This window comes from Rhizobium sp. Leaf311 (assembly GCF_001423445.1).
In the GTDB taxonomy this organism is placed as follows: domain Bacteria; phylum Pseudomonadota; class Alphaproteobacteria; order Rhizobiales; family Rhizobiaceae; genus Agrobacterium.
The window spans coordinates 115,344-173,014 of record NZ_LMNZ01000018.1 but is presented as its reverse complement, the minus strand read 5'-3'; the positions used below and the strand labels follow the sequence as shown (position 1 = coordinate 173,014).

At 55.8% G+C, this 57,671-nt stretch carries 50 protein-coding genes (2 of these 50 cut by a window edge); 28 read left to right on the top strand and 22 right to left on the bottom strand.

Annotation, left to right across the window (positions count from 1 at the left end):
- A protein-coding gene (locus tag ASF69_RS16480) for a phosphoenolpyruvate carboxykinase (protein WP_062589286.1) crosses the window boundary here: on the bottom strand, positions 1–1,529 show its 5' portion. Its footprint begins 82 nt before the window's first position; only the first 1,529 of its 1,611 coding nucleotides appear in the window; it begins with the start codon at positions 1,527–1,529; its stop codon lies beyond the left edge, outside the window.
- Between the two features lie 336 nt (positions 1,530–1,865).
- Between ASF69_RS16480 and chvI the strand changes: the two genes are divergently transcribed.
- The 12 genes from chvI to trxA all read left to right on the top strand — a co-directional run bounded on the left by chvI (position 1,866) and on the right by trxA (position 19,428).
- The gene (gene chvI, locus ASF69_RS16475) at positions 1,866–2,591 is read left to right on the top strand and encodes a two-component system response regulator ChvI (RefSeq protein ID WP_103587306.1); all 726 of its coding nucleotides are present in this window, start codon (positions 1,866–1,868) and stop codon (positions 2,589–2,591) included.
- Between the two features lie 54 nt (positions 2,592–2,645).
- The gene (locus ASF69_RS16470) at positions 2,646–4,439 is read left to right on the top strand and encodes a sensor histidine kinase (protein WP_062589325.1); all 1,794 of its coding nucleotides are present in this window, start codon (positions 2,646–2,648) and stop codon (positions 4,437–4,439) included.
- Positions 4,429–4,893 carry a serine kinase gene (locus ASF69_RS16465; RefSeq protein WP_062589284.1) on the top strand — a complete coding sequence of 155 codons (465 nt, stop codon included), beginning with the start codon at positions 4,429–4,431 and terminating at the stop codon, positions 4,891–4,893. The genes ASF69_RS16470 and ASF69_RS16465 overlap by 11 nt, the downstream gene beginning before the upstream one ends.
- 125 nt (positions 4,894–5,018) lie before the next feature.
- Entirely contained in the window at positions 5,019–5,420 is a 402-nt protein-coding gene (locus ASF69_RS16460; RefSeq protein WP_062589283.1) for a PTS sugar transporter subunit IIA, read from the top strand.
- Between the two features lie 14 nt (positions 5,421–5,434).
- Positions 5,435–5,710, top strand: coding sequence for an HPr family phosphocarrier protein (locus ASF69_RS16455; protein ID WP_062589282.1), 276 nt, complete (start codon positions 5,435–5,437; stop codon positions 5,708–5,710).
- A 129-nt stretch (positions 5,711–5,839) separates the two neighbouring features.
- Positions 5,840–7,240: an adenosylhomocysteinase gene (ahcY, locus tag ASF69_RS16450; RefSeq protein ID WP_062589281.1), complete on the top strand. Its 1,401-nt coding sequence runs from the start codon at positions 5,840–5,842 to the stop codon at positions 7,238–7,240.
- 351 nt (positions 7,241–7,591) lie between these two features.
- Positions 7,592–10,030 carry a PAS domain-containing sensor histidine kinase gene (locus ASF69_RS16445; protein WP_244475503.1) on the top strand — a complete coding sequence of 813 codons (2,439 nt, stop codon included), beginning with the start codon at positions 7,592–7,594 and terminating at the stop codon, positions 10,028–10,030.
- Positions 10,027–11,535: a tRNA (adenosine(37)-N6)-threonylcarbamoyltransferase complex ATPase subunit type 1 TsaE gene (gene tsaE / locus ASF69_RS16440; protein ID WP_062589279.1), complete on the top strand. Its 1,509-nt coding sequence runs from the start codon at positions 10,027–10,029 to the stop codon at positions 11,533–11,535. The genes ASF69_RS16445 and tsaE overlap by 4 nt, the downstream gene beginning before the upstream one ends.
- A gap of 16 nt (positions 11,536–11,551) precedes the next feature.
- Entirely contained in the window at positions 11,552–12,283 is a 732-nt protein-coding gene (locus tag ASF69_RS16435; RefSeq protein ID WP_062589278.1) for a nucleotidyltransferase family protein, read from the top strand.
- Between the two features lie 9 nt (positions 12,284–12,292).
- The gene (gene addB, locus ASF69_RS16430; RefSeq protein WP_062589277.1) at positions 12,293–15,469 is read left to right on the top strand and encodes a double-strand break repair protein AddB; all 3,177 of its coding nucleotides are present in this window, start codon (positions 12,293–12,295) and stop codon (positions 15,467–15,469) included.
- Positions 15,459–19,016 carry a double-strand break repair helicase AddA gene (addA, locus tag ASF69_RS16425; RefSeq protein WP_062589276.1) on the top strand — a complete coding sequence of 1,186 codons (3,558 nt, stop codon included), beginning with the start codon at positions 15,459–15,461 and terminating at the stop codon, positions 19,014–19,016. Before addB ends, addA begins: the two co-directional genes overlap by 11 nt.
- Positions 19,017–19,107: 91 nt before the next feature.
- Entirely contained in the window at positions 19,108–19,428 is a 321-nt protein-coding gene (gene trxA, locus ASF69_RS16420) for a thioredoxin (RefSeq protein WP_062453095.1), read from the top strand.
- Between the two features lie 91 nt (positions 19,429–19,519).
- Here the strand turns inward: trxA and ASF69_RS16415 are convergent, their stop codons facing one another.
- The 8 genes from ASF69_RS16415 to ASF69_RS16380 all read right to left on the bottom strand — a co-directional run bounded on the left by ASF69_RS16415 (position 19,520) and on the right by ASF69_RS16380 (position 27,691).
- A complete protein-coding gene (locus tag ASF69_RS16415; RefSeq protein ID WP_062589324.1) occupies positions 19,520–20,863 on the bottom strand; it encodes a folylpolyglutamate synthase/dihydrofolate synthase family protein in 1,344 nt (447 codons plus the stop codon).
- 37 nt (positions 20,864–20,900) lie between these two features.
- Complete coding sequence (accD, locus tag ASF69_RS16410) at positions 20,901–21,794, bottom strand: acetyl-CoA carboxylase, carboxyltransferase subunit beta (protein WP_062589275.1); 894 nt, start codon at positions 21,792–21,794, stop codon at positions 20,901–20,903.
- A 37-nt stretch (positions 21,795–21,831) separates the two neighbouring features.
- Positions 21,832–22,671 carry a tryptophan synthase subunit alpha gene (gene trpA / locus ASF69_RS16405; RefSeq protein ID WP_062589274.1) on the bottom strand — a complete coding sequence of 280 codons (840 nt, stop codon included), beginning with the start codon at positions 22,669–22,671 and terminating at the stop codon, positions 21,832–21,834.
- A 2-nt stretch (positions 22,672–22,673) separates the two neighbouring features.
- Positions 22,674–23,894: a tryptophan synthase subunit beta gene (gene trpB / locus ASF69_RS16400; RefSeq protein ID WP_062589273.1), complete on the bottom strand. Its 1,221-nt coding sequence runs from the start codon at positions 23,892–23,894 to the stop codon at positions 22,674–22,676.
- Positions 23,895–23,896: 2 nt separating this feature from the next.
- Positions 23,897–24,553, bottom strand: coding sequence for a phosphoribosylanthranilate isomerase (locus ASF69_RS16395; protein WP_062589272.1), 657 nt, complete (start codon positions 24,551–24,553; stop codon positions 23,897–23,899).
- A 104-nt stretch (positions 24,554–24,657) separates the two neighbouring features.
- Entirely contained in the window at positions 24,658–25,428 is a 771-nt protein-coding gene (locus ASF69_RS16390) for a M48 family metallopeptidase (RefSeq protein WP_062589271.1), read from the bottom strand.
- Positions 25,429–25,473: 45 nt separating this feature from the next.
- Positions 25,474–26,709: a polyhydroxyalkanoate depolymerase gene (locus ASF69_RS16385; RefSeq protein WP_062589270.1), complete on the bottom strand. Its 1,236-nt coding sequence runs from the start codon at positions 26,707–26,709 to the stop codon at positions 25,474–25,476.
- Between the two features lie 139 nt (positions 26,710–26,848).
- The gene (locus tag ASF69_RS16380) at positions 26,849–27,691 is read right to left on the bottom strand and encodes a fumarylacetoacetate hydrolase family protein (protein WP_062589269.1); all 843 of its coding nucleotides are present in this window, start codon (positions 27,689–27,691) and stop codon (positions 26,849–26,851) included.
- Between the two features lie 198 nt (positions 27,692–27,889).
- Here ASF69_RS16380 and ASF69_RS16375 point away from each other — a divergent pair, with 198 nt between their 5' ends.
- Positions 27,890–28,492 (top strand): nitroreductase family protein, encoded by a 603-nt coding sequence (locus ASF69_RS16375; protein ID WP_062589268.1) that lies wholly within the window; start codon positions 27,890–27,892, stop codon positions 28,490–28,492.
- 131 nt (positions 28,493–28,623) lie between these two features.
- Here ASF69_RS16375 and ASF69_RS16370 read toward each other — a convergent pair whose 3' ends face one another.
- From ASF69_RS16370 to ASF69_RS16350, 5 genes are all read right to left on the bottom strand, one after another.
- A complete protein-coding gene (locus ASF69_RS16370) occupies positions 28,624–31,074 on the bottom strand; it encodes a DNA gyrase subunit B (RefSeq protein ID WP_348271381.1) in 2,451 nt (816 codons plus the stop codon).
- A 142-nt stretch (positions 31,075–31,216) separates the two neighbouring features.
- Positions 31,217–31,582 (bottom strand): helix-turn-helix domain-containing protein, encoded by a 366-nt coding sequence (locus tag ASF69_RS16365; RefSeq protein WP_062589266.1) that lies wholly within the window; start codon positions 31,580–31,582, stop codon positions 31,217–31,219.
- The gene (locus ASF69_RS16360; protein WP_062589265.1) at positions 31,579–32,154 is read right to left on the bottom strand and encodes a Smr/MutS family protein; all 576 of its coding nucleotides are present in this window, start codon (positions 32,152–32,154) and stop codon (positions 31,579–31,581) included. Before ASF69_RS16360 ends, ASF69_RS16365 begins: the two co-directional genes overlap by 4 nt.
- Positions 32,154–33,272 (bottom strand): murein transglycosylase A, encoded by a 1,119-nt coding sequence (locus ASF69_RS16355; RefSeq protein ID WP_062589264.1) that lies wholly within the window; start codon positions 33,270–33,272, stop codon positions 32,154–32,156. Before ASF69_RS16355 ends, ASF69_RS16360 begins: the two co-directional genes overlap by 1 nt.
- Complete coding sequence (locus ASF69_RS16350) at positions 33,269–33,964, bottom strand: Tim44/TimA family putative adaptor protein (protein ID WP_062589263.1); 696 nt, start codon at positions 33,962–33,964, stop codon at positions 33,269–33,271. The genes ASF69_RS16355 and ASF69_RS16350 overlap by 4 nt, the downstream gene beginning before the upstream one ends.
- A gap of 252 nt (positions 33,965–34,216) precedes the next feature.
- On the opposite strand from ASF69_RS16350, the gene ASF69_RS16345 reads away from it, so the two are divergent.
- Complete coding sequence (locus ASF69_RS16345) at positions 34,217–34,729, top strand: FxsA family protein (RefSeq protein WP_062589262.1); 513 nt, start codon at positions 34,217–34,219, stop codon at positions 34,727–34,729.
- A gap of 82 nt (positions 34,730–34,811) precedes the next feature.
- Positions 34,812–35,294: a protein-export chaperone SecB gene (gene secB / locus ASF69_RS16340; protein ID WP_062589261.1), complete on the top strand. Its 483-nt coding sequence runs from the start codon at positions 34,812–34,814 to the stop codon at positions 35,292–35,294.
- Positions 35,295–35,352: 58 nt separating this feature from the next.
- On the opposite strand, the gene dnaQ is transcribed toward secB, so the two are convergent.
- From dnaQ to ASF69_RS16315, 5 genes are read right to left on the bottom strand one after another with little or no spacing between them, the layout of a single operon-like run.
- Positions 35,353–36,051, bottom strand: coding sequence for a DNA polymerase III subunit epsilon (gene dnaQ, locus ASF69_RS16335; RefSeq protein ID WP_062589260.1), 699 nt, complete (start codon positions 36,049–36,051; stop codon positions 35,353–35,355).
- 1 nt (position 36,052) lies between these two features.
- On the bottom strand, positions 36,053–36,652 hold the full coding sequence (coaE, locus tag ASF69_RS16330; RefSeq protein ID WP_062589259.1) for a dephospho-CoA kinase: 600 nt from the start codon (positions 36,650–36,652) through the stop codon (positions 36,053–36,055).
- A complete protein-coding gene (locus ASF69_RS16325; protein WP_062589258.1) occupies positions 36,649–37,509 on the bottom strand; it encodes a shikimate dehydrogenase in 861 nt (286 codons plus the stop codon). The genes coaE and ASF69_RS16325 overlap by 4 nt, the downstream gene beginning before the upstream one ends.
- Positions 37,502–38,101 (bottom strand): Maf-like protein, encoded by a 600-nt coding sequence (locus ASF69_RS16320; protein ID WP_062589257.1) that lies wholly within the window; start codon positions 38,099–38,101, stop codon positions 37,502–37,504. The genes ASF69_RS16325 and ASF69_RS16320 overlap by 8 nt, the downstream gene beginning before the upstream one ends.
- A gap of 32 nt (positions 38,102–38,133) precedes the next feature.
- Positions 38,134–38,955, bottom strand: coding sequence for a pyruvate, water dikinase regulatory protein (locus ASF69_RS16315; protein ID WP_062589256.1), 822 nt, complete (start codon positions 38,953–38,955; stop codon positions 38,134–38,136).
- A 405-nt stretch (positions 38,956–39,360) separates the two neighbouring features.
- On the opposite strand from ASF69_RS16315, the gene hemE reads away from it, so the two are divergent.
- From hemE to ASF69_RS16275, 8 genes are all read left to right on the top strand, one after another.
- Positions 39,361–40,395, top strand: a complete 1,035-nt coding sequence (gene hemE / locus ASF69_RS16310; protein WP_062589255.1) for a uroporphyrinogen decarboxylase — start codon at positions 39,361–39,363, stop codon at positions 40,393–40,395.
- Entirely contained in the window at positions 40,392–40,937 is a 546-nt protein-coding gene (gene hemJ / locus ASF69_RS16305) for a protoporphyrinogen oxidase HemJ (RefSeq protein WP_062589254.1), read from the top strand. Before hemE ends, hemJ begins: the two co-directional genes overlap by 4 nt.
- Positions 40,938–41,122: 185 nt before the next feature.
- Entirely contained in the window at positions 41,123–42,388 is a 1,266-nt protein-coding gene (gene rho / locus ASF69_RS16300; RefSeq protein ID WP_112964404.1) for a transcription termination factor Rho, read from the top strand.
- A gap of 126 nt (positions 42,389–42,514) precedes the next feature.
- Positions 42,515–43,834 carry a tRNA uridine-5-carboxymethylaminomethyl(34) synthesis GTPase MnmE gene (gene mnmE, locus ASF69_RS16295; RefSeq protein ID WP_062589253.1) on the top strand — a complete coding sequence of 440 codons (1,320 nt, stop codon included), beginning with the start codon at positions 42,515–42,517 and terminating at the stop codon, positions 43,832–43,834.
- Between the two features lie 44 nt (positions 43,835–43,878).
- Positions 43,879–45,750: a tRNA uridine-5-carboxymethylaminomethyl(34) synthesis enzyme MnmG gene (gene mnmG / locus ASF69_RS16290; protein ID WP_062589251.1), complete on the top strand. Its 1,872-nt coding sequence runs from the start codon at positions 43,879–43,881 to the stop codon at positions 45,748–45,750.
- An 11-nt stretch (positions 45,751–45,761) separates the two neighbouring features.
- Entirely contained in the window at positions 45,762–46,382 is a 621-nt protein-coding gene (rsmG, locus tag ASF69_RS16285; protein WP_062589249.1) for a 16S rRNA (guanine(527)-N(7))-methyltransferase RsmG, read from the top strand.
- 19 nt (positions 46,383–46,401) lie between these two features.
- Positions 46,402–47,193 carry a ParA family protein gene (locus tag ASF69_RS16280; RefSeq protein ID WP_062589247.1) on the top strand — a complete coding sequence of 264 codons (792 nt, stop codon included), beginning with the start codon at positions 46,402–46,404 and terminating at the stop codon, positions 47,191–47,193.
- A 60-nt stretch (positions 47,194–47,253) separates the two neighbouring features.
- Positions 47,254–48,138, top strand: a complete 885-nt coding sequence (locus ASF69_RS16275; protein WP_062589246.1) for a ParB/RepB/Spo0J family partition protein — start codon at positions 47,254–47,256, stop codon at positions 48,136–48,138.
- Positions 48,139–48,199: 61 nt separating this feature from the next.
- Here ASF69_RS16275 and ASF69_RS16270 read toward each other — a convergent pair whose 3' ends face one another.
- Positions 48,200–48,400, bottom strand: a complete 201-nt coding sequence (locus ASF69_RS16270; protein ID WP_062589245.1) for a DUF1674 domain-containing protein — start codon at positions 48,398–48,400, stop codon at positions 48,200–48,202.
- A gap of 103 nt (positions 48,401–48,503) precedes the next feature.
- On the opposite strand from ASF69_RS16270, the gene htpX reads away from it, so the two are divergent.
- The 4 genes from htpX to purH all read left to right on the top strand — a co-directional run bounded on the left by htpX (position 48,504) and on the right by purH (position 54,495).
- Positions 48,504–49,463, top strand: a complete 960-nt coding sequence (htpX, locus tag ASF69_RS16265) for a zinc metalloprotease HtpX (RefSeq protein WP_062589244.1) — start codon at positions 48,504–48,506, stop codon at positions 49,461–49,463.
- The gene (locus ASF69_RS16260) at positions 49,454–50,842 is read left to right on the top strand and encodes an RsmB/NOP family class I SAM-dependent RNA methyltransferase (RefSeq protein WP_156462087.1); all 1,389 of its coding nucleotides are present in this window, start codon (positions 49,454–49,456) and stop codon (positions 50,840–50,842) included. Before htpX ends, ASF69_RS16260 begins: the two co-directional genes overlap by 10 nt.
- 267 nt (positions 50,843–51,109) lie before the next feature.
- Positions 51,110–52,732: a heparinase II/III family protein gene (locus ASF69_RS16255; RefSeq protein ID WP_062589243.1), complete on the top strand. Its 1,623-nt coding sequence runs from the start codon at positions 51,110–51,112 to the stop codon at positions 52,730–52,732.
- A gap of 146 nt (positions 52,733–52,878) precedes the next feature.
- Positions 52,879–54,495 carry a bifunctional phosphoribosylaminoimidazolecarboxamide formyltransferase/IMP cyclohydrolase gene (gene purH, locus ASF69_RS16250; protein WP_062589242.1) on the top strand — a complete coding sequence of 539 codons (1,617 nt, stop codon included), beginning with the start codon at positions 52,879–52,881 and terminating at the stop codon, positions 54,493–54,495.
- A gap of 83 nt (positions 54,496–54,578) precedes the next feature.
- Here the strand turns inward: purH and ASF69_RS16245 are convergent, their stop codons facing one another.
- Together ASF69_RS16245 and ASF69_RS16240 are read right to left on the bottom strand one after the other, a co-directional pair.
- Positions 54,579–56,135, bottom strand: a complete 1,557-nt coding sequence (locus ASF69_RS16245) for an altronate dehydratase family protein (RefSeq protein ID WP_062589241.1) — start codon at positions 56,133–56,135, stop codon at positions 54,579–54,581.
- Positions 56,136–56,138: 3 nt separating this feature from the next.
- A complete protein-coding gene (locus ASF69_RS16240) occupies positions 56,139–56,831 on the bottom strand; it encodes a FadR/GntR family transcriptional regulator (protein ID WP_062589240.1) in 693 nt (230 codons plus the stop codon).
- Positions 56,832–57,110: 279 nt separating this feature from the next.
- On the opposite strand from ASF69_RS16240, the gene ASF69_RS16235 reads away from it, so the two are divergent.
- Positions 57,111–57,671, top strand: partial view of a sugar ABC transporter ATP-binding protein gene (locus ASF69_RS16235; protein ID WP_156462091.1) — the start only. The gene runs 990 nt beyond the window's last position; 561 of the gene's 1,551 nt are visible here — the first part of the coding sequence; the start codon lies at positions 57,111–57,113; its stop codon lies beyond the right edge, outside the window.

Here is a 57,671-nt window from a genome sequence, read left to right as displayed (position 1 = left end):
ACGAACATGGAAACCAGCTTCTTTGCCTGCGCATCGTAAGCGGCACCATCTGCCCAGGTTGAACGCGGATCGAGAATGCCGTTGTCAATGCCTTCAAGCGCCGTTGGAACAGCAAAGCCGAAATTGGCGTCCGTCCGGAACTGCGCGTTCTTCAGTTCACCCTTCAGCGCTGCCGTGAGAAGCGCACGTGTTGCCTTGATGGGCATACGCTTGCCAACGCCATAGGCACCGCCGGTCCAGCCGGTGTTGACCAGCCAGCAGTCAACGCCATGCTTGCCGATGAGGTCACGCAGCAGATTGCCGTATTCTGCAGGATGACGTGGCATGAACGGCGCACCGAAGCAGGTCGAGAAGGTTGCTTCCGGCTCTGTTACGCCCTTTTCCGTGCCAGCCACCTTTGCCGTGTAACCGGACAGGAAGTGGTACATGGCCTGTTCTGGCGTCAGACGTGCGATTGGAGGCAGGACGCCGAAGGCATCTGCGGTGAGCATGATGATGGTCTTGGGATGACCGGCAATGCCCGTTTCCGATGCATTCGGAATGAAGTGCAGCGGATACGCACTACGGGTGTTTTCCGTCAGCGAGTTGTCGTCGAAATCAGGAACGCGGTTTTCGTCCAGAACGACGTTCTCGAGCACGGTGCCGAAACGACGGGTGGCGGCATAGATTTCAGGCTCTGCCTCCGCCGAAAGCTTGATGGCCTTGGCGTAGCAACCACCTTCGAAATTGAAGATGCCTTCCTCGCCCCAGCCATGCTCATCGTCACCGATCAGTGTACGCGCAGGGTCAGCCGAGAGTGTCGTCTTGCCGGTGCCGGAAAGACCGAAGAATACGGCTGCGTCACCCTCAGGGCCGACATTGGCCGAGCAGTGCATGGGCATGACACCCTTGGCAGGCAGCAGGTAATTCAGAACAGTGAAGACGGATTTCTTGTTTTCACCGGCGTAGGATGTGCCACCGATAAGAACCAGGCCCTTGGTCAGGTCGCAGGCAATGACGGTCTCCGTCCGCACACCATGACGAGCGGGATCCGCCTTGAAGCTCGGCAGATTGATGATTGTCAGCTTCTGCGTGAAGGAAGACAGCTTCTCGCGCGAAGGGCGGATAAGAAGGTTGCGGATGAAAAGGCCGTGCCATGCCAGTTCCGTAACAACGCGAGTCGGCAAGGCGTTGCCTTCGTCCGCGCCGCCGATCAGATCCTGAACATAGAGCGTCTTGCCAGCAGCGTGAGCGAGCATGTCCTTGTGAAGCAACTCGAAGTGCTCTGGCGAGAGCGGCTTGTTGTTATCCCACCAGATCTTGTCTTCGGTGGAAGCGTCGCGAACGACGAACTTGTCTTTTGGCGAACGGCCCGTGTGCTGACCCGTCACGGCACGCAAGGCACCATCTGCAGTCAGATCGGCTTCACCATTTCGGATGGCGTGCTCGTACAATTCACTCTCAATGAGATTGTAATGCACGGCGGCTACGGCCGACAAACCAAGCGTCGACACGCCATTTTCAGGATTGTGTACTCCAAGTTCCTTCACGGGCGCATTCCTTTTTCAGACAAAGCCGTTCAAAATTCTCCCGGAAATTAATCTGCGTTTTAAAAAAATACAAGACGGTTATTTTAAAATATCCAATAATTTCAATATATTAATCGATTTAAAAGATTTTATTTCATTTTAAATCGGTTTAGTTCGCAGCTCGTGCCGGAAATACCGTCGGCTCTGGAATTTGATCCCGGCGGAGCGACCGATAATGTGGTATTTTCCTTTGCCACAATTTGTTCCACCTTTATACTCAAGACAAAGGCTCACGGCGCGCAACCTTGGCTGGGATGATGTCGGGAGTATTGATGAATGACGATGGAGACCAATATTATGCAAACGATTGCGCTTGTGGACGACGACCGGAATATTCTGACTTCGGTCTCGATCGCCCTGGAAGCAGAAGGCTATAAGGTCGAAACGTATACGGACGGGGCTTCCGCCCTCGACGGGCTCGTCGCGCGCCCTCCACAACTGGCAATCTTCGATATCAAGATGCCGCGTATGGATGGGATGGAATTGCTGCGCCGCCTCCGGCAGAAGTCGGATTTGCCGGTGATCTTCCTGACGTCCAAAGACGAGGAGATCGACGAATTGTTCGGCCTGAAGATGGGCGCCGATGATTTCATCACCAAACCTTTCTCGCAAAGGCTTCTCGTTGAACGTGTGAAGGCGATTCTGCGTCGGGCAAGCAGCCGTGACGCAGCGGTGCCGGGCGCAAGCCCCCTCAAGCCTACCGCGGACCAGCAGGCGCGTACCCTTGAGCGCGGCCAGCTGGCCATGGATCAGGAACGCCACACCTGCACCTGGAAGGGTGAACCCGTGACCCTGACCGTCACAGAGTTCCTCATCCTGCATTCGCTGGCGCAGCGCCCCGGCGTCGTCAAAAGCCGCGATGCCCTCATGGATGCCGCATATGACGAACAGGTCTATGTCGATGATCGTACGATCGACAGCCATATCAAGCGGCTTCGCAAGAAGTTCAAATTAGTCGACAACGACTTCGATATGATTGAAACGCTTTACGGCGTAGGATATCGCTTCCGCGAAGCAGCCTGAGACACGGCTGAAGAGACAATGACGCCGCGATTGGAGCGGCGCTGAGGAATGACGTTGCTGAACAAGGCGCAGGACAGCGTATCGGATCAAACCGATGCCGACGACCGTGATGGCGGGCGGCGGTATCGCATTCATCCGTTGACGATTGTCCGGCGCATCTTCGGCAATGCTGTGTTCTCCAGCCTTACCCGTCGTATCCTGTTCTTCAACGTCGCCGCGACGGTCGTTCTGGTTGGCGGCATTCTCTACCTCAACCAGTTTCGTGAGGGGTTGATCGACGCCCGCGTCGAAAGCCTTCTGACACAGGGCGAAATCATCGCGGGCGCAGTTTCGGCTTCGGCGTCGGTCGATACCAATTCCATCACCATCAATCCCGAGAAGCTGCTGGAATTGCAGGCGGGGCAGAGCATCACGCCCGTTCCCAATGATGAGGATCTCAGCTTCCCGATCAATCCGGAGCGTGTGGCTCCCGTGCTGAGACGGCTGATTTCGCCGACGCGAACACGCGCAAGACTGTTCGATGCGGACGCCAATATTCTGCTGGATTCGCGCCACCTTTACTCGCGTGGTCAGGTTTTGCGATACGACCTGCCACCTGTGACGCCTGAAACCCAGACCTGGGGTGACTGGTTCGCCAGCGTCTTCAACCGTATGCTTCAACCCAGCAGTTTGCCGCTCTACAAGGAAACACCGGGCGGAGATGGCTCGATCTATCCCGAAGTGATGAATGCGTTGACGGGCGTGCGTGGCGCGGTCGTGCGCGTCACGGAAAAGGGAGAATTGATCGTTTCGGTCGCCGTTCCCGTGCAGCGCTTCCGCGCCGTCCTCGGCGTCCTGCTGCTGTCCACACAGGCAGGCGATATCGACAAGATCGTTCACGCCGAGCGTCTGGCAATCATGCGCGTGTTCGGCATTGCGACGCTGGTCAACATCGTGCTTTCCCTGCTTTTGTCGTCTACGATTGCCACGCCACTGAGACGACTTTCGGCAGCGGCCATCCGTGTGCGCCGTGGCGCAAAGGCGCGCGAGGAAATTCCCGATTTTTCGGCACGTCAGGACGAAATCGGCAATCTTTCCATCGCCCTGCGGGAAATGACCAATGCGCTCTACGACCGTATCGACGCCATCGAGAGCTTCGCTGCCGATGTGAGCCACGAGTTGAAGAACCCTCTGACCTCCTTGCGCAGTGCCGTGGAAACGCTTCCTCGCGCCAAGACCGAGGAGTCGAAACAGCGGTTGACCGAGATTATTTTCCACGACGTGCGTCGCCTCGACAGGCTCATCAGCGATATTTCAGATGCCTCGCGCCTGGATGCCGAGCTCGCGCGGGCGGACGCCTCGCCTGTGGATCTTGAAGTGCTGCTGAGCAGCCTCGTGGAAATTTCCAGGCAGATCAGCACCAAGAAGAAGAGCGTCACCATCGATTACGCCGTCGATCACAAGCCCGGGACCAAGGTCAGCTATATCGTCAATGGACACGACCTGCGCATCGGGCAGATCGTTACCAACCTGATCGAAAATGCCCGGTCCTTTGTGTCTCAGGACGGTGGACGGATTTTCGTGCACCTGCTGCGCCATAAGGATCGCTGCATCATTCGCGTCGAAGACAATGGCCCCGGCATTCAGGCCGAGGATATCGACCGCATTTTCGAACGTTTCTACACCGACCGCCCCGCAAGCGAGGGCTTTGGTCAGAATTCGGGCCTTGGTCTTTCGATCAGCCGCCAGATTGCCGAAGCCCATGGCGGCAGCCTGAAAGCAGAAAATATAATCGACAAGTATGGCGTGATTTCCGGCGCTCGCTTCAGCCTCTCGCTTCCCGCAGCGAAGAACGCGCATGAGCGTTGAGCCAACCAATTTTCACGGCACCGCCATCGTCATCGGCAAGACCGGCCTTCTTTTCGTCGGCCCATCCGGCAGCGGTAAAAGCGAGCTCGCCTTCAGTTTCCTGACCGAGGCGGAACGCTGTGGCCTTGATGCCGCCCTTGTCGCCGATGATCAGATCTTCATATCCGTAAGAGATGGTGCAGTTATCGCCAGACGACCTGCCACTATTGCGGGCCTTCTTGAGCTTCGCGGCAGCGGCATCGTGAAACTTCGAAGCGTTGAAACGGCGCAGATGCATTACGCCATCACCAGCGTTGCATCTCCTGACACACCCCGCCTGCCTCCTGACAACGAGATGCTGGAAATTGCCGCTGGCGCTCATCTGCCCCTGCTGCGAATTGCTCGTGACAGCATCATGCCCTATGGAAAATTTGCTGCACTTGCTCAGAATCTTTTCATGACAAAGGGAATGTGAACGGATATGCCACATTTTGGGGCTTGCGCTTCGGATTTTCCTCATCAAGATGTTGCCCCACCGATGGACATGATTGCGGCATTGCGATAGTCGGCAATCAAGGTGCGTGTGTAAGGGAGCATTTCATGATCGGACTAGTGCTTGTCACTCATGGCAAGCTGGCCGAGGAGTTTCGTCACGCTGTAGAGCATGTGGTCGGCCCTCAGAAATTGATCGAGACAGTCTGTATTGGTCCCGAAGACGACATGGATCAGCGGCGGCAGGATATCCTCGACGCCGTAACGCGCGCCAATGACGGAAATGGTGTCATTATTCTGACCGACATGTTCGGCGGAACGCCATCCAATCTCGCCATTTCAGTCATGAATAGCGGCAGCGTCGAGGTGATTGCAGGCGTCAATCTGCCCATGCTCATCAAGCTGGCCGGTATCCGTATGGAGGATAACATGGAGAAGGCCTTGCAGGAGGCCTCCGATGCTGGCAGAAAATATATCAACGTCGCCAGCCGCGTTCTTAGCGGCAAATAAAAGAAGCCCAATCGATGTCGCCTGTCTCCCGAGAATTGCTGATCGTCAACAAGCGTGGCCTTCATGCGCGCGCATCTGCGAAATTCGTGCAGATGGTTGATGGCTTCGATGCGGCGATCACGGTTTCCAAGGATGGCATGACCGTGGGTGGCACATCGATCATGGGGTTGATGATGCTGGCGGCAAGTCCCGGCTGCACGGTGCTCGTTGAAGCGTCCGGCAATCAGGCTGAGGAAGCGTTGGCTGCCCTTGAAGCTCTGGTTGCAGACCGTTTCGGCGAAGAGGTTTGATAACCAAACCATATAAAGACATAAAGACTTCTTTATATGCTTATTGCCAGAATGAGCTAGGCCTGCTAAACCGCAGCCTATCATTCCAGGCAGCGGCTGGCCCCTGCCATCTTTGAGCAGGAGACCTTCATGAGCGTTGAGAAAGACTACATCGTCGCCGACATCAACCTTGCAGATTATGGCCGCAAGGAACTCGATATAGCTGAAACGGAAATGCCGGGCCTGATGTCCTGCCGCGCCGAATTCGGCCAGAGCAAGCCTTTGAAGGGTGCCCGCATTTCCGGCTCGCTTCACATGACCATCCAGACTGCCGTTCTGATTGAAACGCTGAAGGAACTTGGTGCCGACATTCGCTGGGCATCCTGCAACATCTTCTCGACTCAGGACCACGCAGCAGCCGCCATCGCGGCATCGGGCATCCCGGTTTTCGCCGTCAAGGGTGAAAGCCTGACCGAATACTGGGAATACACCGACAAGATCTTCCAGTGGGCCGATGGCGGCGTTTCCAACATGATCCTTGATGATGGTGGCGATGCCACCATGTATATCCTCCTCGGCGCACGTGCCGAAGCCGGTGAAGACGTCCTGTCCAACCCAGGCTCGGAAGAGGAAGAAATCCTCGTCGCACAGATCAAGAAGCGCCTTGCCGCTTCGCCCGGCTGGTTCACCAAGCAGCGCGATGCGATCAAGGGCGTTACCGAAGAAACGACGACAGGCGTTCACCGCCTTTACGACCTGTCCAAGAAGGGTCTTCTCCCCTTCCCGGCCATCAACGTCAACGACAGCGTTACCAAGTCGAAGTTCGACAACAAGTATGGCTGCAAGGAATCGCTGGTGGATGGCATCCGTCGCGCAACAGACGTCATGATGGCCGGCAAGGTCGCCGTCGTCTGCGGCTATGGCGATGTTGGTAAGGGCTCTGCCGCTTCTCTGCAGGGCGCTGGCGCCCGCGTGAAGGTAACGGAAATCGATCCGATCTGCGCACTTCAGGCCGCCATGGACGGTTTTGAAGTCGTCCGTCTTGAAGACGTTGTTTCCTCCGCAGATATCTTCATCACCACGACAGGCAACAAGGACGTCATCCGCATCGAGCATATGCGCGAGATGAAGGACATGGCGATTGTCGGCAATATCGGCCACTTCGACAACGAAATTCAGGTCGCTGCGCTGAAGAACCTGAAATGGACCAACATCAAGCCACAGGTCGACATGATCGAGTTTGCCAAGGGCAACCGCATGATCCTTCTGTCGGAAGGTCGGCTGCTGAACCTCGGCAACGCAACCGGCCACCCATCCTTCGTCATGTCGGCTTCGTTCACCAACCAGGTTCTGGGTCAGATCGAGCTGTTCACGAAGCAGGGCGAGTACAAGAACGACGTTTACGTGCTGCCAAAGCACCTGGACGAGAAGGTTGCACGCCTCCACCTTGAGAAGCTTGGCGTGAAGCTCACCGAACTTTCTGACGTTCAGGCAGATTATATCGGCGTGTCCAAGCAGGGTCCGTTCAAGGCAGAACACTACAGATATTGATTTTATAGTTAATATCCACACCTAAAGCACTAGATATGGGAATCGCGGGCTTGACAAAGTTCGCGATTTCTTTTTGCGCCCTCCCTTCCCGGAGGTTTCCGAAGGCGGTATTGTCTCAAGACTTGATTCGAGTGCGACCCAGCGCTCGGAAATGGGATGTCTTGTCGAAGATGCGGCACATAGGACGGAGACAGACCGGGGATGACGGTAGAAAAATCAAACTCGCAACCGCGGGTTAACATCGACTGTGAGCAAGCTGGCGATTTCGCGCCTGCGCCTGGACGCGTGGTAAGCGCTGTCGGCGGGGCACTTGGCTTTGTGCGCAGGAAGGCTGCAGCCGTTTCGGCATTGATGGCAGGCACTGTTCTGAGTGGCTTCTTCTCATGCGTGGCACAGGCGCAGCAAAACGTGGTTCTCGAAACGGGTGAGCGCCTGTTTTCGTCGTCTGAGACCATCACCTATTCGCTGTTTATCGGCATTGTCTCGGCAACCCTTTTCTCGATTGTCTGGCTTGTGCGCCAACGCGGGAATATCGAAGCCGAAACGAATGAATATCGCGCGGCACTTGCTGAAGCCAACTCCAAGATTTCCAAATACGAAGCGCTGATTTCCGACAAGTCGCGCCGGATCGTTATCTGGGAAAGTGCTGGCGAAAAGCCTGAATTCATCGGGCAGCTGCCGCCGGAAACCGGCGTGCCGCATGCAGATCAGGATTTTCTGGCTTTTGGTCGCTGGCTGCGACCGGCTTCTGCAGCACCTCTCGAGAAAGCCATCGAGAAACTCCGCAGCCACGCCCAGAGTTTCGACCTGACCATTGAAACGCAGCGTGGAGAGGTCATCGAGGTCGAGGGACGTGTGTCCGGCGGAAAGGCCTTCACACGTTTCGTCGCTCTCAACAATGTTCGCGCAGAGCTTGCCGAGTTGAAGGTGGAGCGCGAGCGCCTTGTCTCATCCATTTCGACCTTTCAGGACCTGCTGGATTCGATCGAGCAGCCTGTCTGGCGGCGCAATTCAGACGGCGCGCTGACATGGGTCAATCATGCCTATGCGCAGGGTGTCGATGCCCGCGATCCGGAACAGGCGATCGGTGAACAGCGCGAGCTGCTCAACACGGTCACCCGCCAGAAAATCCGCGCAAGTGCCACGCCCGAATCGCCCTACCACGACCGTATCTCCACCGTCGTGTCCGGCAATAGAACCTTCTTCGATGTCGTCGATATCAAGACGCCGGGTGGTTCTGCAGGCATAGCCATTGATGCGACGGAAGCCGAGACGGTACGCGAAGAGTTGAAGCGCACGCTGAAAAGCCACGCCGAAACACTCGATCATCTGGCGACACCGGTCGCGATCTTCGATGGCCGGCAGCGGCTGCAATTCTATAATCAGGCTTTCGTCAGCCTCTGGGGTCTCGATCTCGTTCTTCTGGAATCCAAACCGGACAATTCCGAGCTTCTTGATCGCCTGCGTTCCGCCGGCAGGCTGCCTGAACAGTTGAACTGGAAAAGCTGGAAGGAAACCGCGCTGTCCGTCTATCGCTCGCTCGATACGAAGACGGACCTCTGGCACCTTCCTAACGGCCAGACGCTACGCGTCATCGCCACTGCACATCCGCAGGGCGGCGCCACCTGGGTGTTTGAAAACCTCACCGAGCAGGTCGACCTGCAGATGCGCTACAACACGCTGGTCAAGGTACAGGGCGAAACCATTGACCACCTTGCCGAAGGCGTGGCGGTGTTTGGCGCGGATGGTCGTATCCGCCTCTCCAACCCCGCCTTCCGTGCGCTCTGGGCGATTACTGCCGAGCAAGCGGAAGCTGGCAAGCATATCCGATCGATAGAGGAAGCCTGCGCGCAATCCTATGAGAAGCCCGACGGCTGGCGCGCTTTCAGCAAGTTCATTACCAGTTTCGACGATGAACGGCTTTCGAAGCAGGGCACATTGGAACTGCTGTCCGGCCTCGTCCTCGACTACGCGATCATTCCTTTGCCGGATTCGCAGACAATGCTGACCTTCGTCAACATGACGGATAGCGTCAGAGCCGAACGCGCCTTGAAAGAGAAGAATGAGGCGCTTCGCAAGGCGGATGAACTCAAGAATGATTTCGTCCAGCACGTGTCTTACGAACTGCGCTCGCCACTGACGAACATCATCGGTTTTACCGATCTATTGAAGACCCCCGGCATGGGCGACCTCAACGACCGTCAGGCGGAATATCTTGATCACATCTCCACCTCGTCTTCGGTGTTGCTGACAATCGTCAACGATATCCTGGACCTGGCCACGGTCGATGCGGGCATCATGCATCTCAACTACAGCGAAAACGACCTCAACGACCTGCTGGACGATGTCTCTGTCCAGATTACCGACAGGCTGCAGGAAAGCGGCGTTTCTCTGGAAATTGTGGCTCCTGCCCATCTGGGCATGATCGTTGCGGATCATCAGCGTCTCAAGCAGATTCTCATCAAGCTTCTGACGAACGCCGCCAATTTTGCGCCAGAAGGCACCGTCATTACTCTAACCTGCCAGCGCAGCGAGGGTGATTTCGTATTCTCAGTTGCCGACAGGGGCCCGGGAATTCCGGAAGACATGCTGAAAACGGTTTTCGACCGCTTTTCCACACATGGGAATGGTGGTCGCCGCACGGGTGCGGGTCTGGGTCTTTCCATCGTTGAAAGCTTTGTCAGCCTCCATCATGGCAAGGTCACAATCGACAGCCGTCCGGGAGAAGGCACCGTTGTCAGCTGCCGCATCCCATCCGGCAAGCGTCCGCACTCCATTGCCGCCGAATGAACGAGAAGACGTGGCCCTTTTCCATATTTCTTGCCAATGAAGCCGAAACGATCCGGCTTGGCGAGGAACTGGCGCTCACCGTCAAGCCGGGGGACTGCCTGGCACTCGTCGGCGATCTGGGTTCCGGCAAGTCGACACTGGCGCGAGCCCTGATCAGGGCGATTGCCGATGAGGATGAACTGGAGGTTCCGAGCCCCACCTTCACCATCGTCCAGTCCTATGCGCTTCGTTTCCCGGTTAGCCATCTCGATCTTTACCGCCTCTCGGATGTCTCCGAACTCGACGAGTTGGGCCTTGATGAAATGCTCTCTGATGGCGTCTGCCTTATCGAATGGCCTGAGATGGCAGCGGGCGAATTGCCGTCCGACAGCACAATCACCTTGCGGCTTTCACATGAGGGCGAAGGGCGGCTTGCGACCATAGATGCGCCACCGAGGCTAAGAGCGCGGTTCGAACGCGTGCTGGCCATCCGGGATTTTCTTCAAGAGGCTGGCAAGGCCAATGTGTCACGCCGATACTTCAGCGGCGATGCCGCCTACCGTACCTATGAGCGTGTGTGGGACGCTGCCGGTCAATGCCTCCTGATGGATTGGGAGCCGCCGCCAGCCGGTCCCGCGATCAAAGACGGCAAGACCTATGCTGAGATCGTCCATCTGGCCCGAAGCGTAACGCCTTTTGTCGCCATCGATCATTTCCTCTCGGGCAACGGCTTTTCCGTGCCTGCGATTATCCACCAGGATCTTGAGCGCGGAATTCTGCTGCTGGAAGATATGGGTCGCGGCGGCGTTCTGGATGACAATGGCGATCCCATCGAAGAGCGATATTTCTCAAGCGTGGCCTGTCTGGCGGCATTGCATGACACCCCTGCCCCATCCACAATCCGCGTGGACGAAGGCATTACGTATCAGGTCCCGCCCTTTGATGCTGATGCGATGAAAATCGAAACGTCGCTCTTGCTGGACTGGTACTTGCCGCATGTTCGCGGCCATGAAACGCGTAGCGATGAGAGGCAGAGCTTCTTCGTGGTCTGGGACGAGTTGATCGGAAAGCTTGCGGATACTGAGAAGAACCTGCTGCTTCGAGATTTTCATTCTCCAAACATCATCTGGCAGGAGCACGAAACCGGGATCCGCAAGGTCGGCATCATCGATTTTCAGGATGCGATGATCGGGCCAACGGCCTATGATCTGGCATCCATCATTCAGGATGCACGCGTTACGGTGTCCAGCGATCTTCAGGCGCGCCTGATGTCGTATTATCTCGATATTCGTCGCAAGAACCCGACCTTTGACGAAACCGCCTTTCTCAAAGCCTATGCCATCATGGCAGCGCAGCGGAATTGCAAGCTGGTTGGCATCTGGGTCAGGCTGATGAAGCGCGACGCCAAGCCTCACTACATGAAGCATATGCCGCGTACTCTCTCTTATCTTCGCTCGGCGCTCGCCCACTCGGATCTCGGCCCTCTGCGAGCATGGCTTGCGCAGGCTGGTGTCGACATCCAATAGCCGCGGAGTATCCTCAATGACGATCAAACAGGCGATGGTGCTGGCCGCAGGTCTTGGGACGAGAATGCGACCGATTACCGACACCATTCCCAAGCCCCTTGTTCCAATCGCCGGACGAGCGATGATCGACTACGTTCTCGATCTCCTGGTCGAGGCGGGCGTTGAGACGGTGGTTATTAACGTGCACCACCATGCAGACCAGATGGTGTCTCATCTGGAAGCGCGAAACGATGTCGAAATCCTGATTTCAGACGAGCGCGAGCAACTGATGAATTCCGGCGGTGGACTGGCGAAGGGGCTAAAACTTTTGCCACCCGGCCCCGTCCTCGTCATGAATGCCGACCTGTTCTGGATTGGTGAGCAGGCGACACAACCGAGCAACCTGAAACAGCTGTCAGCCTTCTTCGATCCTGCCAAAATGGACATGGCTTTGCTCTGCGTCGATATGGACAGGACGACCGGCCATAACGGGAAGAAGGATTTCAGCCTCCCCGACAGCGGCAGACTGACACGATACAATGAAGGCGAACCGCGGCCTGTGGTTTATGCGGGCGCTATTGCCATGGATTCCCGGCTTCTTGAGGATGCCCCGGCGGATGCTTTCAATCTGAACATTTATTTCGACCGAGCCATTTCCCAAAACCGACTTTTTGGGCTCCCACTCGACGGTCAATGGATTACCGTTGGCACACCGGATGCTATAGAGGATGCGGAAAGAACAATCGCAGCCGTAGCAACCGACAAGTGAGATACATCATTGGCGAATGCCAAGCGTATACTAACCATAGCCCCGGGAACGCCATTCCTCAAAACGCTTGCGGAAAGCCTATGTGACGGCAGACTGGCGCCCGATTTTCACTATGACGCCTCGGATCCGCTTTCTCTGGCGAAAGTCACCATCTACGTGCCGACCCGCCGTTCGGCCCGCGTGCTGCGCTCTGAATTCGTGGACCTCCTTGGAGGGCAGTCGGCCATTCTGCCGGTTATCAGGCCTCTGGGCGAAACGGATGACGACAGTGGCTTTTTCGATATAGAAACGCCCGCAACGATCGATCTCGCGCCGCCGATTTCCAGCACGGCAAGGCTGGTTGAGTTGGCACGTCTTATCCTCGCATGGCGCAACAGTCTGCCGGATGCGATCCGGGCGGTCCATTCTGATTCGCCCCTGGTGGCGCCGGCAAGCCCGGCCGATGCAATCTGGCTTGCCCGTTCGCTCGGTGAAGTCATCGATGCCATGGATACGGAAGACCGTGATTGGGACGCGCTCGCCAAACTCGATACGGCCGACCATGCGCAGTGGTGGCAGTTGACGGCTGACTTTTTAAAAATCGCCAGCGTTTTCTGGCCAGCGCGCCTGGAAGAGCTGAACAAGTCCTCAGCGGGGCGTCACCGCAATGCCATTTTGCGCGCAGAGGCCGAGCGCCTGACAAGAAGCGGTTGGGACGGACCCATCATCGTTGCAGGCTCAACCGGCTCGATTCCAGCGGCAGCGGATCTGATTGCAGCAGTAGCATCTCTAGCGCAGGGCACGATTGTTCTGCCGGGGCTGGATGTCGAGATGCCCGAGGATCAATGGCTGGCAATCAATGAACATCCGCATGATCCTTCCAACCGCACCCATTCGCAATATGGCCTTTTCGTCCTTTTGCACAAGCTCGGCGTGTTGAGAAGCGATGTCGAGCAGATCGGACGCGTGGATAGCGACCTGAAAAACCGGGCGGCGATTTTTTCCACCGCCATGGCACCTGCTAAAGCCACCAGCGAATGGAACGAGTGGCGTACCGACAAGGACGACACGTTCTTCGACACTGCATTCGCCGCTGCCGCCATCATTGAAGCCGCCAATGAGCGGGAAGAGGCAACAGCCATTGCGATTGCGCTCCGGCTCGCACTAGAAAAGCCTGCAAGCACTGGCCAGTCTCAGGCGGCGCTCATCACCCCGGACCGTGGGCTGGCGCGAAGGGTGGCGACCGAGCTTGCCCGCTTTGGCATCGAGGCAGATGATTCCGCCGGCACGCCGCTATCGGCCACGCCACAGGCAGGCCTGTTGCAGCTTGCCTTGGAAGCGATCCTGCGTCCCGGCGATCCCGTCGCGGCCATGTCTCTTCTCAAGCACCCGCTGTCACGTTTCGGTTTCGAAAATGCGAAGGTGAAGTCGGCAGTCGCAGCTCTGGAGTTGCTGGCTCTTCGCGGCGGGAAGACAGAAACGACACTCGATACGCTTGATGCATTGCTTGAGCAGCAGTTGAACCTCCACAAGCTCGATCGGCACCCGCCTCAATGGCGCCAATCTCTGCCGGAAGGCAGCGAAGACCTCGCCGCCACGCTTGCGGCTCGCCTCAAGACTGCAATCGAGCCATTGGACTCAGCCTTTATCCGAAAGACACCCTTTGGTGGCCGTCTGACGGCGCGCCTGACGCTGGCGGATTGGGCCGAGCGCACGGGCCGCGTCCTCGAAGCCATCGCAATCGATGAGGCAGGAGATCTGGTGGCGCTTTGGTCCGGTGAAGCGGGTGAAAAGCTCTCCAGCCTGCTTGCCGAGTTGATGGAATGCGGCAGCGTTCTGGAGGCCGACGGCCCTCAATGGATAGACATCATGACGGCATTGGTGGCGGGTGAATCCATCAAACCGCGGGCAATGCGTCACCCGAGAGTGTTTATCTTCGGTGCCCTCGAAGCTCGTCTCCAAAGCGTCGATACGCTGATCATCGGCGGGTTGAACGAAGGCATCTGGCCCGCACAGACGGCCAACAACCCATTTCTTTCCCGCAACATGAAGACGGCAATCGGGCTTGAACCGCCCGAACGACGGATCGGTCAGCTCGCCCACGACTTTGAGATGGCAAATGGGACGCGCGAAATCTTCTATAGCCGAGCGTTGCGACAGGGCTCCACCCCGGCCGTCGCATCTCGCTGGCTTCAGAGGCTGCTTGCGCTTGGCGGCGATGCATTTACGCAAAAGCTGAAAGAGCGCGGCAACGCTTACCGTCACTGGGCCAACATGCTGGACGAAGGTGAAAGTCAACAGCCTGCGAAGCGTCCTGCACCTACCCCGCCGGCAGAGCTGCAACCGAAATCATATTCCTTCAGCGAGGTCGGCAGGCTGCGACGGGATCCCTATTCGATCTATGCGCGTCGCATTCTCAAGCTCGATCCGCTGGACGAATTCAACCGGGATCCCGGCGCTTCTGACCGTGGCACGCTCTATCACCGCATCATGGAAACCTATTCCCGAGAGGGGCACTTACCCGGTACACCCGCCGCTGAAGAAGCGATGTTGCGCGTGCTGCACAGCTGTTTTGACCACGAGAATTTGCCGCCGCACATCGATGTCATCTGGAGGCCACGCTTTCTCGCGGTCGCCAGAGAATTTCTGAAATGGGAAAAAGACCGCCGCGCGATCGTGAAACGAAGCCTTATCGAGGCACGGGCCGGTCAGGAAATACCGGAAGCGGGTATTCGTCTGACGGGCGTTGCGGACCGTATCGACATCAAGACCTCAGGGAAAGCCGACATCATCGACTACAAGACGGGGCTGTCGCCATCGGTCAAACAGGCACGTTCACTGCTTGACCCACAATTGGCTCTGGAGGCCGCGGCCCTCATGCGTGGTGCCTTCCGCGATACCGGTTCGGCAATACCGGAAGACCTGATCTATGTCCGTCTGCGTCCGGGGGAACGTTTTGGAACGGATACGGTCAACAACGAACATGCGAAGGCGACGGCGAAAACGACACCGAAATCCGCTGTTGAACTCGGCACCGATTCAATCGAGCAGCTGGCAAATTTCGTCAAATCCTTGCGGGAAGGCAGAAACGGCTTCGTCTCCCGGCTGATCCCGGAGGAACAGCAGGCTTATGGCGGTGAATACGACCATCTTGCCCGGGTTTCCGAGTGGTCGACGGCTGAACCGGGAGATGGCGATGCGGAATGAGATTCTAGATCACGGCCCGGAACGTGATGATCCGGCCAGCTGGATCGACTGGACAAGTGCACAACAGACCCGAGCTTCAGACCCCGCAAGCTCGGCGTGGGTGTCTGCGAACGCAGGTTCCGGAAAGACGCATGTCCTGACACAGAGAGTGATCCGCCTTCTTCTGGCCGGGTGCAGGCCCTCTGCTATCCTGTGTCTGACCTATACGAAGGCGGCAGCTTCGGAAATGTCGAGCCGTGTCTTTGACCGTCTGGCGGACTGGGCGACATTATCGAACGCCGAGCTGAGTAAAAGGATCGCCGCGATCGAAGGACGTGCTCCCGATCAGATCAAGCTGAAAGAAGCCAGACGACTGTTTGCCAAGGCGCTGGAAACGCCGGGTGGGCTGAAAATTCAGACCATTCACGCTTTTTGCGAAGCACTTCTTCACCAGTTCCCGCTGGAAGCAAATGTTGCGGGCCATTTCTCCGTTCTGGACGACCGCGCGGCCAGTACGCTGCTGGCGGAAGCACGTCGGGCGCTTCTAACCGCAGTATCGACAGAAAACGACAAACCGATCGCGCAGGCTCTGGCCTATGTTCTCGACATCGCCGACGAGAGCGGTCTTGAGTCCTTGCTTTCCTCCATCGTTGCCAACCGTAACCCGATCAGGGCTTTTCTCGATCAGGCCCGGCAATCCGGCGGCATCGATGCCATGCTGCGCCAGAAGGCCGGTGTCGGCAGCGACGAGACCGAGGAGACCGCGGCATCGTCCTATTGGCCCCTCCCCGGCCTTTCCGGACTATCACTGGAAACCTATCTGACATTGGCAGACGAAATCGGCGGATCACGCGTGATCGATGTCGCCTACGCGCTTCGGGAAGCCGCAAGAGCGACGGATGTTTTCAAGCGTGCGGAATTCATTGAAGCCGCCCTCCTGACCTCTCAGGGGGCTGCCAAGTCGGATGCCTATGTCATCAACAAAGCCATGCAGAAATCGGCTCCTGCCCTGCTGGATGACCTTATTGTGGCCCGCGCCCATGTGGTGGCCTGCCGGGATCGGTACCGCACCATTCGGATGCTGCAAGCCACGAAACACGCGCTCACCTTGGCGGAACGGCTGATCGGTGACTTCGAGGATCTGAAGAAGCAACGCAGCCAGCTGGATTTCGAGGATCTGATCGAAAGAGCAGCGACACTACTGAACCGCGACACGGCGGGCGCCTGGGTGCATTACAAGCTCGATCAGGGCATAGATCACATTCTGGTGGACGAGGCGCAGGATACGAGCCCCGTGCAATGGTCCATCATCCAATCGCTTGCGGCAGATTTCTTCCATGGAGAAACCGCACGCGAAGGCCGCCGGACGCTGTTTGCGGTGGGCGACGAAAAACAGTCGATCTACTCGTTTCAGGGGGCTCGGCCTGAGCGATTCTCGCAGGAAAGCCGGGAAACACAGCGCCGCGTCAAGGCTGTGGAACAAACATTCCATTCCGTTCGCCTTCCTCTTTCATTTCGTTCCACGGCGGATGTTCTGGCGGCTGTCGATCAGGTCTTTTCCCTGCCTGAGCATGCCGAGGGCCTGAGTGCCGAGCGAGAACCCGTCGAACATCGTTCGAACCGCCAGGGCCAGGCTGGCACGGTGGAACTGTGGAACATGGTTGCAGCTGAACCGACGGAAGACGACGAGGACTGGACAGCGCCCTTCGACGCCCTGCGTGAAACTGCACCGCCTGCTGTTGTGGCGCGACGAATTGCATCTCGCATCGCAGACATGATTGGCCGGGAAACCGTGATTGAGAAGGGTATCGAACGACCCGTCGAGGCAGGCGACATTCTGGTTCTCGTTCGAAAGCGACACGCCTTCGTCAACGCCCTGACGAGAGAGCTGAAACAACGAAAAAATATCCCGGTTGCCGGTGCCGACCGCTTGCGGCTGACCGACCATATTGCAATCCAGGACCTGCTGGCGCTCGGCCGCTTCGTGCTGTTGCCGCAAGACGACCTGTCGCTTTGCGCACTTCTGAAAAGTCCGCTCTTCAATCATTCCGAAGAGGATATTTTCGAGGTCGCGGCAAATCGCCCGCCGGACATCAGCGTCTGGCAGCATTTGCATGCACTGTCGCAAGAGCAGCCAAGCGGTCCGTTCTCGCACTCGGTTGCGCGGCTGACGCACTTTATTGCGCTTTCCACGACGCTGACGATTCATGATTTTTTTGCAGCGGTTCTGACCCTCCATGAGGGGCGGGCGAAGTTTTTGGGACGGCTGGGCAATGAAGCCAGTGACGTTCTGGATGAATTTCTGTCCTTCGCGCTTGACCACGAAAAAGCGGGGCTGCCGGGGCTGCAGTCTTTCATCTCAGTCATGGAAAGTGATGCTCCGGAAATCAAACGTGAGCAGGACAAGGAACGTGGCGAAGTCAGGATCATGACGGTTCACGCCTCCAAGGGCCTGGAAGCCCCTGTCGTCTTTCTGGTGGATGGAGGCTCCAAGGCCTTCATCCATAGCCATCTGCCGAAACTCCGCTTCATTGAAAACAGCGACACCTCGCTGCCAGTCTGGTTGCCGGGCAAGGGCTTCGATAATGCTCTGGTCTCAAAGGACGAGGAGCGGCTGAAGCTTTCCGCCGAGCAGGAATATCGCCGTCTGCTTTATGTGGCCATGACACGCGCTGCCGATCATCTGATCGTTTGCGGATATCGCGGTCCGCGTGAAAACCCGGACTGCTGGCATGCGATGATCGCAAGATCGCTGGCTGCCGATGAAAAACGCTGCCAGGCTCACCAATTTTCAGCGGGTGGCGAGGAATGGGATGGTTTGCTGTGGCAATCCACGACACGTGCCGTCAGGTCAGCAGGGATAATCGAACCCCTATCCCCACCGTCTCGCGAGGCGCTACCGTCGTCGCTTACGACGCCCTTGCCGCCACCGCCGCCGCTCCCGCGGCCCCTTAGCCCTTCCGGTGCCGGCACGATCATCGATGACGGAGCGGAGGATCTGATCGTCAAATCCCCGCTTTTTACGAAGCAGGAAGTCTCATCCGGTCTTGCTTTGCAACGCGGCCGACTGATCCACCGCATGCTGCAGACCTTGCCGGACTATCCCCCGGAGGAGAGACCAGCAGCTGCGTTGCGCTATGCAGAGCGCGCTGCGCGATTCTGGCCGAAAAACGAGCGTGAAAAGCTGGTCCAGTCGACACTTGCCGTGCTCTCGGCACCGGATCTTCAGCCAGCATTTTCCGAAAATAGCCGCGCTGAAATCTCGATCATGGGCACGTTGCGACTGGGCAGGAAAGACTATGCCGTTTCAGGCCGGATCGACCGGCTCGCCGTCGAGGGCAACAGGGTCATATTGATCGACTATAAGACGAACCGCGTTCCACCCGTCAGGGAAGATCAGGTGTCATCGGCGCATATTGCCCAGCTGGCCATCTATAAAAGCATTTTGCAACCTCTCTACCCCGGCAAGTCGTTTACCTGCGCCCTCGTCTATACGGAAAATGCGTCCTTCCTGACCTTGAGCGATGAAGCACTGTCGGCCGCCCTTGCCGCAATCGAGACAAAGTGAGATACCGGGCATTGAAATCGCCCACGAAGCGCATCACATTCTTGCCAACACAGGTCATCCGACCTCAATGACACTGAAAGGAGAGCCATCCATGGCTACCGTGAAAGTCGATACGTCCAATTTCCAGTCTGAAGTTCTTGATTCCGCAGAACCCGTCGTCGTTGATTTCTGGGCAGAATGGTGCGGTCCTTGCAAAATGATTGCGCCAAGCCTTGAAGAAATCTCCACCGAGCTCGCTGGCAAGGTCAAGGTCGTCAAGCTCAACATCGACGAAAACCCGGAACTGGCCGCACAGTTTGGCGTACGCTCCATCCCTACCCTTGCAATGTTCAAGGGCGGCGAAGTTGCTGACATCAAGGTAGGTGCTGCTCCGAAGACCGCCCTTTCCGCCTGGATTTCCAGCGCTGCCTGATGTCTTGAAGGCATGAAAACAATGAAGCCCGGCATTGCCGGGCTTTTGCTTTTATATGGGCCACGTTTCGCCTCAAAGGCTGACTCGACGGTCAGGTCGGCGCTGTGCCGTTCAATGCCAGGGCATTGCCTGCAAGATAGAGCGAGCCACCAATCAGAATACGCGGTGGCTGTTTACCCGGAGCCAAACGTTTCGTCAGCTCCTCCATCGCTTCCTCTATCGAGGATGTTGGCGCTGCCACCAGTCCAGCATCAAACACGGCGTGCGCAAGCACAACCGGGTCGATAGCCGCGTCAGTCCCTTTGATGGGAACCGTAAACACATAAAGTGCGATATCGGCGAAGGCCTTGAAATACCCGACCTGATCCTTGGTATTGATCATACCGGCAATCAGAAAAAGCGGGCGAGCCTGTTTTTCTTCAAATCCCGCCATTGCTTCGGCAATCACCTCGCCGGCACCGGGATTGTGACCGCCATCAATCCAGATTTCGGAGCCAAGCGGTGCCATGTCGACCAACCGGCCTGACGTGATCCGCTGCAGCCGACCTGGCCATTCAACGGACGCCATGGCCGTTTCTATCATGCGATCGGTCACTTCAAATCCGGCTGCCTTGACGGCGCGGATAGCCGCTGCCGCATTGGCCAGCTGATGACGGCCGGGAAGTCTGGGCAGTGGCGCATCGACGAGACTGAATTCGTCCTGATAGACCAGCCGTCCAAATTCTTCATGCGCCGAAAAGTCTTGTCCATACACCGCAGTCGGGCATTTAAGCCGCTCGGCGGTCGCTACCAGAACTTCCAATGCCGCATCATATTCCTGGTGGCCGATCACAACAGGCGATCCGGCTTTCATGATCCCCGCCTTCTCGGCAGCAATCAGTTCGACACTATCGCCGAGATAGGCCTGGTGATCCAGCGAGATCGGCATGACAACCGAGACCGCCGGATTGGCAATGACGTTGGTGGCATCGAAACGGCCACCAAGGCCGACCTCGATAATGGCAACATCAGCCGGTTGTTCTGCAAACAGGACAAAAGTTACAGCCGTCAGTATTTCGAAGACGGTTATCATTTCCCCGTCATTGGCGGCTGCCACGCGCTCCAGCGCCTCCGCCAGAACCGCGTCTTCGACATAGCGGCCTCTTTCACCGCGCACACCGAGGCGGTAGCGTTCATGCCAATTGACGAGATGGGGCGAGGTATGAACGTGAACTGCAAGCCCTGCAGCTTCCAGCAAAGCCCGGCAGAACGCGGTGACCGACCCTTTGCCATTGGTTCCGGCGACATGGATGACGGGCGGCAACCGTTTGTGCGGGTTGCCGAGCCTGTCGAGCAGACGGGTGATCCTGTCGAGAGACAGATCGAAGCCCTTGGGATGGAGCCCCAGGAGCCGCTCTATGATCCGTTCTGCCTCGCTATAGGCGGGCGTCGTCATATCCGTCATCTGCTCCTCCGGAGCCAGTTCAGACTTATCAGGCAGAAGCTGCTAAAGGCACCACGTCCGCCGCTGCCTGAACATTAGACTTGGTCAGGATTTTAAGAAGGCTTGCCAGCGTATCGGGAATCTCGCGCCGGTCCACGACCATGTCGACCATGCCGTGATCCAAAAGGTATTCAGACGTCTGAAAGCCTTCCGGCAGCTTTTCGCGGATTGTCTGCTCGATAACGCGCTTACCGGCAAAGCAGATTTCGGCACCGGGTTCTGCAATGTGCACATCACCCAGCATGGCATAGGACGCGGTAACGCCGCCCGTTGTCGGGTTGGTGAGAACGACGATATAGGGCTGGCCCGCTTCCTTGAGCATGTTGACCGCAACGGTGGTGCGCGGCAACTGCATCAAGGAAAGGATACCCTCCTGCATACGGGCACCGCCCGATGCCGGGAACATCACAACCGGGCAGCGCTCGGAAATGGCGCGCTCAAACGCCTTGACGATTGCCTCACCGGCTGCAATGCCGAGCGAGCCGCCCATGAACTGGAATTCGTGCACGATTGCGACGATCTTCAAGCCCTGGAGCTTGCCGACGCCCGCAAGGATCGTATCTTCCTGCTCCGTCTTGGTGCGGCTGTCGCGCAGACGGTCGGAATACTTTTTCGAATCGCGAAACTTCAGCGGATCCTGCGCCACTTTCGGCTGCGGAAGGGCTTCGTATTCTCCACCGTCGAAAAGGTCTTCAAGACGTGCCTTGGCTGGCATCTTCATGTGGAAGCCAGACGCCGGAATGACCCACTTGTTTTCTTCCAGGTCCTTGTGAAAGACCATCTCGCCAGTTTCCGGGCACTTGATCCAGAGGTTTTCAGGCGTTTCGCGACGGCCCAGCATGGAGTTGATCCGAGGGCGTACGTAGTTGGTGATCCAGTTCAAGTCTAATACTCCTGCCTATCTGCGCTGAACCGAAAACTTATTCGGCAGCTGCAAGGCGTGATACACGCACGCCTGTTGAAAGCCCCTTTACCAGCGTCGTCACTGAGGGCACGGTGTCATTGGTGGCCTTGCCATCCTTGGTCAAACTTCCGGCAATCTGATTGACGATGGCAGACCCGACGACAACGCCATCTGCAACTGCGCCAATCGCCTTAGCGTGGTCTGCCGTCTTGACGCCAAATCCGACGCATACCGGCAGAGCCGTGTGCGATTTGATCCGCTCGACAGCGCCCGAGATCGTCGATGGGTCCGGCAGTGCAGAACCCGTGATCCCGTTCATGGACACATAATAGACAAAGCCCGACGTGTTCTTGAGAACCGCAGGCAGACGCTTGTCATCGGTCGTCGGTGTTGCGAGACGAATGAAATTGATACCGCGGGCAAGCGCAGGTACGCAAAGCTCGTCGTCCATTTCCGGAGGAAGATCGACAACGATCAGGCCATCTATGCCTGCTTCCAGCGCATCGTCCAGAAACTTCTCAACGCCATAAATATAGATCGGGTTGTAATAGCCCATCAGCACGATCGGCGTGGTGTCGTCCTGCTTGCGGAACTCGCGAGAAAGCGACAGCGTGGTCTTCAGCGTCTGCCCGCCCTTCAGAGCGCGCTGCGCAGCCAGCTGGATCGCAGGGCCGTCTGCCATCGGGTCAGAAAACGGCATTCCAAGCTCGATGACATCGGCACCGGCTTCCGGCAGCGATTTCATGATGCCGAGCGAGGTATCGAAATCCGGATCTCCACCCATGAAATAAGTAATGAGCGCCGGGCGGTTTTCAGCGCGCAGATCAGCAAAGCGCTTGTCCATACGTGCAGTCATGATCAGGCACCCATTTCCAGAAGTTTCGCCACGGTGAAGATGTCCTTGTCGCCACGTCCGCACAGGTTCATGACGATAATCTCATTCTTGTCCATCTTTGGCGCGCGCTTGACGACTTCCGCCAGCGCATGGCTGGGCTCAAGCGCCGGGATGATCCCTTCCGTGCGGGTCAGAAGCTGGAAAGCATCCAGTGCCTCGGTGTCCATGATGGGCACATATTCGACGCGACCGGTATCCTTCAGCCACGAATGCTCAGGACCGATACCGGGATAGTCGAGGCCAGCCGAGATCGAGTGGCCTTCCTTGATCTGTCCGTCACCGTCCTGCAACAGATAAGTGCGGTTGCCGTGAAGCACGCCTGGCGAGCCCGCTGTCAGGGACGCACAGTGCTCTTCCCCTTCCAGACCCTTGCCGCCCGCCTCTACGCCGACAATCCTGACGCTTTCGTCATCGAGAAACGGATGAAACAGCCCGATTGCGTTTGAACCACCGCCGACTGCTGCGACCAGCAGGTCAGGAAGACGGCCTTCCGCTTTCATCATCTGCTCGCGAACTTCATGTCCGATGACGGACTGGAAGTCTCGGACCATCTCCGGATATGGATGCGGCCCGGCTGCCGTGCCGATCATATAGTAGGTGTCATCGACATTGGTCACCCAGTCCCGCAGAGCTTCGTTCATGGCATCCTTCAGCGTGCCATGGCCAGCGGTAACAGGCACGACCTCTGCGCCGAGAAGCTTCATGCGGAACACGTTTGGTGCCTGACGCTCCACATCGGTCGCGCCCATATAAACGACGCAGGGTATGCCAAAACGGGCGGCCACGGTGGCCGAGGCAACGCCGTGCTGTCCAGCGCCGGTTTCCGCGATGATGCGGGTTTTGCCCATGCGCTTGGCAAGCAGGATCTGCCCCAGGCAATTGTTAATCTTGTGCGAACCGGTGTGGTTCAGCTCATCGCGCTTGAAGTAGATTTTTGCGCCGCCGAGCTCCTGCGTCAGTCGTTCGGCGAAATAGAGCGGGCTGGGACGGCCGGTATAATGGGTGTTGAGATGGGAAAGCTCGGCCTGAAATTCCGGGTCCGTCTTGGCCTTGTCCCACTGGGTCTGAAGCTCGAGAATGAGCGGCATCAAGGTTTCGGCCACAAAGCGGCCTCCATAGATACCAAATCTGCCGTCCTCATCGGGACCGGCGCGGAAAGAGTTGGGTTTCGGCGTCTCGTTCACTCTCAAACTCCCTGCGGCCTGGCCGATCTGATCGCATCGAAAAATGCGTCGATCATGGCAAGATCCTTGACACCCGGCGCGCTTTCGACACCGGAAGATGCATCTATTCCCAGAGCCCCGGTCACTTCCAGGGCTTCAGCGACGTTATTTTTGTTCAATCCCCCGGAAAGCATGTAATCGACGCCTTCGTCAAGAGAGCGCAACAAGGTCCAGTCGAACGACACGCCGTTGCCGCCTGGCAGGTCCGAACCTGCGGGTGGCTTGGCATCGAAAAGAAACTTGTCGGCAATTCCTATATAGGGATCAATTTTGGCGAGATCATCGCCATCGCGGATGGAAAACGCTTTTATGACAGGCAGTCCATAGACGGCCTTGACGTTCAGCACCCGCTCCGGGCTTTCGCTCCCATGCAATTGCAGCATGTCCGGTTTCAAAAGGTCGATGATCTCATCGAGCTCGTCATTATCCGCATCGACAGTAACGGCAACGATCTTGACGCTACCGCGCACGGCATCTGCCAACTGGCCCGCAACATCGGGCTCGATATTGCGCGGGCTCTTCTCAAAAAAGATGAAGCCTAAGTGGCTGGCGCCCCGTCTTACAGCGCGCTCGATCGCGTCCGCCGACTTCAATCCGCAAATCTTGATATCCGGTTTCATGGCTTTGGAGGTGCCACGAAACAGCCCGTGAGTCGAGCCCTATCAATACGGGGAAACAAAGAGCGGTGATGTTTCACGTGAATCCAAACCGTTTCTGCAGCAACTCAACCGAAATCGATGGCGTGGAGCTGCGACCCGTGCCGTTTCAACCAGGCTTTCGACGCTTCCATATCCGGACACAGCCTGTTGCAGAGTGCCCAGAATTTGGGGCCGTGGTTCATTTCTTTCAGATGCGCGACCTCATGCGCTGCCAGATAGTCGATGACACTTTCCGGTGCCATGACGATCCTCCAGGAAAAACTCAGATTGCCGTCATGGGAGCAGGATCCCCAGCGGCTGCGGGTATCCTTCATGGAAATGGAGCGTACCGGCTTACCAATGGCTCCGGCATGGAGGGCAACCAATCTTTCCAGGTCGGCGCGGGCTTCTTTCTTGAGAAAGGTAGCGATGCGGCGACCCATGTGTTCCGGCGCGCCACTGACCCTTAGGACTGCCTCCCCCTCTGCATTTCTCGCCAGCTGCGTAACACCGCGCAATGTGCCGGTATGTTCGATCCGGTGAGCAACGCCGCGAATGGCGATCGTTCCGCCATCCCTGATACTGCTCTCTTCCTGCGAAAACTTCGAGAGCTTGGCCTTTAGCCAGCCATTATGGCGTTCCAGGAAATCATCGACCTCGCGGTGATGCAAACCATATGGAATTGTCATTTTCAGCGCCTTGCCGCCCGGTTCGATGCGAAGCGTTATGCGTGTGGCGCGCTGATTTTCCTTGATAGTGATGGGTACGCTTAGATTTCCGACATCCACCATGCGTTGAGCGGGCGGTGCTTTGCCGGATGAAGACGGTCTCAAGGATTTTCGAAGCAGGGAGAACATGCCCTTTCATAGCGATTCGGCGCTGAAAAAGCTATCGGCCCGCCATCAATGCGCATGGCCATGTTTGTGCATGAAGGCGAGCATTCTGGGGACAATGTCTCGCCGGAAACGGGAGCCGTTGAAAACGCCATAGTGTCCCACGTCCGGCTGCATGTAATGATCCCGCTTGTCAGCCGGAATATTCCTACAGAGGTCGTGGGCGGCCTTCGTTTGACCCAGACCGGAGATATCGTCGTTCTCTCCCTCTACCGTCAACAACGCCACGCGCGTGATGGATGCAGGATCGACCGGTACTCCCCGGTGACTCATCGTGCCCTTGGGCAAGGCATGTTCGATAAAGACCCTTTCCACTGTCTGCAGATAAAACTCCGCCGTAAGATCCATGACGGCGAGATATTCGTCATAGAACTCGCGATGCTTCTCTGCCGAGTCCCCATCATTCTTGACGAGATTGAGATAGAAGTCCTTATGCGCTGTCATGTGCCGGTCGAGATTCATGGACATGAAACCCGACAATTGCAGGAAGCCGGGATAGACGTTGCGACCAAATCCCGGTTGTGGCCACGGCACCTGCATGACGACATTGTCTCGAAACCAGTCGATGGATTTCCCCTTGGCGAGTTCGTTCACCGCAGTGGGATTGATACGCGTATCGATGGGGCCACCCATGAGTGTCATGGAGGCCGGCGCAAATGTATCGCCATTCGCTTCCATCAACGAAACTGCCGCCAGAACGGGGACTGATGGCTGGCAGACAGCGACCACATGCACGCCCTCACCCATGTGGTGCAGGATGTCGATGATGTAGGTGATATAGTCATCGAGATCGAAACCACCTTCAGTCACGGGCACGACACGCGCATCCGCCCAATCGGTGATGTAGATATCGGCCGAAGGCAGAAGCGCTTCGACTGTTCCGCGCAGCAGCGTCGCATAATGGCCCGACATGGGCGCAACCAGCAGGATCTTGGGATCTGCTTTTCTGCTCGCAGGCAAATCCCGCTTGAAGTGAACGAGGTTACAGAAGGGTTTGGAGAAGGTGATTTCTTCTTCAACGGCAACTGAACGCTCGTCTACCGTGGTGGAAGACAGACCGAAGGTCGGCTTTCCGTAGCGTCGCGTCAGCCGCTCGAAAACCTCAAAACCGGCATCCAGGCTGCGCCCGAAAGCAGTGTTGGACAAAGGGTTCATTGAATTGTTGCAGGCCTGACGCATGAGTTCAGCGCTGGCTCTCAGCGGTGCCATGGCCGCGTGGTTCATTTCATAGAGGTGATAAAACACGAATGAACGCCTCCCGTCGTTGATCGCAGTCTTTTTGACAGGATAGCACCTTTTCGCAGCTGCACAAAATGCAACAAGCGCCAGCGGTTTTTCCGCAGGCGCTTGTCATATCAAACTCATCAAAGATGAGGTGTTTTACCTAGATGTCGGCGACAAAGGTCTGCTTTTGGGTGCCGAGACCTTCGATACCAAGTTCCACGACATCGCCTGCCTTCAGGAAGCGCGGCGGCTTCATGCCGAGGCCGACGCCGGGAGGGGTGCCGGTGGAAATGACGTCACCCGGGTGCAGCGACATGAACTGGCTGAGATAGGACACAACATTTGCGACGCCATAGACCATCGTCTGGCTCGAACCGTTCTGCATCGTCTCGCCATTGACCTTGAGCCACATGCCTAGATTTTGAGGATCGGCGACTTCATCCTTCGTGACGAGCCAAGGGCCGATCGGACCGAAGGTATCGCAGGATTTCCCTTTGGTCCACTGTCCCTGACGTTCGGACTGGAAGGCGCGTTCGGAAACATCGTGGGAGACGCAATAGCCGGCAACATAGTCGAGAGCATCGGCTTCTGACACATATTTGGCAGTCTTGCCGATGACAACGCCAAGCTCGACTTCCCAATCTGTCTTTTCGGAGCCGCGGGGAATGATGACGTCATCATTAGGGCCGACGATTGCAGATGTCGCCTTCATGAAGATAACGGGTTCTGGTGGTACCTTCGCGCCTGTCTCTGCCGCATGGTCGGAATAATTCAGGCCGATGCAGATGAACTTTCCCGTACCTGCAACGCAGGCGCCTATGCGGTCGTCAGAAAGAATGGGAAGCGACGCGAGGTCAATCCGTGCGATCTTTTCCAGCCCCTCTGGAGAAATGGCTTCGCCACCAATGTCTTTCACATGAGCCGAAAGATCGCGGATATGTCCATCTGCGTCCAGAATGGCGGGCTTTTCCTGGCCCGGCTGGCCAACACGCATCAACTTCATAATATCACTCCCAATTGCTGAACGGATTATGCATATATGAACGAACTATTTATCCTTGTCACCCCTCGCGTCCTCATCTGGCGAATGCGTAAATTCTTCTGGCACCAGCCACGCGCTTGACACGTTGTTATCGAAATCTCCTATGAGGTTTTACCGATATGAGCCAAAGTTGGTGTTCCAGTTTGTCGAGGAAACAATATGACCCACAGCAATACCCGCCAGTCCGAATATCCGGTTGATCCCCTTTTTCTGGATCGATGGTCACCACGCGCTTTTGATGGCGCGAATATGCCAAAAGAACATCTTCTGACCATTCTGGATGCGGCACACTGGGCGCCATCGGCTTCCAATCTTCAGCCATGGCGCTTCGTCTATGCCCATAAGGGCAGCGCACAGTGGGACACGTTTTCCGAGCTGCTCATGGAAGGCAATCGGGTCTGGGCGAAGAACGCTTCCGTCCTGTTGTTCATCATCTCTCGCAGCTACAGCATCTCCCGTGACGGAGAGAAGAAGCCCGCGGCTACCCATTCATTTGATGCTGGCGCAGCCTGGTTCTCGCTCGCCATGCAGGCACATCTTCTCGGCTATCACGCGCACGGAATGGCCGGCATCTTTACCGACAAGATCGTGGAGACGCTGAACGTGCCAGAAGGCTATGTTGTGGAAGCCGCAGTGGCGATCGGCACACTGACGGACAAAAGCACGCTGCCGGAAAATCTCGCCGAACGTGAGACACCCAGCAAGCGGTTGCCACTGACTGACGTTGCATTTGAAGGAAGTTTCACAGGAAAGGCAGACTAGTTGAGGAGGCTAGCACCGAGCCACTCTTAATTCTGCATTCCAAAAACAAAGGCCCGACAGAGCATCCGTCGGGCCTTTTGTTAATTTTCTGTTTCACGTGAATCGCCCTGACGGAGATCCACAGAGAAATATCAGATATCGAGGTTTGCAACGCTCAAAGCATTTTCCTGGATGAAATCCCTGCGTGGCTCTACTTCGTCGCCCATGAGACGAGCGAACAATCCGTCCGCATCAGTCGCGTCAGGAATCTTGACTTGCAGCAACGAACGGACGTTGGCGTCCAGAGTCGTCTCCCACAACTGTTCCGCGTTCATCTCGCCGAGACCCTTGTAGCGCTGCATGGAAAGACCCTTGCGCCCTGCAGCAAAAATGGAATCGAGAAGTGCGCGCGGTCCGGAGATTGTCTGGCTTCCGTCCTTGCGCTGCAGGACAGGCGGTGTCGCGTATATTTCAGCCATGCGGGAAGCCAGCTGGTCGATATGGCGGGCGTCCGCGGAGCCAAGCAGTCCCATATCCAATGTCGATACTTCCTTGACGCCCCGCACCATGCGCCAGAATCTCAACCCGCCATCGCCAAGGACTTCACCGGTCCAGCCACGTTCCGTTTCTTCTGCGATCATGTCCAGACGACGCGCGACTTCCGCCACTGTGGCTTCCGCCTTGCTGGCATCAGCTGAAAGTTCCGGGTTGAGAGCACCAGCGATTGCAGCCTGTTCGACAATCGAACGGCTGTAACGCGAATGGAGGCTTTCGATGAGCGTCCGCATCCTGACGGCATCCAGAATGACTTCGCGGAGGTCCTCGCCTACGCGCACTTCACCCGAACCGACGGTCAGCGACGCTTCCTCGATACCCATCGAAATCAGATATTCTTCCAGAGCCTTCTCGTCTTTCAGATACTGTACGGACTTGCCACGTGTGACCTTATAGAGCGGTGGCTGGGCGATATAGAGATGGCCGCGCTCGATAAGCTCCGGCATCTGACGGAAGAAGAAAGTCAAAAGCAGCGTGCGAATATGCGCGCCGTCGACGTCAGCATCGGTCATGATGATGATCTTGTGGTAGCGTAGCTTGTCGGCGTTGAATTCATCCTTGCCGATGGATGTGCCGAGAGCGGTAATCAGCGTGCCGATTTCCTGGCTGGACAGCATCTTGTCGAAACGGGCGCGTTCGACGTTCAGGATCTTGCCGCGCAAAGGAAGAATAGCCTGCGTTTCACGCGAACGGCCCTGCTTGGCGGAACCACCGGCAGAGTCACCCTCGACGAGGAAGACTTCGGACTTCGCAGGGTCGCGCTCCGAGCAATCGGCCAGCTTGCCGGGCAGCGAGGCGATATCGAGCGCACCCTTGCGACGCGTCAGTTCACGCGCCTTCCGGGCGGCTTCACGGGCAATCGCCGCTTCAACGACCTTCCCCACAAGCACCTTTGCTTCTGCCGGATGCTCTTCGAACCAGGTGCTGAGTGCTTCATTCACGAGGTTTTCGACCGCTGGTCTGACTTCCGACGATACGAGCTTGTCCTTCGTCTGCGACGAAAACTTCGGATCTGGGACCTTCACCGACAATACGGCCGTCAAACCTTCGCGGCAGTCTTCACCCTGAAGGGAGACCTTTTCCTTTTTGGTGATGCCGGAACTGTCCGCATAGGACGTCACCTGACGTGTCAGTGCCCCACGGAAACCGGCCATATGCGTGCCGCCATCGCGCTGGGGAATGTTGTTGGTAAAGCACAGGACGTTTTCGTGGTAGCTGTCATTCCACCACATGGCGACCTCGACGGTGATACCGTCCTTTTCGCCCCTGATGGCAACCGGCTTGTCGACCAGCGGCTTCTTGGCACGGTCGAGATAACGAACGAAGGCTTCAAGCCCGCCGTCATAGGTCATCTCTTCCTGCTTTATGTCGGAATGGCGCTTGTCTGTCAGAAGAATGCGCACGCCGGAATTGAGGAAGGCCAGTTCGCGCAGGCGGTGCTCGAGCGTGGCGTAATTATATTCCGTCATGGTGAAGGTGTCGGAGCTGGCAAGGAAGGTGACTTCAGTGCCTGAACGACCTTCGTACTCCCCGACAATCTTCAGCGGGCCATCGGCCACGCCGTGGGTGAAGGTGATTTCATGGACCTTGCCGTTGCGCCGGATGCGCAGCTTCAGCCACACAGACAAGGCATTGACAACAGAAACGCCAACGCCGTGGAGGCCGCCGGAAACCTTGTAGGAGTTCTGGTCGAACTTTCCGCCAGCGTGCAGTTGCGTCATGATGACTTCGGCGGCGGAAACGCCCTCGCCCGTATGTATGTCGGTGGGAATACCACGGCCGTTATCCGTAACAGTCACTGAGCCATCTGCATTCAGCGTAACGGTCACCAGATCGGCGTGACCGGCGAGTGCTTCGTCAATGGCGTTATCGACGACTTCGTAGACCATGTGGTGAAGACCGGAACCATCGTCGGTATCGCCGATATACATGCCTGGGCGCTTGCGCACAGCATCAAGGCCCTTCAGGACCTTGATGGAATCGGCTCCATAAGCTGCACTGGCTGCGTTTTCGCTCGACGATGTTTCAGTCATAAGCACTCTTTCCAACTGTGTCTGCCGCAGCGCGTGCCAATGACACGGCGCGACAGCGAATCACTTTCAATCTGACGTGTGACTATAGAAATTCCGCCTCGATAACCAAAGTCCACAAGCGCCAAAACCCTGCACAAAGCAGGGGATAGCGAGGGTTTCAGTCGCAAGAACGGCTTTTTTGCAGCACGGCTGCCAATTCATCTATCACACTTGGTGGCAGCTTGCGAATATCCCGTGCCAATCCGTTGGCGAGGGCTGTATATTCCTTTGGCAATCCGGCGGTATCGATGACAACGCGGGGATTGGAAACGCCCGCCAGCGAAAACAATTCATCGGCCTCGTCCCAGATAATGTTGAAATATCCGGCTATGCGCTGCAGAAGATCAAAGCTCGGCGTGCCTCGCTTTCCATGTTCCAGCGCCGAAAGATAGGCCGGCGAAACACCGATGGCCAAGGCCATCTGCCGTTGAGTGACCCCTTTTTTCTCGCGAAGAACCCGCACGGCTTCCGAGAAAGGCGTCACGAGGTATCTCCCCGGCGCCGCGCGAGGCGAACATAGAGCGCGCCATCGCCGCCATGGTTCATGGAGGCGTCCTCATAGGACGATATGAGGTAACGGTACTCCGGTTTGGAAAACCACATGGGCACCGCCCTCTTCAACGCGCCGTCACTGCCGAGGGAGCGTCCCTTGCCGGTAATGACGAGGACATGTCTCAGGCCGCGTTCGTGGGCTCGGACGAGAAAATCCAGAAGAACGGCGTGAGCCTCGCTCTGGAACATTCCGTGCAGATCGATGCGCGCCTCAAGCGAAAGCCTGCCACGGGTCAACTTGCGTTTGACCGGTTTTTCCATGGGGCTATGGATGCGTTTTCGATCGGCCTCGGTTGCCGTAAGTTGGGGCACCGTCTCGACGATCATTTGAGGAAACGGCGGAATCGTCTTTACGGTTTTTTGTTCAGCCACCGGCTGGGCTTCGGCTTCAAGGGCCTCAAATTCCAGCAAGTCTTCAACGCGCCCGGAGACAAGCCTCGTCGTCCTGGCGACCTTTCCCCACAAGATGCGTTCGTCCTTGCCGAGTTTGCGGCCGCCCTTCATTACCGAAACCTTTCCGCCGCCCCACGGGGGATCAGTATATAGAAATCCGCCGCATTGCGCACGGTGCCGGCAAGCTCTCCCGCGAGATCCCCTGACCCGGTGAAAATGTCACCGCGGGCTGGCCCGACGATGGCGGAGCCCGTATCGAGTGCCAGCATCAATCGCGCAAAGGATCGCCCCTCATCCAGATGCGTAAGGCTTTGCGAGGCGATGTAAAACGGAAAACCGAATGTATGAATAAGCCTGTCTACGGCAAGAGAACGCCCTGCGACCAAAGGCACCTTGGCGGCAGCAATCGGCCCAAGATCGAGACTTTCCACATCAGCTTCGCGAAAGAAAATGTAAGACCTGTTGTGCCAGAGAACCTCATCCACCTGCTCGGGATGATCGCGTAGCCATTGACGGATGGTCTGCATTGAAACGGTAGCGGGATCCAGTTCACCCCTATCAAGCAAGAGGCGACCGATCGGGGAAAATGGATGGCCTGCCTTTGCCGAATAGGTAATACGCTTGATCGTCCCATCAGCATATCTCAATCGCGCTGCGCCCTGTACGTGGACGAAAAACAGATCAACCTTCGACTTTGCCCAGGCAATTTCAAGCCCGCGGCCATCCAGATAGCCGCGATCAATCTCGCCCCTGTCTGGATAAGGCGAAATCTCGCCTTCCCGCTCCAGCCCGAAAGCATAGTATGGATCCATGCAGTCAGGCCGATTGCTTTCATCGAGGTCGATGAGATCGTCAGGCCGACGATATATAGGGTATTTCCAGACATCATCCGGCGTGTGGGATACTTCCAGTTCCGGTTCGTAAAACGCGGTAACGAAACCCGCATTGCCTGATGACAAGGAAATCTTGAAGGGCAGGCACTGCTCTTCGAAGAATTTGCGAGAAGCGGCAGGGTCCGAGGTATCGACGGATTCCGCCTGTTCCAGGAGTGGCAGCAGGTCAGACGCAGTAAGACCCAACTTTCCCGTTCGGTAGGGCTTACCCCTGCGCAAATGTTGCAGAATGGCGCTTAATGCCGGAAACAGATCTGCAGGGTCGTCCTGTTGCCAACCCGGCAGGGCGGCAAAAGGCACTTCCTCCAATCGGAATTCCGGATCGACGCCTGTCATTGTTCGGATTCGGTCGCGATCAGCTTCCAGTTCGGATCACGCGAACGGATGTCGCGCGAGAACGTCCAGATGTCATCGACTTCGGAAACATTTTCGGCATCGCCATCGATCAGCTTTCCGTCCTTGTCATAGGTGGCGGAAATCAGCTGGCTGACGATCCTCAAGGTGATCTGCTCTTCCGCATCACGGATGCTGGCATTGGTGATGTCGATCTTTTCAATGCCGACGAAGGTGGACTTCACGACTTCGCCACGGCTCTCCCGGTCAGTAATCGCGGCATTGAAGCCATCATAAACCTCTTTTGAAAGCAGATTTTTAAGCGCCTTGCGATCGCCATCCGCAAAAGCCATCACGATCATCTCGTAAGCCATACGGGCGCCGTTCAAGAATTCCTTCGGGCGGAAGGAAGGGTCCGTCTTTGACAGCTCCCGAAGCGAATCATTCAGCGGCGAACCGGCAGGAGCGACGGCATCGATTTCGGCAAATCGGTTCTCTTCGTCGCCTTCTCCCTTTTTCGGCAAGGTCACAACCTTGTTATCGTCAGAGAGTGATTTGGCAGCATCGCGCGGGCTATAGGGATCCATTGGCGGCTTTTCATTGCCTGTACGACGGCCAAGGACGCTACGTAGCTGAAGAAAAATCAGCACCGCAGCCACTAGAAAAAACAATGTTATAAAGTCGCTTGAGCCCATCTTTTACCGAAACCGCCATTTAAATCCAATTTTCTACACATCATATAGTCTGCATCTGCCCATCATTCAAACAGGCAGATTCAATTGCCGGTTTCCTAAGCATGGATTTTGGCAATATGATTTTTGCCGAGGCACCGAATTTTCCGCGAGGAGCAGCGGATGTGGTTCGGTGTGAGTTTTTTCGATAGGTTGTAGTATCAGCGAATAAGCCATCGCAAGGCTGTTGAGCTCCAATACCAAAAGGCAGGATTTATGCGTTTTTCTTTTGTCCCGGTCATCGCTCTTTTGATGCCAATACTGGAAATTGCCGGCTTCATCATTGTCGGCAAGGCTCTGGGCTTGTGGCTGACATTGGGGCTTATCCTGCTGACGTCTTTTATCGGGCTTCTCATTCTCCGTTCAGGTGGTCTTGGAATGGTCCGCGATCTTCAGAACGCCAGCAAGACAGGCGCGGAACCCGCTGCCGCAATGATTAGCGGCGGACTGCGTGTCGTGGCCGGTATACTTCTTTTCCTGCCCGGCTTCATCACGGATATCCTCGGGCTTCTCCTGCTTGTTCCGGCCTTCAGGGCTTTGATCTGGAAAGCAATGGGCCCGCGGATCGTCGTTGCGACATCCTTCAAGTCGTCGAATTTCCGCTCAGGACCGCAGGGCGCAGGCCCGGGCAAGGTCGTGGACCTCGACGAAGAGGACTTTCGTCGCGACGGCCCAAATTCATCGCCCTGGTCGCCCTCCAGAGATGATCGCGACCTGCCCAAACCGTAACGGCCCAACAGTTCAAAGGGTTGTAAGCCCCTTGCCTAGGTGATAGACGGGCTTCCAATTATTCAATCCGCGAGGACATATCATGACATCTGAAAATGGTGCGCAGGAAGGGGCAAATCCTTCCCTCAACATACTGACCCAGTACACGAAGGATTTGTCGTTTGAAAATCCAGGGGCTCCGCGGTCGCTTCAGGCACGTGATGGTGCACCTGCCATCAACATCAACGTGAATGTCAACGCGAACCCGATTTCAGGTTCTGACTTCGACGTCGTGCTGACACTGAATGCCGAGGCAAAGGATGGCGACAAGGTTCTCTTCGTTGCCGAGCTGGTTTATGGCGGCGTATTCCGCATCACCGGTTTCCCGCAGGAGCACATGTTGCCGGTTCTGTTTATCGAGTGCCCTCGCCTGCTCTTCCCATTTGCGCGCCAGATCATTGCTGACGTGACACGCAACGGTGGCTTCCCGCCATTGATGATCGATCCTATCGATTTCTCGCAGATGTTCGCGCAGCGTGTTGCCGAAGAACAGGCCCGCGCCAAGGTTCAGGCCGTTCCGAACTGATTGCAGTAGAGTCTTAAAAAGAAAACCCGGGTCCAGCACCCGGGTTTTTTGTTTGATCTCACTGAAGGTATTTGTTCCAGATCGCCTTCTCACCCATGGCCTGCACAAGCTTCTCATGCGCGGCGACCGTTGCCGGATCAAGTCTCGGCGGCAAAGGCCGAGTTCTTACAAGTGCTTCCATAGGAACGTCGTCCACCACCTCGGTCACCTTGGACTTGACGGCGCCGCCAAAACCAAGCGCGGTCTGACGCCCACCGATCATTTCGATATAGACTTCAGCCAGGAGTTCGGAGTCGAGCAACGCGCCGTGCTTGGCACGGTGTGAATTGTCTATGCCATAGCGTCGGCAGAGGGCGTCCAATGAATTGGGCCCCATCGGATGTTTCCGGCGCGCCATGGACAAGGTATCGGTCACCAGCTCGGGCGACACTGGCTCTATTCCCAACCGCGCAAATTCGGCATTGATGAAGCCCATATCGAAGGTGGCATTATGAGCCACCCAGCGAGCACCCTCGAAGAAATCGCGGATTTCCTGAACAACCTCTTCGAATTTCGGCTTGTCCTGCAAAAATTCGTCGGTAATGCCGTGCACTGCAAGGGCGTCAGGATGGACCTTGCGGTCTGCCGGATTGATGTAGAGATGGATGGTTCTACCCGTTGGAAAATGATTGAGGAGTTCAATCCCACCAATTTCGATGATGCGGTCAAACTTCGACTCAAGGCCCGTGGTTTCCGTATCGAATATGATTTCGCGCATTTTAAGTCTCACTTCCACGGTCGGATTTCAGCTTGTCGAGAATTGCCTTAACCTGCACTCGTGCATCCGCAATTCCGTTGCTCGTATCTATTATGTAATCCGCGCGTCTTCTTTTTTCCTCGTCTGGCATCTGACGTGCAAGGATCATCTGAAGTTTTTCTTCTGTCATTCCCGGCCGATCCATCACGCGCTGCTTCTGTATCTCCGGTGCACATGTGACGACGACGACGACGTCCACGCGGTTTTCAGCGCCAGTCTCAAACAGGAGTGGAATGTCCAGCAACGCAAAATCGAATCCTGCTGCACGGGAGGCCTGAAGAAAGGCCGCTTGCCGCTTGCGAACCAGCGGATGCACGATCTCTTCAAGGACTTTAAAATTAGCCGGATTCTCGCGCAAAAGATCGCCGAGTATTTTCCTGTTTACTTCGCCGTTCTCGACGACCCCCGGAAAAGCCTTCTCAATCGGCTGAACGGCTTCATCCATATAAAGTTGGTGGACGACAGCATCTGAATCGCAAACGGCCACGCCTTCATCTTCGAAAAGCTTTGAAGTCGTCGACTTACCCATTCCGATCGATCCGGTGAGGCCGATGGTGATCATGCGTGAACGTCCATATCGGCGATGATGAGACTTCTCAGTTCTTCATCAACATCAGGTTTTTTACCAAACCATTTCTCGAACCCGGGTCTGGCCTGATGAAGGAGCATTCCCAAACCGTCTACAGTCGAAAACCCCTGTTCCTTTGCCATTTTCAGAATGGGCGTTTTCAGCGGTACATAGACAATATCAGTGACCACCGCACCGGAAGCGAGCTTCGAGAAATCAATGAAAGGCGCTTCGCTTCCATCCATGCCCAGGGATGTCGTATTGACGAACAATCCCGCTCCTGCGGAGACTTCGCCGAGTGCAGCCACCGAGTGCGCAAAGATATTGCTTCCAAAGCGGTCACGAAGCTCCTGCGCTTTTGAGACAGTCCGATTAAGCACATGGATTTCACGCACGCCGCGATTTCGTAGTGCTTGCACCACAGCACGGCTTGCGCCCCCTGCGCCGAATATGACCGCCTTATCTGTGCGGTCCCATCCCTGATGGCATGCATCCAGATTGGCAAGGAAGCCAAAGCCATCTGTATTTGTTGCGTGGATCTGTCCGTCTTCTACCCAAAGCGTGTTAACAGCGCCGAGTTCCTGAGCCAGATCATCAGGACGATCCGCCAGTCGATAGGCGGATTCCTTATGGGGTATCGTGACATTGCCACCCACGTAACCATTGGTGCCAGACCGCAGGCCGTTCATGAAATCAGGCAAGGAAGCGGGTTCGATTGCGACCGCTTCGTAAGAACCGTCTATTTTGAAATGGCTGAGCCAATGACCGTGAATAAGTGGCGAACGCGAATGTTTGACAGGATAGCCGGTAACGAACGCCTTGATGGTTAATGTTTCACGTGAATCAGGCATCGACGATACCCAATTCGCGCATTTTCGTTAACATTGGCAAAAGCGGCAGCCCTAGAATGGTGAAATAGTCACCCTTGATGTCAGTGAAAAGCTGAATTCCCTCGCCTTCGAGCTGGTAGGCACCAACGCTTGAAAGGACCTTCGTCCCTACTTTTTCGAGATGACGTGCGACGAAGTCGTCCGTCAGTTCCCTTACGGTCATGTCCGCAATCGTCACTACATCCCACAGAATTTCGCCATTTCTGGCAATCGCTGCTCCACAATTCAGGCGGTGCGTCTTGCCCCCGAGCGACATAAGGTGTGCGTGCGCCTCGCTCATATCTTTAGGCTTGTGATAGATGCGTGAACCTAGCGACATCGTCTGGTCGCATCCTATAATGAATGCGTCTGGCTTGAGGAGACTGACAGCTGCAGCCTTCGCTTTCGCCAGCTCGCCGGCAATCTCTTGCGGCGAAGCACCGTCTTTCTCGAGTTTTGCGTCGATCGCGCGTTCATCGATCTCTGCTGGCTCGACAGAAAATTCCAGGCCCGCATTGCGCATCAGCATCTGGCGCGACGCACTGGACGACGCAAGTATCAGTTCCGGTCTCATCAACCATGGTCTCCGAACAAGGGTGCGAAGGATTAACGCGTCCTCTGGCGAAGAGCAAGAATGGCTGCTGCCGTCTCTTCAATGGAACGTCTCGTCACATCAATGATCGGCCAATTGTTGCGGGCGCATAGCGAGCGAGCATATTTCAGCTCTTCCATGATGGTTGCTCGATCAATATATTGCCCGCGATCAAAACCGCCGGTCGCTCCAAGTTCCCTGTTTTCACGAACCTGGGAAATGCGATCCGACGTTGCCACGAGGCCGACGATGAGCGGTTTCGTTGCCTTGTAGAGGCTTTCAGGTAGTGGGACATCCGGCACGACAGGGATATTGGCGGTCTTGATACCTCTGTTGGCCAGATAGATACTCGTTGGTGTCTTGGACGTCCGGCTGATCCCCACAATGACGACATCAGCCTCATCATAACTTTCCGGGAATTGCCCGTCGTCATGGTCCATGGTGAAATTCAATGCTTCGATGCGCGCGAAGTAATCCGCATTCAAGGCATGCTGCGCCCCGACCCGCCTTCTTGAGGCCGTGCCGAGATAGGTCTGGAAGATGCCGATAACAGGCTCGAGGACGTTGACGCAGGGAACACCTATGGCGTGACAGCGCAGATCGAGAAACGCGGCAAGCTGTTCATCAACAATCGTATAGAGAACGATCCCGGGCTTCTCATCGATGCTGTCTATCACCTTTTGCAGCTGTTTTTGGTTCCGGATCATCGGATACACATGCTCGAGTGGCATGGCAGAATGAAACTGTGCGGAAACAGCCCTACCGGCTGACATCAGAGTCTCGCCCGTGGAGTCAGAAATCAGATGGAGATGAAAGAAACTTTTTTGGTTCTCCACGCTAATTCCGTGCCCCTGTTGATAAAGCTGGACAACATCGTCGCTTTTGCCAGCCAGGGATCAGGCTGAGGGAAAAACTGGCTTTTGTCCACAATTGGAGGGACGGTGTAGCAAGTGAAGCGTGCCCTGTGAATTGTGAGGACAAAAACAGTTAAGAAATTCTGCCTAACCGTTATCCACAAGACGGCGCAAAAATACAGGGGATTAAATAACTGAAATTCATGGATATATACGGGTTTTCAACACTAACCCGGCAAACGCGGCTGGAACATCTTTCATCTTCGTGGCTTAGGTCAGCTTGCGGCATTTCCGCCAGATAGATTTTAATCCTTGCTACCCACAGACTCTAAGAAATAGAAAATCTTATAGATCTCTTAGATTCTTTTTTTAGAAAAGTTGGCCGACATGTCCGAGCGAAGCGTAATGAAGGTTTTAAATGGAGAAGCGCTGTCTCCTCCCCCGATCTGGCTCATGAGGCAGGCAGGTCGTTACCTCCCGGAGTACCGGGAAACGCGGAAGGTTGCCGGAAATTTCCTTGATCTCTGTTATAATCCTGAACTCGCGACAGAAGTGACTTTGCAGCCTATTCGCCGTTTCGATCTGGATGCGGCCATCCTGTTTTCCGATATCCTGGTGATCCCTGACGCACTGAAGCGAAATGTAACCTTCACAGAGGGTAGAGGGCCAGCCATGGACCCGATCGATGTGGCGGGTATTTCCAGTCTTAAACGTGACGATGTATTGGCGCACCTTCGGCCAGTATTTGAGGCCGTTAACAGGCTACGTCGCGAGCTTCCTTCTAAAACGACACTTCTCGGTTTCTGTGGTGCGCCCTGGACGGTTGCGACCTACATGATTGCGGGTCATGGGACACCCGATCAGGCACCTGCCCGGCTTTTCGGCTATCAGGAACCAGAAGCGATGGAGAAGCTTCTGGCGTTTCTCGCAGAGGTGTCTGCCGACTATCTTGTCGAGCAACTCGACGCCGGTGCAGATGCCGTGCAGATTTTCGATTCCTGGGCGGGTGTCCTGGGAGAAGCCGAATTCGAGGCTTTTGCGATAAAACCTGTTGCCCGTATCATCAAGTCTGTCAGAGCAAGACGGCCGGGAGCTAAAATCATCGCCTTCGCCAAAGGCGCGGGCATCCTCCTCAAGGACTATCGTCAGAAGACGTCCGCAGATGCCATTGGCCTCGACTGGAGTGTGCCGCTATCCTTCGCGCAAGATCTGCAGAAGGATGGCCCCGTTCAGGGAAATCTCGACCCGATGCGAATGGTTGCTGGAGGCAAGGCGCTGGAGGAAGGTATCGACGCCATCCTCGACAAGCTTGGTCAAGGTCCGTTGATTTTCAATCTAGGCCATGGAATTACGCCGCAGGCTGATCCGGAAAATGTTGCCAGGCTCGTTGCCCGTGTCAGGGCACGCGGAGCAACAGTATGACGACAGGCAAGCAAACGTCGGCAGATGCGGGCCGCAAAACCCGGCTGCGTGCAGCGGTAGCGCTAGGCGCACTCGTTGCCCTGGCGGCCGTCGTTCTTCATGTCGACTCCGCAGATGCCTATCTCTGGATCAAGTCCCTCCACATCATCGCGGTCATTTCCTGGATGGCAGGCTTGTTCTACCTGCCCCGGCTTTTCATTTATCACACGGACGCTGCGCCCGGATCTGAAAAGTCTGAAACGTTCAAGGTCATGGAACAGCGCCTGATCAAGGTGATCATGAACCCTGCGATGATGATTTCCTGGGTGTTGGGGCTCTATCTTGCCTGGTCGGCCTTCGGTTTCTCTGGCGGTTGGCTCCACGCTAAAATCGGGCTCGTCGTGCTGATGACGGTGACGCATGTGTATTTCAGCAGAAGTGCACGGCGCTTTGCCCGCGACCAGAACACACGCTCAGCCCGTCACTGGCGGTTGATGAATGAGGTTCCGACCCTGCTGATGATCGCGATAGTCGTACTTGTGGTTGTGAAACCCTTCTCTTAAAGGTCTATCACGATAAATTTCTCGGAATTGGTGCTTTCCTCTTGCGGCTTTCCCGTTCAATCGCTATTTTCGCGTCACTCATCTCAATGGCATGTGAATTATTCAGACGTCTGCGGGGAACTCCCCAGTAGCTGATTCGCGATCACGCCCTTCCCCACACATATTTAAAGACGGTCTTTCTCTTCATGGCTGAAATGAAGCTTCAGGAACTTAAGAGCAAATCTCCTACCGATTTGCTGACTTTTGCCGAATCCCTGGAAGTCGAAAATGCGAGCACGATGCGCAAGCAAGAGCTCATGTTTGCAATCCTCAAGGTACTGGCAAGTCAGGACATCGAGATCATCGGCGAAGGCGTCGTCGAGGTCCTGCAGGATGGTTTCGGCTTCCTGCGTTCGGCGAATGCGAATTATCTCCCGGGCCCTGACGACATTTATATTTCGCCGTCCCAGATACGCCGCTTCTCTCTGAAGACAGGCGATACGGTTGAGGGACCGATCCGTGGACCCAAAGAAGGCGAGCGTTATTTTGCGCTGCTCAAGGTCAACACGATCAATTTCGATGATCCGGAAAAAATCCGTCACAAGGTCCATTTCGACAATCTGACGCCTCTTTATCCGAACGACCGCTTCAAGATGGAGCTGGATGTTCCGACATCCAAGGATCTCTCGGCCCGCGTGATCGATCTCGTTGCACCGCTCGGCAAAGGTCAGCGCGGCCTGATCGTGGCGCCGCCGCGGACTGGTAAAACTGTCCTGCTGCAGAATATTGCGCATTCCATCACGGCGAACCATCCAGAGTGCTATCTGATCGTACTATTGATCGATGAGCGCCCGGAAGAAGTCACCGACATGCAGCGCTCGGTCAAGGGAGAGGTTGTTTCCTCGACCTTCGACGAACCCGCTGTTCGGCATGTGCAGGTCGCCGAAATGGTCATTGAAAAGGCCAAGCGTCTGGTGGAACACGGCCGTGACGTCGTGATCCTGCTGGACTCGATCACCCGTCTTGGCCGCGCCTATAACACGGTTGTTCCCTCTTCCGGTAAGGTTCTGACCGGTGGTGTTGACGCCAATGCCCTTCAGCGCCCCAAGCGCTTCTTCGGCGCGGCGCGTAATATCGAGGAAGGCGGATCGCTCACGATTATCGCGACCGCTCTGATCGATACTGGTAGCCGCATGGACGAAGTCATCTTCGAAGAATTCAAGGGTACGGGTAACTCGGAAATCGTTCTTGACCGCAAGGTTGCAGACAAGCGCATCTTCCCGTCCATGGATATTCTCAAGTCCGGCACGCGTAAGGAAGACCTGCTTGTGCCTCGCCAGGACCTCCAGAAGATTTTCGTGCTACGTCGTATTCTCGCCCCGATGGGCACTACAGATGCCATCGAATTCCTGATCGACAAACTGAAGCAGACGAAGAACAACGGCGACTTCTTCGACTCCATGAACACTTAAGTCGTCTGTTTTATAAGAAGTGATCAGGCCGCGTCCCATGGGCGCGGCCAATTTCATTGTACTGATGGTGTGAGGTCTTATCGCAGAAAGGTCGTTACGCTCGTCTGCGATGTGAGAGTTGATCTGATGACAATATCGCAAGACACTATTTACGCATTATCGAGCGGCTCGCTTCCCGCTGGAGTGGCTGTAATCAGGCTAAGCGGCGCGAAGGCGCAGAGCGCCTTGGCTCAGTTGATTGGCGGCGATCTCCCTAAGCCCCGTTTTGCTGCCTTGAGAACGATTCGTAACCGAAATAATTCTCCAATCGATCAAGCTCTCGTGTTGAATTTCCCGGCGCCAAAATCCTTTACGGGGGAAGATTGCGTAGAGATTCATGTTCACGGCGGGCGGGCCGTCGTAGACGCTGTATTCGCAGAACTTGGCTCAATGGATGGTTTGCGCCCAGCGGAAGCAGGAGAGTTTTCCAAAAGGGCCTATGATAACGGAAAGATGGACCTGGTCGAGGTCGAAGGAGTTGCTGATCTCCTCAAAGCTGAGACAGAGATGCAACGTCGATTGGCGCTGGAACAGACAAGCGGTAACCTTTCTGAGCTATATGACGACTGGGCTAACAGGCTGACGAGATGTCGAGCGTTCATTGAGGCAGAACTGGACTTTGCCGATGAAGATGATGTTCCTGGCTCGATTTCAGACCGGGTTTGGGTCGAAGTGGGGGCAATTCGCGATGAACTGGTATCTCATCTCCGAGAAGCTGAGCACGCTACGATTATCCGCGACGGTTTTAAAGTTGCCCTTATTGGCGCACCGAACTCTGGCAAGTCCAGCCTCCTTAATGCCTTAAGCGGTAGAGACATCGCCATCGTTACTGATATCGCGGGCACAACACGTGATGTCCTGAGTGTTGACCTGGATCTTGGTGGCTATCTTGTAACAATCTTCGACACCGCCGGCTTGAGAGAGACTGATGACGTCGTTGAGAAAGAGGGTGTGAGACGGGCAGAGAAAACAGCCGCCGCTGCCGATATGGTGATCCAGCTCTCAGCTTTTGATTCGGCCCCGCAACAATTTAACAAGGTGTCAGCCGAAGCTTTTCCAATATGGTCTAAATCAGATTTGGCACCGGGGCGCGACGACGTTGCCGGCCTGCGGGTGTCTTCCAAGACCGGCGATGGGCTAGAGCAACTGAAGAGCCTCATCCGAAATCAGATTGAAAACAGAACAGGCTCCGGCCTCACGCTCGCGCCCGGCAGGCTCAGGCACAAAAATAGGCTTGTAGAGACGCTGAACTATGTTAGTGATGCTCTTAATTCGACCGATACCGATCTAGCAATCAGGTCTGAATATCTTCGTCTCGCTGCGACAGCGCTTGGGCGAATTACTGGCCGTGTTGACGTAGAGCAGTTGCTGGGCGTCATCTTTTCCGAATTCTGCATCGGGAAGTGATTCACGTGAAACATTCGGATTTTTCCGACGAGGCATTGAACAATATGACCTATGACGTTGTTGTTATTGGCGGTGGACACGCCGGATGTGAAGCCGCGGCCGTTTCGGCTCGATACGGCGCTGAGACAGCGTTATTAACCCACAACAGGGCGACGATCGGGGTGATGTCGTGTAACCCCGCCATCGGTGGTCTTGGCAAGGGTCACCTTGTTCGCGAGATCGATGCGATGGACGGCCTCATGGGCAGGATGGCCGACGCTGGCGGTATTCAGTTCAGGATGCTGAACAAGAAGAAGGGACCCGCCGTTCGCGGCCCTCGTACCCAGGCAGATAGACGTCTTTACCGAGAAGCAATGCAGTCTGAAATAGCATCAACGCCCAATCTCACCGTCATCGAAGGTGATGCATGGGACGTTGAGATGCTAGATGGCACAGTCAATGCCGTCGTTCTCGCGGACGGGCAGCGGTTTCCTTGCAAGGCGGTTGTTCTCACAAGCGGCACGTTTCTTCGAGGCCTGATTCATATCGGTTCCGAAAAGACACCCGCGGGAAGAATGGGCGAGAAACCCTCCTTGGGTCTTTCTGAAACGCTTGCTAGGGCAGGCTTGGCGATGGGTCGCCTGAAGACTGGCACGCCCGCCCGACTGGATGGCCGGACGATAGATTGGCTTTCGGTTGAGCGGCAGGGAGCAGACGAGGATCCTGTTCCTTTTTCATTAATGACCGATACTATCGTCAATCCGCAAATCGAGTGTGGGGTAACCCGAACGACTCCCGCTGGGCACAAGATAATTCAGGATAATATCCATCTGTCAGCAATGTATTCCGGGCAGATCGAGGGCGTCGGGCCACGCTATTGCCCGTCTATCGAAGATAAGATCGTCAGATTTGGCGAGCGCGACGGGCATCAGATATTTCTGGAGCCAGAAGGACTGGACGACCACACGATTTACCCTAACGGTATTTCAACGTCACTCCCCCTGTCTGTCCAAGAACGATTTATCAAAACGATACCGGGTTTGGAAAACGTTACGATCCTCCAGCCCGGTTATGCGATTGAGTATGACTATGTAGATCCTCGCGAACTGCATATGTCTCTCGAGGTAAAGAAAATACCTGGACTCTTCCTCGCCGGTCAAATTAACGGCACGACTGGCTATGAAGAAGCCGCGGCTCAGGGCTTGGTTGCGGGCATCAATGCTTCCAGGCGTGCGTCTGGTGCTGACGCAGTTCATTTCAGCCGAACTGAATCCTATATTGGCGTCATGATTGACGATTTGACTTCAAAGGGCGTCAGCGAACCCTACCGCATGTTCACGTCGAGAGCTGAATATCGATTGTCTCTCAGAGTCGATAATGCAGACCTCCGACTGACGCCACTAGCGATGTCTTTGGGAATTGTTGGAACATCTCGCTCTGAAAAGTTCTCCGTTCTTCTTGAAGAGCTCGATGGGGGTCGAAACTATTTAAAGGCATTATCGATTAGCCCTTCTCAAGCCGCCAAACACGGCCTTCAAATCAATCGAGATGGCCAACGCCGTAACGCTTATGAGCTGCTAGCCTATCCTGACATTGATACAGCAAGGCTTAAGATCATTTGGCCAGAGATTGCATCGCTGTCCCCAAAGGTCTCGGAAATTCTGGAGATTGAAGCGAGCTACGCCGTTTACATGCAGCGGCAGAGTGCTGACATCGTCGATATAAAGAGAGATGAACAGCGTATCATTCCAGATGATTTCGATTTCTCCGCGATTTCTGGACTGTCAACCGAACTAAGACAGAAGCTTCAAAAGGCACGGCCGGCCAATATATCACAGGCAACACGGGTCGACGGAATGACCCCGGCTGCCATTTCTTTGATATTGGCCCTCATACGTAAATCCGCGGCCCAGGATCGGTTGCAATCACACTCCTAACGAGTCCTATAATGATTATAAACGGACAGAGTGTTTCACGTGAAACACAACAGCGCCTCGAGCATTTTGTAGAATTATTTAAGAAATGGAATGCCGTTACGAATCTCGCGGCGCCTTCCACGCTTCAGGATATTTGGACGCGCCACATCGCTGACAGTATGCAAATCCATCAGCTCCTCCCAGAGCCAATTCGCTGGGCCGATCTTGGCAGCGGCGGCGGATTTCCAGGAGTCATAACCGCAATTCTTCTCGCTGAGACAGGAGACGGCTGGGTCAATCTGGTTGAGAGTAACCATAAGAAGGCTGGTTTCTTACGCCTCGCTTTGGCTGAGACAGGGGCGAGAGGCAGTATCCATCCGGTCCGAATTGAAACGGCACCAGAAACCGTCGGTACGGTTGATGCCATCTCGGCTCGAGCGCTCGCAGATCTCGACAATCTGCTCGGATATGTCCATCCCTGGGCGGCTGAGAACGAAAAATTGCGTGCGCTGCTCAACAAAGGCAGGGATTATGAAGCCGAGTTGGAAAAAGCTCGTGGTCGTTGGCAGTTTGATCTGATAAAACACCAAAGCAGCATCGACGCAAACTCCGTTGTTCTGGAGATCAGCAATTTGCATCGACGTGCTGATTGACCAAGTCAGGTGCCGTTCAATGTTGGAAAAGAACCGAATAATAACGATCGCTAATCAAAAAGGCGGTGTCGGTAAAACGACGACTGCCATAAATCTGGCCACCGCCCTTGCTGCGATAGGCGAGAAAGTTCTCGTTATTGATCTTGATCCGCAAGGAAATGCGAGCACGGGACTGGGAATTGATAGGCGTGAGCGCAAGTTTTCTTCCTACGACCTGCTGATCGGCACGAATTCGGTTTCTGAAACGGCGGTCCCAACCGCGGTCCCAAATCTCGATATTGTTCCATCGACAATGGATCTTCTTGGATTCGAGATGGAGGTGGCGAACGCGACAAACCGCGTTTTCCTGCTGAAAAAGGCTCTCGAAACCGCTGACGCCCGCGCATACTCATATGTATTGGTGGACTGCCCCCCATCCTTCAACCTGCTGACGATGAACGCGATGGCGGCAGCGCACTCTGTCCTGGTTCCTCTCCAGTGCGAATTCTTCGCTCTTGAGGGATTAAGCCAGTTGCTCGATACCGTCAGCCAGATAAAGAGCACCGTCAATCCAGCCCTTGATATTCAAGGCATCGTGTTGACGATGTTCGACTCTAGGAACAATCTGGCTCAGCAGGTGGTGAGTGACGTAAGGACCCATCTCGGCGAGAAAGTCTATCATACACTTATACCGCGAAACGTTAGAGTGTCTGAAGCACCCTCTTATGGGAAACCGGCCATTTTGTACGATTTGAAATGCGCTGGCAGCCAGGCCTATCTGCAGCTGGCCTCTGAAGTTATTCAGCGCGAGCGTTTACGCAAGGCGGCATAAGTGCCTTGCGTCACCTCTTTGCCAGATGAAATCGACCCTAGTTAATGTGTGGAGTATCTCATGAGCGATGATCTATCGAAGCGCCGGCTCGGGCGTGGCCTCGCGGCGTTGATCGGCGAGATGGATCAACCCCTTCCTGTTGGTGAACCTCAGCGGACGGTCAACGCCGACCGTACAGTGCCAATCGAGTTTGTCGCTAGAAGCCCTCGCAACCCTCGCCGTCACTTCGATGAAAATGAGCTGCAGGATTTGGCATCGTCAATCCGCCAGCACGGGATCGTTCAGCCGGTTGTCGTTCGTACCGTGGCAGACAATCGCTTTGAAATCATTGCCGGTGAAAGGCGCTGGCGTGCGGCGCAACTGGCAGGCTTCGCAGAGATACCTGTTATCGTCCGCGATGTCGACGATCGGACCGCGCTCGAACTTGCAATCGTTGAAAACGTTCAGCGCTCAGACCTCAACCCCCTCGAAGAGGCTCTGGGTTATGATCAGCTTATCGCCGAACATGGCTATACCCAGAACGATCTTGGCGAAATCATAGGCAAGAGCCGGAGCCACGTTGCTAACAGTCTGAGGCTACTCAAGCTTCCGGAGCCTGTCAGAGATATGCTCGCAGAAGGTTCTTTGTCGGCGGGTCACGCCCGCGCTCTGGTATCAACGTCAGATCCGGTTCAATTGGCAAAGACGATCGTCGCTAAGGGGCTCTCTGTACGTGATGCGGAACGGATTGCTCAGGCCGACATCAAACAACAACTCGACCCGACGCAAAGTCGCAAAGCGGAAAATGAAAAAGACTCTGACACCGTGGCGTTGGAGCGCACTTTGAGCGACGCGCTGGGGCTTGATGTAAAGATCACCCACAAAGGCAGCAGCGGCAACATCCGGATCAACTACCGGACCCTCGAACAACTCGAGGCGGTTTGCCGCTTGCTTGAACAAAGATGATGAAGAGCGTACGTTAAGTGGCCAGGGTAGTTTCTTTACTCTGGCCGAAATGCGCTCTTAATCAAAAGTCGATAGCGCGCCCCTTTATTTCGTAGTCCCCGAAACGGACTGGCTCTGCGCCGCCTCGCCCACCGGTTTCTGGTGGCAGTTCCAGTTCTTTCGCCTTCAAGCGTCGTGCTTCAGCCTCATCAAGCGCACGTTGTGCTGCTGGCGAGATTTTCCTAGGGTTTTCACCCGTGTTGTCGTTGTCGGCATCGTGCATGTCTTCTGGTCCATGGAGTCATTGAAAAACGTATCTCAGTAACCAGATTATACGCTGTGCTGATCTTTGATAAGCAATTTCATATCTGGAAGGAGCGTTTTAGATGAACTTGATGCGTACAGCCATGTTGTTGGCGTTCATGACGGCCTTGTTCATGGGCATCGGGTTTCTCATCGGCGGCAAAGGCGGCATGATGATCGCGTTCCTCGTTGCCGCAGGTATGAACTTCTTCTCCTACTGGAACTCGGACAAAATGGTCTTGAGGGCCTATCGCGCCCAGGAGGTGGATGAGCGCACTGCGCCTGAATTCTTCGTGATGATCAAAGATCTGTCCCAAAATGCCGGTCTGCCGATGCCTAAGGTCTATGTCTATGACAGCCCGCAGCCCAACGCTTTTGCGACGGGCAGGAATCCGCAAAACGCTGCCGTCGCGGCTTCGACTGGCCTGTTGCAAAGTCTCACGCCGCAGGAAGTCGCAGGCGTGATGGCACATGAGCTGGCGCATGTTCAGAACCGCGATACATTGACGATGACGATTACCGCGACACTGGCGGGCGCTATATCAATGCTCGGCAATTTCGCATTCTTCTTCGGAGGAAACAGGGAAAATAACAATCCTCTCGGGTTCATAGGTGTGCTGGTCGCCATGATTGTTGCGCCACTTGCGGCGATGCTTGTGCAAATGGCCATAAGCCGTACGCGCGAATATTCCGCCGACCGACGCGGCGCAGAAATATGTGGCAACCCTCTTTGGCTGGCATCAGCACTTCAAAAAATCTCTGGGGCTGCACGACAGATCCATAATGACGATGCGGAGCGTAATCCTGCCACCGCGCATATGTTCATCATCAATCCCCTGTCCGGCGAGCGGATGGACAATCTCTTTTCCACGCACCCAAATACGGAAAACCGGGTTGCAGCCCTTCAAGCTATGTCGCAGGAATTCACGCAGCCATCGACCTACGGTCAATCAGGTGGTACAGCGATGCGAAAATCCCGCTCCGTGCCCAAGGTTGGCGCATCTGGCGGAAGCAACAGCGATCGCAAAGGGCCTTGGTCTTGACATTGAACAATCCTGCCAAACCGGCAAGGCAACAAAAACGAAATCAGTCTGGCAGGGCGAATGAAGGTTCCGAAGGCGATTCAGATTGGAAGCCCGGACTTGCTGCGCGCGTTGCGGCGGTCAAAATCATCTCTGCGGTTCTCGACAAGAAAACATCTCTCGACGGAATGTTGGACGGGGAAAATGGAAATCCCGCTTATCGCGCACTGAGCCTGGCGGACCGCGCGCTGGTTCGCGCCATTGTCAATACGGCGCTCCGCCACCTGCCGCGGATCGAGGCTGCCCTTGCGTCCCTTCTTGACGGGCCACTTCCGCAAGGCGCACGGTCACTACACCATGTGCTTCTGGTGGGTGCGACGCAGATGCTCTATCTCGATGTTCCCGACCATTCGGCCGTGGACCTGGCCGTGGAGCAGGCGCATCGTGACCCACGAGCACGGCGCTTCGTCAAACTTGTGAACGCTGTATTGCGTCGACTTGGACGAGAGAAGCAGACAGTCATCGAGTCAATTTCGGCCGTTCCCGTTCTTCCCGCATGGTTTTATTCAAGACTGGCGAAGGTGTATGGCGATGATGCGGCCAGCCGTATATCCGATGCTCAGCTTATTCCCTCTGTCATCGATGTCACGGTGAAATCAGATCCTGATTTCTGGGCGGAAAAACTCGATGGCAACGTCATGCCCAATGGCAGTGTCAGGCTGAATTCCTTTGAAGGTGCAGTTTCTGCGCTGCCTGGTTTTGATGATGGAGAATGGTGGGTTCAGGACTTTTCTGCGAGTATGCCTGTCCGCCTCATGGGCGATCTGACGGGGAAACGCGTTGCGGATCTCTGTGCCGCGCCGGGTGGGAAAACAGCGCAGCTCATCCTGGCTGGCGCTGAAGTTACCGCTCTCGATCAATCTGGAAATCGCCTTCGCCGGCTGCGCGAAAATCTCAAACGGTTGAAGCTTAACGCCGAAACGATTGAGCTGAACATGTTGAAATTTCAACCTGATGAGTTGTTCGATGCGGTCCTGCTCGATGCGCCCTGCTCTTCCACAGGCACATTGCGCAAGCATCCGGACGTCTGCTGGACAAAGGATACCACCGATATTGCAAAACTGGCAGCCCTTCAGGAGCAGATGCTGCGCCATGCTATCACACTTGTGAAGCCAGGTGGCATCATTGCCTTTTCCAATTGCTCGCTTGATCCCTCGGAAGGCGAAGAGATGGTGGCCAAAGTTCTTAAAAGCGAGCCGACGCTCGAACGTATCCCGCTGTCGTCGTCTGCATTTCCTGAGATGGCATGTGCCATTAACGCGAGTGGCGATATGAGAACGACGCCAGATATGTTCGGGGGTGTCGATGGCTTTTACGCGAGCATTTTGCGCAGACGGTAAGTAGGTCTCGGATTCCGATAGCCATTCTCTTTTTGGTGTTTGGTTCCCGCACGCGGCACCCGCGTAGGGCTGCCGAAGGTTTCTCCGTTAACGAAACATGAAGCTTTTCATGAAAGATTGAATGACTTGTCAAATGCTGCCTGGCAGCCGTAATCATCTAAAATACCACAAGTCCTTGCGTAAACGGGAATTACAGGTTTGGTAGGCTCCCTGAAGAGCGGCTTCGGTGTTGCGAGGTTGTTTTTGCGCATCCTCTGGAACAGTACCATGATTGGTATTGCGCCTTTGCGTATACGATTCTTCACACTCACGGACAGGACGCCCACGGGCCTGGTAGCAGCCCCGACCGATCTCCATGCCGTCGACCCCTATATAGCCGAAGAACTCGTGCGCGGTCGCATCGCGTTGGCAGGGCGTATCCTTGAAACCGGCGGAGTGTCGCCTTTTACAATGGACATGCCATCGCCGGAATTCGAGGAAGCGCTCCATGCTTTTGGTTGGCTTCGTCATGTCAGGGCCAGTAAATCTGAAGAAGCTTCTGTGCGCGCGCGTATTCTCGTTTCCGACTGGATGGCTGGACATGGACGCAGAATTGTCGGTGCGGCCTGGAAGAGTGAAATCGTCGCTGAGAGATTGATCGCCTGGCTGTCTCACTCCCCGGTTATTTTGCAAACCGCGGATGCGGGCTTCTATCGACGATTTCTGAAGAGCCTCGGCTTTCATGTGCGCTATCTGAGCCTTATCGCGAAGCACGCTCCAGATGGCGAAACGCGGCTCAAGACCCGTATTGCCCTTGCCATGGCATCTATTTCGTTACCAAACCGGCCATCGAGAATTGCCCGCCATGGCATGAAGCTTGATAAGGAGCTGGAGCGGCAGATATTGCCGGATGGCGGGCATATCTCTCGCAATCCTCGCATCATGCTGGATCTTCTGCTCGATCTTCTCCCTCTAAGACAAAGCTACATCAATCTGGGACATGATGTACCACCCGGTCTTGTGCCGGCTATTGATCGTATGTTCCCTGCTATCCGCTTCTTCCGACATCAGGATGGTGACCTTGCGCTTTTCAACGGTTCTACAGCAACTCTTGCGAATGAACTCGCATCCGTGCTGCGATATGATGAGACATCCGGGCGACCCTCCCGTACTCTGCCGGACATAGGCTACCAGAGGCTTTCGGTTGGTGATACGTCAATACTGGTAGATACTGGAATCCCGTCGCGTCTCGAGCTCTCGAAGGGTGCCCATTGCGGTTGCCTATCTTTCGAATTCTCGTCCGGCAGAAGCCGATTTGTTGTGAATTCCGGTTATCCAGCTTTCGCAGCCCCCGCATTCCAGCGCGCAAGCCGATCCACTGCAGCGCATTCCACAATCACCATTAACGACACCTCATCCTCTCGCATTTCCCGATCCAGCATATTTGGGCCAATCATTTTTCCGGGCGTCACCGACGTTACGGCAACCCGTGAAACAGATGTTAAAGGCTCCGACATCCTTACAGCGTCGCATGACGGCTATCTCAAGAGCTTTGGATATATCCATCAGCGTCAGATCGAGTTGAATGCCGATGGGAGCAAGATAAAGGGACGCGATCTGGTGCAGGCCCAGCACGACGACTCGAAACGGCTGTCGGTTTCGGATGAGGTCGTCTGTCGGTTTCACATTCACCCCTCCATCGAACTGGTTTCTCTCGATGAAGAGTCCGTCATGATGCGGGCAACGGACGGGACAAGTTGGGTTCTTGCGGCTCCAGGACATGTCCTCTCCATTGCCGATGATGTGTTCATGGCGCATGCTTCGGGCGTTCGTCCTTCTCAGCAGATAGAAATTTCCTGCATGGTCACAGGCAGCGTTGACATCCGCTGGCTCATAGAGCGACGGGTTTAAGCCTCCGCAAACGCCACGCACACGCCTGCATGAATTGCAGCTTGGACGGTCCGCTCTGTTTATTATTCGACAAAGCTGTGCTAACGCGGCGGCTATCGCTGGAGGCGTGTCTCCGGCCGGTCCTTTCCGCATCACGGAGTTTCCCGATGGCTGTCGTTTCAAAGAAGATTCCCGCCCCAGATAAAGTCAAGATCCGCACTGCTCTGCTATCTGTTTCAGACAAGACCGATATCATCGAGCTGGCCGGTACCTTGGTCAAGCTCGGCGTCAAGCTGCTGTCCACCGGCGGGACATCCAAGGCCATCGCCGATGCGGGCCTGCCAGTAACGGATGTTTCCGACATTACCAATTTTCCGGAGATCATGGATGGGCGGGTAAAGACGTTGCACCCGGCTGTTCATGGCGGCCTTCTCGCCATTCGTGATGACGCAGAACATGTGGAAGCCATGCGTGCGCATGGAATAGAAGGCATCGATCTTGCGGTCATCAACCTCTATCCCTTTGAAGACGTCCGGGCCAAGGGCGGCGATTATCCCACCACAGTCGAAAATATCGATATTGGCGGCCCTGCCATGATCCGCGCCTCGGCAAAGAACCACGCCTATGTCACCGTGATCACCGATCCGTCTGATTATCCTGCACTGCTTGAGGCTCTCCAGTCAGACGATGGCCAGACAAGCTATGCTTTGCGTCAGACATTTGCTGCGAAAGCCTATGCGCGCACCGCAGCTTACGATGCGGCAATTTCAAACTGGTTTGCCGATGCTCTCAAGATCGAAACTCCACATTATCGCGCCATCGGCGGCGTCTTGAAAGAGAAGATGCGCTACGGTGAAAATCCGCACCAAAGCGCTGGTTTTTATCTGACAGGTGAAAAGCGGCCGGGCGTGGCAACAGCCACGCTGTTGCAAGGTAAGCAACTCTCCTACAACAATATCAACGACACCGACGCAGCCTATGAACTCGTTGCCGAGTTTTTGCCGGAGTCTGCGCCCGCAGTGGCAATCATCAAACACGCCAACCCTTGCGGCGTGGCGACGGGCAGCACTCTTCTGGAAGCCTATAAGCGGGCGCTCGCTTGCGACCCCGTCTCGGCCTTCGGTGGGGTGATCGCGCTCAACCGCACGCTTGACGCTGAGACGGCCGAGGAAATCATCCAGCTCTTTACCGAAGTCATCATTGCCCCTGACGTGACCGAAGAAGCAAAGCTGATTGTTGCTCGCAAGCCCAACCTCAGGCTTCTGTCGGCAGGTGGACTGCCTGACGCGCGCTCTCCCGGCATCACCGCCAAGACCGTTTCTGGCGGGCTTCTGGTCCAAAGCCGTGACAATGGCATGGTGGAAGACCTCGATTTGAAGGTCGTCACCAAGCGTGCACCGACACCGCAAGAGCTTGAAGACATGAAGTTCGCCTTCAAGATTGCCAAGCACGTGAAGTCCAACGCGGTGATTTACGCCAAGAACGGCCAGACCGCAGGTATCGGTGCCGGCCAGATGAGCCGTATCGACTCCGCGCGAATTGCAGCGCAAAAGGCCGAAGATGCGGCGAAAGCCATGGGCCTTGCAGAGCCGCTGACCAAGGGTTCCGCTGTGGCGTCCGAAGCATTCTATCCATTCGCGGATGGCCTTCTGGCCGCAATTGCAGCGGGCGCAACGGCTGTTATCCAGCCGGGCGGCTCAATGCGTGACCAGGACGTGATTGATGCGGCCAACGAGCATAATGTCGCGATGGTCTTTACCGGTATGCGTCATTTCCGCCATTGATTGATACCTAGCCCAATGAAAAAATGCCGCCGTTGATTTGGAGATCACGGCGGCATTTTTCATGGTTTCACGTGAGACACAATTCAGGTGACGGCCCCGACCTGCCACGGCACGAATTCATTGTCGCCGTAGTCATAGATTTCACTGACGGTCTTCTCTCCTGAGGCCACGGCAATGATGTGCTCGAAAATTCTTTCGCCGGATTCTTCTATCGTTTCGTTGCCGGTTACGATCTCTCCGCAGTTGATGTCCATGTCTTCCCGCATGTGCTCGAACATTTCGGAGTTGGTGGCAATCTTGATGCAGGGGGCTGGTTTGAAGCCTGAAACAGAACCGCGTCCCGTGGTAAAACAGATGACGTTGCATCCTCCGGCAACCTGCCCCGTTACGGCCACAGGGTCGTAGCCCGGGGTGTCCATGAAGACAAAACCTGGTTCCGTGACTGTCTCTGCGAATTCATAGACGGCCTTCAGCGGCATGGAGCCGCCCTTGGCCACGGCGCCAAGTGATTTTTCGAGGATTGTTGTCAATCCGCCTAGCTTGTTTCCATGAGAGGGGTTGTTGTTTAACTCGTCGCCGTTGCGAGCCGTATAGTCTCGCCACCAGTCGATCCGTTGCAGAAGTTTTTCCGCGACTGCAGGTGTTGCTGCCCGGCGCGTCAGCAGATGCTCGGCGCCGTAGATTTCGGGTGTTTCCGCCAGAACGGTGGTGCCACCATTACGCACGATCAGATCGGAGGCATATCCAAGTGCCGGATTAGCCGATATCCCGGAATAGCCATCGGAGCCTCCGCATTCCAGCGCCACCTTCAGGGCAGACAAGGGTTGTTCGCTCCTTTGCGCGGCATTCACACCGGGCAGCATTTCCTTGATGTGGGCGATGGCGGCATCGATGGTTTTGCGGGTGCCACCATGTTGCTGGATTGTCATGGTGCGAAGGCGGTCACCCTCTTCCATTTTGTAGTGTTCGAGGATCGGCGCGATCTGGTTGGTTTCACATCCCAATCCGATCAACAGAATGCCGCCAAAATTCGGGTGGCGGGCGTATCCCTGGATTGTGCGGATCAGAAGTCGGTAACCCTCGGATTTTGTATTGATCGCACAACCGCTGCCATGCGTCAGCGCCACAACGCCATCGATGTTGTCATAGCCATCCAGACCGCCATCGCGGTTGAAATAATCTGCTATGTAGCGCGAGACGGTGGCGGAACAGTTCACGGAGGCAATCACGCCGATGTAGTTGCGCGTGCCGACGCCACCTGCCCCGCGGGCAAAGCCCATGAAAGTGCGCCTTTGAGCAAGCGGCAACATTCCCTTTTCTTCAATATCGACGCTGAAATGGTGGGCATGTTCCGAGGGCACCATGGCGAGGTTGTGCAGGTGAACAAGCCGCCCGGCCTCGATGTCCTGCGTGGCCACGCCGATCACCTGGCCATATTTTAGCACCTCTTCGCCGATACCTATCGTCTTCAGGGCAACCTTATGGCCGCGTCCGATTAGATCCAAAGCCTTCAGGCCATTCCTGCCCGTTTCCCCTCCGGCTGGAATGGAGCGGCGGGCCACCGCGACATTGTCGCGCGTGTTGAGCAAGATGGTTGCCTCTGAGTTCGCAGTCACGCGGTTTCCTCCCTCGTCATTCATCGATCAGTTCTCGACCCATCTGCGTCTGGAACTGTCCAGATGCAGATGCATGGCGGCCTGCGCCAGCAGCGGGTCTCGTGCTTCGAGCGCGGCCAATATCGCCTCGTGCTCCTGCAAGGCAAAAATCCAGGTGTTCTTGTCTTCGAACTTCACCCGAAGTTGCGCGGAAATTGGGCTGTGGCGTTCATCAAACAGATTCTCCACCAGTCTCGCCAGAACGCCGTTGCCAGACTGTTCGGCAATGATCACATGGAACTGGCGGTCCTGATCGAGAGGTTTGCGCCCAGCATCAATCTCGTGGCGCATGGCGTCCAGCGTCGCTCGCAGATTTTCCATGGCTGCGGGCGTGATGCGGCTTGACGCCAATTGGACGGAAGCGCCCTCCAGCGCAGCCCTCGCCTGCATCAATTCAGATGGGCTTTCCCCCAGCGACTTCGTGCCAGAGCGGACCTCCGGTGGCTGCACGGAAACATAGACGCCTGACCCCATCCGGATTTCGACGCTGCCGTCAATTTCGAGCGCAATCAATGCCTCTCGCAGCGAGGGTCTCGAAACCCCAAGCCTCTGCGCAAGCTCGCGCTCGGGTGGCAAGCGGGCACCTGGGGCAAACTCGCCGCCATCGACCAGTTCACGTATCTGATCTGCAATTTGCTGATAGAGCCTCCTGGGCTCCGGTGTTTTGGCCTGACCAGTCATAAATTTCTTTCGATGGCTCTTTGAGACTGCCGAGTGGCCTTACCGTACTTATTGAATTGAAAACACGCAAGGAAATGTTTATCTCCTTGAAATTCAATAGGTAATTTTCAATCTCCAAAACCTTCCGACTCTGTCCGTGAGTTCAAATCACAATCATCTGCCAAATTGGCTTGACCAAATTTCAAAAGCGGCCTAACCATTTCGCACATTAGAAATGCCTTGGGTGGAGTTGAGGCATTTCCGGGAGGGTATCATTTGTCGCAGGACATCTCTGTCAATCTGGATTCCTCCGGGAGCGCGCAGTCGCACCTCGAGCACGGCCGCGTCCTGCTCCAGCTTGAGAATATCAGCAAGGAGTTTCCGGGCGTCAAAGCCTTGAGCGATGTGCATTTCGACCTTCGATCTGGCGAGGTTCACGCCATCTGCGGTGAAAATGGTGCTGGCAAGTCCACCCTTATGAAGATTGTCAGCGGCGTCTACCAGCCGACCAGCGGTACAATCCTGCACAAGGGGCGTGCGGTTCAGTATGCGTCTCCGCTCGAGTCGGAAGCCGCGGGCATCGCCATCATCCACCAGGAACTCAATCTCGTCCCACATCTGAGCATCGCCGAGAACATCTATCTCGCGCGTGAGCCAAGACGAGGGTTTCTGGTTGATCGAAAAACGCTGCGTGCGGATGCAAGCCGGTGTCTCGGCCGTCTCGGCATCGATCTTGATCCCGACCAGTTGGTCCGAGGCCTTTCCGTGGCCCAGTGCCAGATGGTGGAAATCGCCAAGGCACTTTCGCTCAATGCCGAGGTTCTCATCATGGATGAGCCAACCTCCTCCCTGACAGAGCAG

Excerpts from the sequence above, each read along its gene's own strand:
- ASF69_RS16390 (WP_062589271.1), bottom strand. The coding sequence starts at position 25,428 with ATGTTCTCCCTGCTTCGAAAATCCTTGAGACCGTCTTCATCCGGCAAA.
- ASF69_RS16455 (WP_062589282.1), top strand. The coding sequence starts at position 5,435 with ATGTCGCCTGTCTCCCGAGAATTGCTGATCGTCAACAAGCGTGGCCTT.
- ASF69_RS16350 (WP_062589263.1), bottom strand. The coding sequence starts at position 33,964 with ATGGGCTCAAGCGACTTTATAACATTGTTTTTTCTAGTGGCTGCGGTG.
- ASF69_RS16325 (WP_062589258.1), bottom strand. The coding sequence starts at position 37,509 with ATGCCTGATTCACGTGAAACATTAACCATCAAGGCGTTCGTTACCGGC.
- purH (WP_062589242.1), top strand. The coding sequence starts at position 52,879 with ATGGCTGTCGTTTCAAAGAAGATTCCCGCCCCAGATAAAGTCAAGATC.
- ASF69_RS16460 (WP_062589283.1), top strand. The coding sequence starts at position 5,019 with ATGATCGGACTAGTGCTTGTCACTCATGGCAAGCTGGCCGAGGAGTTT.
- dnaQ (WP_062589260.1), bottom strand. The coding sequence starts at position 36,051 with ATGCGCGAAATCATATTCGATACGGAAACCACGGGCCTTGAGTCGAAG.
- ASF69_RS16270 (WP_062589245.1), bottom strand. The coding sequence starts at position 48,400 with ATGCACGATGCCGACAACGACAACACGGGTGAAAACCCTAGGAAAATC.
- ASF69_RS16415 (WP_062589324.1), bottom strand. The coding sequence starts at position 20,863 with ATGACGACGCCCGCCTATAGCGAGGCAGAACGGATCATAGAGCGGCTC.
- ASF69_RS16275 (WP_062589246.1), top strand. The coding sequence starts at position 47,254 with ATGAGCGATGATCTATCGAAGCGCCGGCTCGGGCGTGGCCTCGCGGCG.
- mnmE (WP_062589253.1), top strand. The coding sequence starts at position 42,515 with ATGACAATATCGCAAGACACTATTTACGCATTATCGAGCGGCTCGCTT.
- hemJ (WP_062589254.1), top strand. The coding sequence starts at position 40,392 with ATGACGACAGGCAAGCAAACGTCGGCAGATGCGGGCCGCAAAACCCGG.
- ASF69_RS16360 (WP_062589265.1), bottom strand. The coding sequence starts at position 32,154 with ATGAAGGGCGGCCGCAAACTCGGCAAGGACGAACGCATCTTGTGGGGA.
- ASF69_RS16320 (WP_062589257.1), bottom strand. The coding sequence starts at position 38,101 with ATGAGACCGGAACTGATACTTGCGTCGTCCAGTGCGTCGCGCCAGATG.
- htpX (WP_062589244.1), top strand. The coding sequence starts at position 48,504 with ATGAACTTGATGCGTACAGCCATGTTGTTGGCGTTCATGACGGCCTTG.
- coaE (WP_062589259.1), bottom strand. The coding sequence starts at position 36,652 with ATGATCACCATCGGCCTCACCGGATCGATCGGAATGGGTAAGTCGACG.
- ASF69_RS16345 (WP_062589262.1), top strand. The coding sequence starts at position 34,217 with ATGCGTTTTTCTTTTGTCCCGGTCATCGCTCTTTTGATGCCAATACTG.
- hemE (WP_062589255.1), top strand. The coding sequence starts at position 39,361 with ATGTCCGAGCGAAGCGTAATGAAGGTTTTAAATGGAGAAGCGCTGTCT.
- trxA (WP_062453095.1), top strand. The coding sequence starts at position 19,108 with ATGGCTACCGTGAAAGTCGATACGTCCAATTTCCAGTCTGAAGTTCTT.
- ASF69_RS16355 (WP_062589264.1), bottom strand. The coding sequence starts at position 33,272 with ATGACAGGCGTCGATCCGGAATTCCGATTGGAGGAAGTGCCTTTTGCC.
- ASF69_RS16380 (WP_062589269.1), bottom strand. The coding sequence starts at position 27,691 with ATGAAGTTGATGCGTGTTGGCCAGCCGGGCCAGGAAAAGCCCGCCATT.
- ASF69_RS16395 (WP_062589272.1), bottom strand. The coding sequence starts at position 24,553 with ATGAAACCGGATATCAAGATTTGCGGATTGAAGTCGGCGGACGCGATC.
- ASF69_RS16465 (WP_062589284.1), top strand. The coding sequence starts at position 4,429 with ATGAGCGTTGAGCCAACCAATTTTCACGGCACCGCCATCGTCATCGGC.
- trpA (WP_062589274.1), bottom strand. The coding sequence starts at position 22,671 with ATGACTGCACGTATGGACAAGCGCTTTGCTGATCTGCGCGCTGAAAAC.
- ASF69_RS16435 (WP_062589278.1), top strand. The coding sequence starts at position 11,552 with ATGACGATCAAACAGGCGATGGTGCTGGCCGCAGGTCTTGGGACGAGA.
- ASF69_RS16255 (WP_062589243.1), top strand. The coding sequence starts at position 51,110 with ATGATTGGTATTGCGCCTTTGCGTATACGATTCTTCACACTCACGGAC.
- rsmG (WP_062589249.1), top strand. The coding sequence starts at position 45,762 with ATGATTATAAACGGACAGAGTGTTTCACGTGAAACACAACAGCGCCTC.
- rho (WP_112964404.1), top strand. The coding sequence starts at position 41,123 with ATGGCTGAAATGAAGCTTCAGGAACTTAAGAGCAAATCTCCTACCGAT.
- addA (WP_062589276.1), top strand. The coding sequence starts at position 15,459 with ATGCGGAATGAGATTCTAGATCACGGCCCGGAACGTGATGATCCGGCC.
- ahcY (WP_062589281.1), top strand. The coding sequence starts at position 5,840 with ATGAGCGTTGAGAAAGACTACATCGTCGCCGACATCAACCTTGCAGAT.
- ASF69_RS16245 (WP_062589241.1), bottom strand. The coding sequence starts at position 56,135 with ATGAATGACGAGGGAGGAAACCGCGTGACTGCGAACTCAGAGGCAACC.
- ASF69_RS16375 (WP_062589268.1), top strand. The coding sequence starts at position 27,890 with ATGACCCACAGCAATACCCGCCAGTCCGAATATCCGGTTGATCCCCTT.
- ASF69_RS16445 (WP_244475503.1), top strand. The coding sequence starts at position 7,592 with ATGGCAGGCACTGTTCTGAGTGGCTTCTTCTCATGCGTGGCACAGGCG.
- chvI (WP_103587306.1), top strand. The coding sequence starts at position 1,866 with ATGCAAACGATTGCGCTTGTGGACGACGACCGGAATATTCTGACTTCG.
- mnmG (WP_062589251.1), top strand. The coding sequence starts at position 43,879 with ATGACCTATGACGTTGTTGTTATTGGCGGTGGACACGCCGGATGTGAA.
- tsaE (WP_062589279.1), top strand. The coding sequence starts at position 10,027 with ATGAACGAGAAGACGTGGCCCTTTTCCATATTTCTTGCCAATGAAGCC.
- ASF69_RS16280 (WP_062589247.1), top strand. The coding sequence starts at position 46,402 with ATGTTGGAAAAGAACCGAATAATAACGATCGCTAATCAAAAAGGCGGT.
- secB (WP_062589261.1), top strand. The coding sequence starts at position 34,812 with ATGACATCTGAAAATGGTGCGCAGGAAGGGGCAAATCCTTCCCTCAAC.
- ASF69_RS16240 (WP_062589240.1), bottom strand. The coding sequence starts at position 56,831 with ATGACTGGTCAGGCCAAAACACCGGAGCCCAGGAGGCTCTATCAGCAA.